Origin of the sequence: Haloferax sp. AB510 (genome assembly GCF_024136985.1) — an archaeon.
In the GTDB taxonomy this organism is placed as follows: Archaea; Halobacteriota; Halobacteria; order Halobacteriales; family Haloferacaceae; genus Haloferax.
In genome coordinates this window covers 1-50964 of sequence record NZ_JAMYJY010000014.1, presented here as the reverse complement: position 1 = coordinate 50964, position 50964 = coordinate 1, and the positions used below count along the sequence as shown (strand labels likewise).

The window sequence follows — 50964 nt, the reverse complement described above, 5'->3', positions numbered from 1 at the left end:
GTCGCCCGCCTCGGCGCGCTCCGCGGCCCGGCGCGCGGCCTCGGCGACCGATTCGAGCGCCTGCGCCAGCCCGCGAATCGCGTTCTCCTGTCCGTTGCTCATCGACGTTTGGGTCGAGTCGTCCGGGGTACCCGTGCCCGACGAGTCGTCCGAAGTACCCGAATCATCCGAGCCGTCGCTGTCACCGCTGTCTTCCTCGTCGACCGCCGCGACCGCCGCGGCCGTCTCCGCCGAAATATCCGCGAGAAACGTCGCGAGCGACGCCTTCCCGGTTCGGGGTTCGTCGATGCGGACGCTCGGAATCGAGTCGGGCGCGGCGTCGCCGTCCGAATCCGACTCTTCGTTCACGGGGTCGGGGTTCACGCGGAACGCGCCGAGTTCGTCGTCACTGTCGCGGACTTCGACGGTGTACGCGCCGCCGCGGTGGACGTAGACGGCGTCCGGCCCGGATAGCGGCGCGTCGTACAGTCGGCCGCCGAAGTCGTCTTCGAGCGCGAGCGCCGTCAGGTCGCGATCCGTGCCGTCAGCGTCGACCTCGACTTTCGTCGCCGACTCCCGCGCCACGAGCGGGATTTCGCCGTCCACCCCGGCCGTGGTGAGGGTGTCGCTGTCGCTGTCATCGTCGCCAGACGACGATTCGGTCTCCGACGTGGACCCCGAACCGGACCCCGCGTCACCCACCTGAACCGTCTCGCTGTGGGGTGCCGACCCCGCGCCGTTGACCGTGAGCCGGTGCTCGCCCGCGGGCACGTCCTGCAGGACGCCGAGTCCGCCGAACGTCGGCGCGGCCTCGGGGTCGCTCTCCAAGAGAAGCACGGACTCGACGCCCGACTCGCGGGTCGTCACGCCCTCACCGTCCGGCGCGTCCGCGTCGGTGACGGCCTCGGTCACCCGGACGAAAAGCGTGTTGAGCGCCGAGGGCTCGTCGACGACGTCGTACCGCTCGGCGAGGGCGCTCCGGTGGGTCGGGTCGGTGATGTCCGCCGCGGGGTCGGCGTAGCGCGGCTGACTCCACGGCGCGCTCGTCGTCGTGAGGTGGCTCGCAATCGCGTCTTCGGCGAACGTCGGGACCACGAACTCGAAGCTCAGTTGCGGTCCGGTGAACTCGGAGATGTGTTCGACCTCGCCCGCGGGGACGAGCGCGTACTCGATGTCTGCGTCCGCGTCCGCGTCTGTGTCGCGCTCGTCGGTCGCCTCAGGCCCGAACACCAGCCCAGTCGAGCGCGCAGGGAAGTCCGTCGGCGGCGACGACAGCGCGTCGAACGACCGCACCGTGAGCGCCTCGCTGACGAGGGATTCGCGGGTAACCGACGGGAGTCGTTCATCCTCGTACACCGGCACGCCGTCGAGTTCCGGGAGGACGTAGGGCAGGCGCGCACCCTCGTCCCGCGGGAGGCCGTAGGCGATGGGTATCTCCGCGGCGTCCTCGATGCGGTCGAACGCCCGGTTCGTGATGTCCGCGAACGTCCCGCCCGCCGGGAGCCGCTGGAACCGGTCGGCCCGGTCGTTGAGCGAGAGCGCGCTGGAGTGCGACCCGAGTTCCGACAGCACCCGTGGCGGGCGCTCGGGATCCGGGTCGAGGAACTCGTTGTTCGGCACCGACCGCGAGTGCGAACTCGCCACGTAGAGTTGGGGGACCGGCTCGTCGTCCGCCGTGTCGACGAAGACGTGCAACACCTCCCAGTCGTGCCAGTGGAAGTTCGTCGTGAACTGGTCGAACACCGAGTAGAACCAGTACTGCACGGCCGTCAGCGACGAGTCCTCGTATCGGACCACGTTGTAGAACACCGTCGGCTCCGGCGCTCGCTCGCCGGTCTCCCGCTGTGTCGCGTGATAGCCGTCGAGCGCGTCGAAGCCGTCGACAACCGTCTCGCCGTCCCGGTCGCTCGCGTACGACCGCGGATCCGTCGGGAACCACGTCTCGGCGGCGTCGAAGTAGAGCGTCGGCGCGAACCGCGCGGCGAGGTCGCGGGCGACGTCGGCGTCGACGCTGGCGGTCGGGGCGGCGGTGCTCGTGGTCTCGCTTGAGTCGCCGCCGAGGGCCGAACACCCGGCGAGCGACCCGAGACCAACGCCCCCGAGCGCGGCGAGGAACGCCCGTCGGTCGAACGCGGGTCGGTCCGTCATCTGTCTATGTGGTGGAGTCGAGGACGGAACAAATCTCTTGTGTCGTTCGGCGACGGAGAATGCGGGGCCGGTTGGCGGGGCCGTCGGTGCGGCGTGGGCGACCGCTCAGAACTCGCCGTTGATGATGTCGGCGACGTGCTGGCGGTCGAACAGCCGTTCTTCCTCCGGGATTTCGGGGTACGGACCGCCATCCGAGGTCGGCCACTCACCGAACTCCTCGGGATGGAACTGCTTGGCGCTCATCTCCAGTTGGAACAGGTTGAGAATCGGACCCTGATAGCGCGCGCCCTGCGGGTAGACGCGGCCGTTCTGGACCGCCGAAATCTCCGCGGCGACGGGGTCGTCTTCGAGCGTTGCCCGGAGGTCGTTCATGCTGACGTTCGGCTGCATCCCGCTCAGGAAGAGGATGACGTCGGGGTCGGCCTCCAACAGCGCCTCGAAGTCGACGTTCGAGCCGGACTCGATAGAGCCTTCGAACGCGTCGCGGGGTGCGAGCGGTCGGATGTGAGAGGTCATAAATCCGGGGGTGCCGACCGTGTACGCCCAGATCTGCTTTTCGATGTCGGCCGCCGTGAGAAGCACCACGCTCGGGCGCTCGTCTTCCGGCGGCAGACCCGCCTCGATGGTGGCGAGCAGGTCGTCGTGGACGGCCGCGAGGGCCTCGTAGCGCTCCGCTTCTTTGAGCACCTGCGCGACCTTCTCGAACTGCTCCCACAGCGTGTAATACTCGTAGTCGCCGGTCCACTCGTCGGTCGGCGACGCGTGACGACCGCTCAACGAGTTCCCGAACCACGGTGAGATGTTGTCGTCGACCTCCTCGATGTCGTCCATGTCCCACTGTTCGAGCTGGACGACCCACGCGGGATCGGCCAGATGCACGTCGCTGTCGAGCTCGTAGAGCTTCTCCTTGCTCGTCTCCCACGAGGGATACAGATCCGCCCAGTCGACCTCGACGCCCGGGAGTCGCGCCGTAAACTGCTTCCACGTCGTGTCGTAGTACGCCGGCCCGTTGACCGCATTCACGTCGTCACCGCGGCCGAGCGCGAACGCCATCCCCGCGTGGTGGGTCAGCCGCGTGAAGATGCTCTGCGGCGGCTCGTCGAACTCGACGGTGCCGACCGGCGACATCGACACCGAGTACGAACTGTCCTCGGCCGTCTCGGCCTCCGTGTCCGTGACTGTCTCGGTCGCGGTCTGCGTCGTCGATTCGGTCTCGGCGTCCGTAGACTCCGAATCGTTCCCCCCGGTACAGCCGGCGAGCAGGCCGCCGCCGACCGCCGCGCCGCCATACTTCACGTAGTCGCGCCGCGTCAGTCTCTTCCGTGGCGTCTCGTCGTGTTCCATAATTTTTAGGTCCACCTAAAATAGATAATTGCTTCGGTTCTCGGACGACAGCGGGGCCGTCACGAGCGCGAACAACATCTCGTCGGCTCGGCCGCGCGTGTCCCCGACAGCAGACTAGCAGACTGCCGAAGACTAGCGTCGGGTCGCCGACTCGTGCGGTCACGACTGCCTGCGGCCGTCCGGCCGATTCCGCGCTCACCTTGGGTTCGTCGGCGACGGGACGGCGGCCGAGCCGTCGATACCGCTCACCCTCGACAGATTTAGGTTGGCCTAAACTATTGAAGGTTTTCGGTTTGGTGGCGCGGGGAGTGACGCGTTCGACGTATTGATGGGTGAATTGCGAGCGTTGATGTGATTTTCCTAACAGAACCGCCTGTGTCACCGAATAAGAGAGGACGAATGGTGTGGTGGCTCAGATTCGAACTTCCCTCGCTGTCGCTCGGACGTTCGAATCTTCAGTCGCCCAAACAACCGTTTCGGGGAGACTCGCACACGCTACGCGGCGCTCGTCGGCGTTGAAAGGGGTAGAAATGGGCCGGCTCAGATTCGAACCACGGTCACTCATTTCGTTCGTTCCCTGATTCGAATCTTCGCCGGGTGAAATCTCCCACACTTTCAGACCACTCGCTGTCGCTCGTGGGTCGTGAAAGGTGGGGAGAATATGGGCCGGCTCAGATTCGAACTGAGGTTACGGCCACCCGAAGGCCGAAGGATACCAAGCTACCCCACCGGCCCGCATTTTGAGGCAAGCCACCGTCGCGTTTAACAGTTGTGATTGTGGGCCACCGTCAGACCGCGTGACACACCGCCGACCCCGACTCAGTACCGCGAATAGCCCGCGGTGTCGAGATAGTTGTGCGCGACCGTAATCGAGTGGTCGGCGTGGAGAATCTCGGGGCCGAGGCGGACCCGCTCGGCGGCGGCGGCCGCCAGCAACTCGGCTTCCTCGTCGGTGAAGTCGTGGTGGTCCGAGAGGACGAAAAGCGGGTTCTCGGGCGGTTCGACCCGAACCACGGGGTCGCCCTCCTCGTGGAGTTCGACCACGGTCGCGTCGCGGGCAGCCTCCTCCAGCGTCGTCTCGAAGCCCATCCGGCGGATGGAGACTCCCGGCGACGACTCGGCCGGCATGTGGCCGATTGCCTCCTCGCGCTTCTCCAGCGCCTTGCGAATCAGGGCGGCGGTAGAGCGCTCGTCGGGGTTGAGTCGGCGGAGTTCCGACCCCTCGAAGCGGACGGTGTACTCGTCGCCGAGGACGAGGTGGACCCGAACGTCCTCGCGGATGTCGTGCGAGAGGAAGAACGCGGAGTTCACACAGCGACAGAGCACGTCGAGGCGGCCGGCCCCACCCGCGATGTCGTCGAGCGAGAAGTCGGGCGTCGTCGGCGCGTCGTGGCCGATGACGATGAATTGGCGCATGAATCCGACTCGACGCGTCGGGGCCTTATTGCTGTTCACTCGCGCGGGCAAGCGGGCAGATTTGAGCGAAGCGGCGCACGCGGTGGACGGGAACCCCCCTGACCGCGCACGTCATATCCGCCGGACGCTTACCTCGGGTAAGTGAGCCTCAAAGCCGGGCGCGACCCGATGGTCCGCCTGTTCGCCGAATACGGTCGCGAGAACCTCGCGTGGTTCGTCGTCGGGCTACTGGCGAGCGTCCTCGGGCGGCTCGTCGCCATCGTGCCGGCGCTCGTCCTCGGGGCCGCCATCGACGCGGTGTTCTTCCGAAACACGGCGTACGCACTCCCGTTGGTCCCGTCGGCGTGGCTCCCGACGACCGTCTCCGGGCAGTTCTGGCTGAGTTTCTGGCTCGTCATCGGGGCGTTCGTCGGCGGCGTCGCGCTCTCGTGGGTGCAGGGTCTCGGCCTCGCCGTCTACTCGAATCGCGTCCAGCACGCCGTCCGCGTGGACACCTACGACGCGCTCCAGCGCCTCGATATGGCCTTCTTCGACGACAAACAGACCGGGCAGGTGCTGTCGATTCTCGACGGCGACGTGCGCAACCTCCGGACGTTCCTCGATAGCACGCTCTCGGGCGGCCTCCAGTTGGTCGTCGCCGTCGTCGGCATCGCCGGCGTGCTATTCTACCTGAATGCCCAACTCGCGGTCGTCACGCTTGTGGCCGTCCCGCTTCTCGCCGTCTTCACCGTCTGGTTCATGCGGACGATTCGGCCGCTGTACCGCGCGCTCCGTGAGAGCGTCGGCGCGCTCAACACCCGCATCGAGAACAACGTCTCGGGGATGGAGGTCATCAAGGCCTCCGCGACCGAGGACTACGAGACCGACCGCGTCGACGACGCCTCCATGGACTACTACCGGCGGGCGCTCGCGGTCGTCAGACTCGACTACCTCTACCAGCCGTCGATGGAACTCCTCGCGGGCGTCGCGTTCGCCGCCACGTTCGCCATCGGCGGCGTCTGGCTCATCTTCGGCCCGCCCGCGCCCTTCACGGGCGACCTGCTGGTTGGCGAGTTCGTCACGTTCCTGTTCATGACCCAGCGGTTCATCGACCCGCTGTCGGGTGCGGGGCGCATCGTCAACTCCTACGAGAACGCCCGCGCCTCGGGCGAGCGCATCTTCGGACTGGCCGACCGGGAAGCCGTCGTCCGCGACGCGCCCGACGCCGCAGCCCTTGACGCAGTCGCCGGCCGCGTGGAGTTCGACCGCGTGTCGTTCGCCTACGCGACCGGCCGCGAGGTGCTCCGCGACGTCTCGTTCACGGCCGAACCGGGAGAGACCGTCGCGCTCGTCGGCCCCACGGGCGCGGGGAAATCCACCGTCGCGAAGCTCCTCCTCAGGCTCTACGAACCCACGGACGGGGCGGTCCGCGTGGACAGCCACGACGTGCGCGACGTCGAAATCAGGAGTCTCCGCGAGGCAATCGGCTACGTGAGTCAGGACGTGTACCTCTTCGACGGGACGGTCAGGGAGAACCTCCTGTACGGGGCGTTCGATGCGAGCGAGCCGGAGATGGTCGCGGCCGCGAGCGCCGCCGAGGCCCACGAGTTCGTCTCGCGGCTCCCCGACGGCTACGACACCCGCATCGGCGAGCGCGGCGTGAAGCTCTCGGGCGGTCAACGCCAGCGGCTCTCCATCGCCCGCGCGATGCTCCAAAACCCGCGGATTCTCGTCCTCGACGAGGCGACGAGCGCCGTCGACACGGAGACGGAACTGCTCATCCAGCGCGCGCTCGACCGCCTCTCGGCGGGCCGGACGACGCTCGTCATCGCCCACCGGCTCTCGACAGTCCGCCGGGCCGACGCCATCGTCGTCCTCGACGAGGGGGAAGTCGTCGAGTCGGGAACCCACGACGAACTCGTCGAACTCGGCGGCCTCTACGCGACGCTCTGGGGCGTCCAAGCCGGCGACGTGTCGGGCGTCTCCGCGGACATCCTCGCGCGACTGGTCGAGCGGAGTCGCGCGGCCGACGAGGCCGACGCGGACCGCATCGCCGACGGAGTCACCGCCGACGGCGGCGAAGACGCCTGAGGAAGTCGTCAACCGACGGGAGGCGAAGTACGACGAAAGAAACGAGTCGGGACAGCGAAGCCGGGAGTCCGGCTTCGGTCACGTGAGTGATGGCTGGGTGTCGGCGTCGGGCGACCGGCCGCCCGCGATGGCTGAGACAGGTGGACCGGTCGCGTCGATACGAGTCGATGCGGTTCGGTTACGCCTGAGTCGGGGCGGTCCCCTGTCCGGGTGCCGAGCCGGGCGCGCCGCCGGCTTCGGGCGTGGCCGGAGCGGGCGCACCGGCTTCCTTGTCGCCGGAGACGAGGAAGTCAGCGAGGTTGCCGACGAGCACCTCGTTGTCGGCCTCGTAGGCCGATTCGGGCGCGAGGAAGTCGGCGTCACCGATGGCGACAACCGTCTCGCTCTGGGCGGCGACCGTGTACGGTCCGGTCTTGCGAATCGACTCGACGCGGGTCTCACCGCCGGAGACGAGCGCCGGTGAGACGCTGTCGGCCGAGACCGAAAGCGGCGCGGCGTCGCGGAACACGACCTCGTCGACGCCCTCGGTCAGAGCGGTTTCGCCCTCGGGCGTGGCGTAGACGTTCTCGTAGTTGAGGTAGTAGTCGTGCATGTTGTACAGCGACGTGGAGCCGAACGAGACCCCGTAGTCGGAGGTCAGTCCGGCGTCGCCGCCGGTGGTCCCGGACGACACCGAGACGGTGATGAGACCGAGGATGCTCGTCGTGCCCGCGGACTGCGGGTCGCCGACGAGGGCGACGCGGCCGCCAGCGTCCTCGAACGAACGCAGGCCGGCGAGCTGGTCGCCGGTGTACGGCTGTTCGGGGTTGACGACGACGAAGGCGTCGGCTTTCCGGAGCGAGGCGTTGAAGTTCCGCTGGGCGTCCTCGCGGGTGAGGTACTTCACCTGATGGCCGTTGGCGACGAGCGTGTCGACGAGCGGCTGTACGTCGGACTCGCTCACGTCGTTCTCGTGGGCCACGTCGATGAGGACGGTCTTCGGCTCCGCGTTCGAATCCATCGTCACGTCGCCCGATTCGGGGCCGGGCGTGGCGACGAGTTCGTCCGCGTCGAACGCCTGCTTCGCGGCGTTCTCCGTGTCTGCCGGGGCGCTACCGCCGAGTTGGAAGGCGTAGGGTGCCACCGCGGCTCCGACCAAGATGAGGCCGAGCGCGACCGCGAAGACGACCGTCCCGCCGAGTAAGTTACGCTGAGACATTACCGATCACCTCATCTTCGTACTGCACTTGCCCGTACACCATCAGGAACTGCGGCGCGCGAACGCCGTCGTAGCCGATGGGACTCTCTTCGATGACGACCGTCGAATTCCCGCTCTGCGAGCTGAGAAGGATGATTCCCGAACGAGTCGGGGGCTCCTTCTCGACGACCTCGTAGTCTTCGAGGCCGGCCTCGGAGGCGGCGCGGTCGATGGCCGTCTGCAGCGTACCGATGTCGTCGGCGTAGCCGTTCTGCGTGGCGCGAGCGCCGGTGTAGACCTTCGCGTAGGCGACCTCCTCGCGCGACAGCGAGAGTTCGTCGCCGCGGTGGTCCATGACGCTGCCGACGAAGGCGTGCTTCAGCGTCTCAATCTGCGCTTCGCGGTGGTCGAGGGTCATCGACGCCTTGTCGGGACCGGTGCGGATCTCGTTGGACGAGCCGCCGTAGGGTGCCGAACCGCGGACGCCGACGCTCCCGATGACCGACGAGGGCGTCACGTAGATGTTCTCCGAGGGAAGCATCGTGTAGTACGCGCCCGACGCGCCCGTTCCTTGGACGCTCGAAACGACGGGCATCTCTTGGGCGGTCCGGTTGACCGCCAAGTACATCCGCTCGGAGGCGGCGGCAGAGCCGCCGGGGCTGTCGACCTGCAGGACGACGGCCTTTATCGATTCGTTCTCTCGCGCTTCGTGGAGGTCCTCTTCCAGCTGGTCAGCTGTGTAGGAGGTGATGGTCCCGTCGACCGAGATAACCGCGACCCTGTCGGGGGTGGGCGCGGCCGCGTCGTAGACGACGGGGGCGAGGAATGCTCCAACCAGGACGGCCGCGACGAGGGCGAGGACCGAAACGGTCCGCGTCGACGCCGCGGAGGAGGGTTTTGATACCATACTGCGGACGTGACTTCTAGAGCGGTTGTGAAAATACTTGTCATCGTAAAAGACAGTTGTTCAGACAAGAACGCGAGGCAACGGGGAGAGATGAGCCGACTACGGCGGGTCGTCACCGGAGACGGTCGATGACGGTCGACCGGCCTTAGTCGGTCAGTCCGTAGCCTCGCCGGAAGAGAACGACGTTGAGACTGACGACGCCGAGCGTGAGCGCCGTCAGCACGCCGAGAGAGAGGTTCGGGTCCACCTCGGTGACGCCGAGGAAGCCGTAGCGGACGCCGTTGACCATGTATATCATCGGGTTGAGGAGCGACGCCTGCTGGAAGGTCGCCGGAATCTCGTTGAGCGAGTAGAAGACGCCGCCGAAGAACACCAGCGGGCGCAGGATGAACTGGTTCATCATCGTCAGGTCGTCGAAGTCGTCGGCCCAGAGGCCGCCGACCACGCCGAGGCCCGCGAACAACAGGGTGATGACGAGCATGAACGCGACGAGATAGAACGGTTGGGCGACGCCGACGGACGTGAAGAACGCGCCGATGAGGGCGACGAGCGCGCCGACGAGCACCCCGCGGGTCGCACTGGAGAGGACGTACGCGCCGACCATCGAGGTGTACGACAGCGGCGAGGTCAGCGCCTCCTCGATGTAGCGGTTCCAGCGGCCGTGGAAGATAGAGAAGGACGCGTTCTCGAAGGCGTTCGAGACGGCCCCGAGGACGATGAGGCCGGGGAGGATAAACAGGATGTACGGGACGCCCGCGATTTCGTTGATGCGCTCGCCGAGGATGACGCCGAACACGGAGAAGTACAGCACGTTCGTGATAAACGGCGGGACGAACGTGTTGCGCGGGCGGCGAACGAATCGGAGGACTTCGCGACGGAGCAGGGCGTAAAAGCCGGTCACGTCGAGGCTCGTGAGGCTCATTGCTCGACCTCCGCGGTGGCGCGGCCCTCGCCCTGTCTCGTCATCTCGACGAACACCTCTTCGAGCGACGTGCGGGAGATTTCGAGGTCGACGATTTCGTGGCCCTGCCGGTCGAGCGCCTGCACCACGTCGGGGGCGACGAGACCGCCCTGCTGTGCCGTCACGACGAGGCGGGTGCCGTCCAGTTCGACGGCCTCGACGCGGTCGTCGTCGGCCGCGAAGTCGGGCACCGCGGTCGGCGGGTCGCGGAGTTGGACGACGATGTCGTCGGTGCCGCGGTCCATCAGTTCCTCGGGGCTGGCGACCTCGATGACGGACCCGGAGTCGAGGATGGCGACCTCGTCGCAGAGGCGTTCGGCCTCTTCGATGTAGTGGGTCGTGAGCAGGATGGTCGTCCCGCTGTCGTTGAGGTCGACGATGGTCTCCCAGAGTTCGTGGCGCAGTTGCACGTCGACCCCGGCGGTCGGCTCGTCGAGGATGAGCAGGTCGGGGTCGGTGATGAGCGCCCGCGCGAGCATGAACCGCCGTTTCATCCCGCCGGAGAGCCAGTCGAAGCGGGTGTCGCGCTTGTCGTAGATGCCGACGCGCTTGAGCACGTCGTCGGCGCGCTCGCGGGCCTCGTCGTGCGGAATCCCGTGGTAGCCCGCCTTGTGTTCGAGCACTTCGCGGATGGGGAAGAATCGGTCCACGTTGAACTCCTGGGGCGCGAGGCCGATGCGGTCGCGGGCCTCGCGGTAGTCGTCTTCCACGTCGTAGCCGAAGACGCTCGCGTCGCCGCCGGTCTTGCGGACGAGGCCGACGAGGATGTTGATGAACGTCGTCTTCCCTGCCCCGTTCGGCCCCAACAGCCCGAAGAACGACCCCTCGGGAACGTCGAGGTCGACGCCGTCGAGGGCGCGGACGTCGCCGTAGGACTTCGTCAGGTCGCGTATCTCAATCGCGGATGCCATTCGTTGGTGCGTCGTCGGGCGTGGACGCGATTAAGCGTAGTGTCCGCGGAACGCCCCGTCACGGCGTGACACGGCCGGTCGCCGACTGGACCCGATAACGCTCTGACCCTGCGCGACGGGATAGGTGTGTTACCACGTGTCAAATTAGGGCCTAATATCCGTTCGTACAGAACTAAGTCATTAACTAATATTATCATTATCAATCATTAACTATTAGTACTACTCTGCAGTCGAACCGGGTGAGGAGACATCCGATGGTAGTATCCGCAGCACACCACGCATCCGACCGCTCGACGACCATGACTCGAACCGACCGCTACCGACCGCCGACCCCACCGACGTAACCGATGACAAACCGCGACAACACGACCCGAACCGACACGACGACCCGCACACCGACCACCACTCGCTCGACGACGACTCGTCCACCTGCCGCACGGCGCTACCCCAACAACGAGGAGAACATGGACGCGCCGCTCGTCCCCTTCATCCAACAGCCGGGTGGGGACGACGAGATGACGACGATTCGGCGCGAACTCGCCGCGCTCCGCGCCCAACTGAACCGTATCGAGCGAACGATGCAGCCCACCGACACCCAATGAACCCGACCGAACTCGACAGCGACGTCTTCGCACAGGATGTTGACAACCAGAAGGCCCGCGAACTGCGGGAGATGCTGAACACGCAGGACTTCGTGTTCGCCCCCGGCATGTACCACGCGCTGGACGCCCGCCTCGCCGAGATGACGGGCCACGACGCCGCCTACATGTCCGGCTACTCGACGGTCCTCGGGCAGTTCGGCTTCCCCGACTTGGAGATGGTCACGATGACCGAGATGGTCGAGAACGCAAAGCGCATGGTCGAGGCGACGAACCTGCCGGTCATCGCCGACTGCGACACGGGCTACGGCGGCATCCACAACGTCCGCCGCGCCGTCCGCGAGTACGAGAAGGCCGGCGTCGCCGCCGTCCACATCGAGGACCAGACGACGCCCAAGCGCTGCGGCCACATCGCGGGCAAGCAAATCGTCTCCCGCGAGAAGGCCAAGGCTCGCTTCGAGGCCGCCGTCGACGCCAAGCAGTCGGAGGACACGGTCGTCATCGCCCGCACCGACGCCTACGGCTCCTCGAACGGTGACTGGGACGAACACGTCGAACGCGGCCGCATCTACGCCGACGCCGGCGTCGACATCGTCTGGCCCGAGATGCCGAACCCCTCGCGCGAGGACGCCGTCGCCTACGCGGAGGAGATTCACGAGACCCACCCGGACCTGAAGCTCGCGTTCAACTACTCGTCGTCGTTCGCGTGGTCCGAAGAGGAGGACCCGCTGACGTTCCAGGAGCTGGGCGACCTCGGCTACAAGTACATCTTCATCACGCTGTTCGGCCTCCACTCGGGCGCGCACGCCGTCTACGAGGACTTCAAGAAGCTCGCCGAACAGGACGAAGAAGGGCAGTTCGACCTCGAACAGCGCTACCTCGGCCACCCGACCGAGAGCCACCACGAGCTGTCGTTCGTCTCGCGGTATCAGGACATCGAGACGCAGTTCGACCCCGAGGCGCGCCGCCGCATCGAGGAGTCGGAAGGGTTCAGCGAGGAGCAGGCCGACCCCATCACGAGCAACGACGATGACTGAGCGCAGACACGACCGACAGTTCGTGCGGACGTTCTTCACCTCGCCGACGGCCGTCGAGGGCGAAGCCGACTCCGCGAAAATGCTCCGACGGGCGGCCGGCCTCCGCGGGATGCAGGCCCCCGACGTGTGGGTCCCCGACAACGAGGACGCCACCGCGCCGTCGATGCGCGACGAGGGAGCCGAGAACATCATCGAAGTCATCTCCGAACACGGCTCGGAATTCCCCGGCGAGATCCACCCCCGGATGGTCTGGCACCGCGACAGCCCCGAAACCCGGTATCAGGGCTTCCAGCACATGCTCGAAATCACCGACCCGGAAAACGGCGCGGTCGAACACATCGACGGCTTCGTCATCCCCGAGGTCGGCGGCATCGACGACTGGAAGAAGGCCGACGAGTTCTTCACCATCGTCGAGAACGAGCACGGACTCGACGAGGGGAGCCTCGCCATGTCGGTCATCATCGAGAGCGGTGAAGCCGAACTCGCCATGGGCGACCTCCGCGACGAGATGGGCAAGCCGACGAACAACCTCGAACGGCTGTTCCTCCTCGTCGACGGCGAGGTCGACTACACGAAGGACATGCGCGCCATGACGCCGACCGGCGAACTCCCGGCGTGGCCTGAGCTTCGACACAACACCTCCCGCGGGGCCAGCGCCGCCGGCTGTATCGCCGTCGACGGCCCCTACGACGACATCCGCGACGTCGAAGGCTACCGCGAGCGCATGACCGAGAATCAGGCGAAGGGGATGCTCGGCATCTGGTCGCTCACCCCCGGACAGGTCGTCGAGGCAAACACCTCGCCGCTCCCGCCGAAGACCGGCAGTTGGCTCCTCGACGCGGGCGGCGAGGAGGTCGAACTCGCGTCCGAAGACGGCGTCGAGGTGTACGACGGCGACCGCCTCTCGCTCGAAGCCACCGACGGCGGCTACGAACTCCGGGTCGGCGGCGACGCGCGGGAACTCACCGCGGACGAACTCCGCGAGGAACTGCTCGGTCTGACCTCGTACGTCCCGAGCATGGACGACATCGTCGACTCCATGGAGGAGTTCGAGGCGGCCAAGGAGGCCGGCCGCGGCGCGATCGCCATGACCCAGTCGGCGACGCTCCGCATCGGCGGTACCGAAATCGACATCGCCAAGGACCGCATGTGGGACGAGGCGACGTACCAGGCCGCGATGACGCCCATCAGCCTGTTCCAAGACGTGTACGAACACCGTCCGGACCAACACGAGGAGTTGGAAGAGCGCTACGGCGCGGGCGTCGTCGAGCGCGCGATTGAGGTGGGCCTCTAAGCTCGGCCATCGACTCCAACTCAGGGAGTCCGCCGTCGGCTCCCGGTTCCGGCATGGTCACACGACGGCGTCCGGCTTCGTAGCTCTGAGACGCGCCCGCCCGAACCGTGGGGGCGGCGCGTCGCGTTCTTTTTTCCACTCGACGCTATCCTCAAGTTCCGCCCGCGCGACTCGACGCGTGTGAACGACTCCTCCACACCGACGACGCCCGCGGCGGCGAGCGGCGGTGACGGCGACGGCGACGAACCGCTTGAACCCGACGCAGTCGTCGATTTCGAGTCGGCGGGCCTCGCGGACGAGGAGACCCTCGCTCGGCTCCGCGCGGTGAGCTTCTACCTCGACGAGGCGTTCGAGGTGCCGGGGACGAACTACCGCGTCGGTCTCGACCCGATACTGGGACTCGTCCCAGGCATCGGCGACGCGACGGCCTCGGCGCTCTCGGCGTACATCCTCGTCGAGGCCGCGATGCTCGGCGTGCCGCGGGCGACGCTCGCGCGGATGCTCGGCAACGTCGTCCTCGACGCGACCGTCGGGTCGCTCCCGCTCGTCGGCGACGTGTTCGACGCGGCGTGGAAGGCCAACGCCCGGAACGTCCGACTGTTGGAGGCTCGGTACGACGACGCCTCCCCCGCTGGCGCGGCGGCCGACCGGCGCTTCCTCTTGGCCGCGGTGGCCGCCGTCACTCTCCTGCTCGTCGCGCTCGGCGCGGCGACTGCGGTCGTCGCCCTGTGGGCGCTCGGACAGGTTGGCTTATTGTAAATACCTGATAGACAAAATTGGAAAACCGGGTGTGTGAGTAGTTATCTACCCCCAAACTGTAAACTACAAGACATATATACGAGCTTGTAAATCACCGTGTATGGAACGACGCACCTTCCTGAAGAGCGCCGCCGCGACAGGAGCCCTCCTCACCACCGCCGGTTGTATGGGCGGTGACTCCGGGTCGCAGCCGACCGCGGGCAACGAGACGGGCAACGGCACGACGGGCGAGACGACGGCCGACGTCGAACCGGCCGAGGTTCCGTCCCCCGAACTCGCCTTCCGCACGAACGGCGGCGTCCTCCGCGTCGTCCACATGGGCGGCGAGAAGATCACCGACGAGGCGACGAGCGAGGTCTACGTCACCGTCGACGACGAGCGCACCACCACGTGGGTCGCCGACGGCGAGAAGGGTCAGGAGTACCCCGTCTCGGTCGGTAACTTCCTCGAGATCGAGTCCGCCGAGAGCGACTCGACGGTCGAGGTCGTCTGGGTCGGTCGCGCGGGTGCCGAGGAGGTCCTCGCGACTCACGAGGCCGCCGAGGAGACCACGACCACCACCACGGCCACCAACGAGACAACGACCACGACCGCGACGAACGAGACGGTCACCGAGACGACGACCGCCAACGAGACGGTCACGACGACGAACGAGACGACCACGTCGTCGGACAACGAGACCAGCAACTGAGGTCGACTGACGCCGGCGCGGACGCCGGCGTCGGACGTGACGAGCTTTTTTCTACTCGGAGGCGGTTCGAGGTTCGTGCCGTGACGCCGGACGCGACAAGTCTGCGAGAGTTCCGCGACAGCCTTGTGAGAGTAGCCCTGCAGCGTCGGCGACGGGACGCCGCTCAGTCGTCGGCCGGGTGGACATCCGGGTCGGCCGCGGGTTCGGGCGCGACGAGGCCGACGCGGACGCCGAGACGGCGACCCAGCGGGCCGAGCGCGTCGCGCTTCATGAACGCGAATCCGAGGAGGATGAGCGCGAAGCCGGAGACGGTGGCGGGGCCGATGCGCTCGCCGAGGAACGCCCAGCCGGTGACGGCGGCGACGACCGGCGTGACGTAGTTGACGAGGCTGATTTCGACCGCGCCGATGCGGTCCAGCAGGACGAAGTAGGCGATGAAGCCGACGGCGCTGCACAGCACGGCCAAGAACAGCAGTGCGGCGACGACGACCGGCGACCACGCCACGCTCGCGAGGCCGGGCTCGCCGAGGACGGGGCTCGTGACGTGGAGCATGCCCGCGCCGAGGAGCATCATCCACGCTTGCATCGGGACGACGGGCGGGTTGCCGGGGAGCCGCTTGACGAGCACCGAGCCGAACGCCCACGCCGCGGCCGCGAGAAGGAGCAGGACGACGCCGAGGAGTTGGCCGCCGACCGACCCGGACGCGAGGGCGATGACTACCGTCCCGGCCAGCCCCAGAAACACGCCGAAGAAGCCGAACGCGTCGAGGCGCTCTTCGGGCAGCATCGGCCACGCGAAAAGCGGTGTGAGGACGGGCGCGAGGCTGATGACGATGGCCGAGACGCCGCTCGTCACGTACCGCTGGCCGGAGAACAGAAGCGAGAAGTGCGCGCCGATGAGCAGCGTGCCGCCGACGAGGACGACGAGCCACTCGTCGCGGCCGCGGGGTCGCCAGTCCTCCGCCGCGAGCAGGCCGTAGACGAACAGTACGACGCCGGCCACGTCGTACCGGAGGGCGGCGAACAGCACGGGCGGGAGGACGTCGAGGCCCACCTCGATGGCCATGAAGGAGGTTCCCCAGAGGACCGCGATGGTCGCGAACAGTGCGAGCGTCCGATTCGTTTGCGTATTGATAGACACGAGATATCGACCGTAGACCCAGGTGTTGAAGCGGCTACCACGCCGCCGTACATCAAATTTCTCGGAGCCGAGATAGCACTCCACTCGGGTCGTGTTGACAAACGTCTCAGCTCTGGGGTATGTCGACGTGCCGTGCCGTGGGCGGCCCGCCGAACAAAGTAAGCTAGTTACGCGCGCCCCGATAGAGACCGAACATGAGCATCCTTGAGGACGCGCGAGCGCTCGCCGAGAGCGGGCCGGTCTGCGACGCCTGTCTGGGCCGGGCCTTCGCCGAGCGCAGTTTCGGGCTGACGAACGCCGAGCGGGGCAAGTCGCTCCGGGTCGCCGCCGCCCTCGACGACGACGAGCCCTACGAGGCCGTCGAGACCGAGGACTGCTGGGTCTGCGAGGGGGCCTGCGCCGAGTTCGACGAGTGGGCCGAGCGCTGCGCCGAGGCCATCGAGGACGTGGAAGTCGAGACGTACCAAGTCGGCACCCGTGCGCCGCCGCTCGTCGAGGAAAACGAGCTACTGCTCCGCGAGGGCGCGGGGCTCCCCGAGGACGCCGGCGAACTGTTCAAGTCCGAGTTCAACCGCGAGGTCGGAAAGCGCGTGGGCCGACTCACCGGCACCGAGGTGGACTTCACCCGTCCGGACGTGCAGTTCCTCCTCGACATCGAGGCCGACACCGTCGAGGCGCAGCTCAACTCCGCGTTCGTCTACGGGCGCTACCGGAAACTCGCGCGCGACATCCCGCAGACCGAGTGGCCCTGCCGCGAGTGCGACGGCTCCGGCTACAAGGGTAAGGAGCCCTGCGACTACTGTGGCGGCTCCGGCTACCTCTACGAAGACAGCGTCGAGGGCTTCGTCGCTCCCGTCGTGACCGACGTGATGGACGGCGTCGACGCGAAGTTTCACGGCGCGGGCCGCGAGGACGTGGACGCCCTCATGCTCGGCACGGGTCGACCGTTCGTGGTCGAAATCATGGAGCCGCGCCGCCGAACCATCGACGTCGAACAGCTCGAAGGCGACATCAACGCGATGGCCGAGGGCGAAATCGAGGTCGAGGGGCTCCGACTCGCCACCTACGACATGGTCGAACGCGTGAAGAAACTCGACGCGAGCAAGGAGTACCGCGCCGCCGTCGAGTTCGACGACGACGTGACCGACGAGGAACTGGGGGCCGCGCTGGACGAACTCACCGGCGCGACCATCGAGCAGTACACGCCCCACCGCGTCGACCACCGCCGCGCGAGCATCACCCGCACCCGCCACGTCTACGACGCCACCGGCGACCTCGAAGACGCGCGCCACGCGACCGTCGAAATCCACGGCGAGGGCGGTCTCTACATCAAGGAACTCATCTCGGGCGACGAGGGCCGAACGAACCCGAGCCTCGCCGGCATCCTCGACACGGGCGCGGTCGTCACCGCGCTCGACGTCATCGCGGTCGAAGGCGAGGACGAACCGTTCGAGGACGACGAGTTCTTCAAGGACTGAACGGAGCCCCGGGGGACCTCTGCGAGCGTCGTCGCGGACCGCAATCTCTAATTCTCGCCCGCGACACCCGACGAGGTATGCACATCGGCGTCGACGAAGCCGGAAAGGGGCCCGTGTTGGGTCCGATGGTCGCCGCGGCGGTTCGAGGAGACCCCGGCTCCCTCCCGGACGGAATCGCCGACTCGAAGCGACTCTCCGCCGAGCGGCGCGAGGAACTCGCCGCGAAACTCCGCGACCGAGACGACATCGAAGTCGGTGTCGCGTTCGTCGAACCCGAGACAATCGACGACCCCGAGACGGACATGAACCTGCTGACCGTCCGGGCGCAGGTCGAGGCGGCCGCCGACGTCGCCGCCGACGCCGACGAACTCGTCTGCGACGCGGGCGACGTGAACGAGTCCAGATTCGGCCGCCGCGTCCGCGAGGGGCTGGCCGAGGCGGGCGTCTCCGTCGAGGTCCGCGCCCAGCACCGCGCGGACGACGAACACGCCATCGTCGGCGCGGCGAGCATCGTGGCGAAGGTCGAACGCGACCGCCGGGTCGAGGCCATCGCTGACGAGTACGGCGAGGTGGGGAGCGGCTATCCGAGCGACGGGACGACCCGCGAGTTCCTTCGGGAGTACGTCCGCGAACACGGCATTCTGCCGGACTGCGCGCGGAAGTCGTGGTCGACGTGTGCCGACCTCATGGCCGCGCACGAACAGTCGTCGCTAGGGGATTTCTGAGGCGTCGCGAGACCGACGTTCGAAAAAGTGGAGGGTCGGGTGGTTCGAGGACGAGTCGCGGCGACGGGCTACCGCATCTCGGCGAGCGAGACGTACCCGCCTTCCTGCGCGGAGAGCCACGTCGTCAGCAACTCGTCTTCGGAGAGTCCTGCGGGGAAGATGGTGCACTCGTCAGGTGCGTCGTCGTACGGGGCGACGATTGCGACGAACTCCTCGTCGTCCGCGGAGGCGGACCGCCGCGTGGCGGCCGGTCGAGTCGTCGTCGCGTCCATGTCGTCGCGTCGAAGTGGCGTGTCTTCCATGAGTGGAGTGCGTGCACCGTGAGTACCGACGGGCGGCGGTTGGTCGGTTGCCGGTTCGGTCAGTGTTTTATAGACAGTCTATATGATTCTGTCGGCAAGTACATCCCGATGGGGACGACCGAAACCGTCGCAGTCACCCGATTCTGACGTGGAGAACGGACGAGCGGTCGGAGCGGTATCAGCTGCGAGAATCGCGACGGTGGCCTGCGGGCGGAGTCGTCGGCTCGCGGCGCTGGACGCGTGACGAACGAGTGAAAGAACGCGTCGGTCGAAAGCGGGTCGACCTCAGCGGTCCTCGGTCAGGAGGAGTCGGAGGATGTCACCGTACGCCGGGCGGGTGACGAGGACGCCGACGATGACGCCGAGGATGGTGAAGATGGCGAAGCCCTGTAGGTCGCCGAGCGAGAGCACGGCGAGCGGGCTCATGGCGATGATGGTCGTCGCGGCGGCCGCGCCGATGACCCAGAAGGCCCGGCGGAACCGCGACTGGAAGACTTTCCGCGACTTCACGGTGCCCTCAGCCATCACCTCGTCGGCGATGATGATGAGGTCGTCCACGCCCGTCCCGATGACGGCGATGAAGCCGGCGATGACCGAGAGGTCGAGCGGGTAGCCGATGGCCGCGGCGAATCCGAGGAGGACGTACACCTCGGAGAGGCCGGTGACGATCATCGGCAGGGCGACCTGCGGTTTGCCGTAGCGGACGAAGACGACACCGGCGACCGCGAGGACCGCGATGATACCCGTGATGAGCGAGTCGAACTTGAAGCTCTCACCCTGGCTCGGGGAGATGTACGACGAGGTGCCGCTGTCCTCGCCCGAGAGGTCGAGCTTGGCCGGGAGCGCACCGGCGCGGAGGTTGATGGCGATTTCCTGCGCCTCGGACGTGTTGCGGGTCTGGAGCTGGAAGCTCGGCGCGCCGGCCCACTCGCCGGACCGCATGGTGTCGGCGAGCCCGCCGCTCATCCCGAAGGCGTTGACGACCTCTCCGTTGACGACGAGGAGGAGACAGCCTTCGGTCGTGTTCTTGCCACCGTCCGCCATGTAGGTACACCGCGTCCCGCCGGGTTGGGCGAGACCGGTATCCTGAACCGCCGTCTGGAACTCCTGTGCGGGGTCGTCGCGGACGGAGACGGGGACGAACGCCCCGCTCCCGGTCTGGGACTCCTGTGCGGTCCCGATGGAGGTGAAGTCGGCCTGCGTCAGGACGGCCTCGCGCGTCTCGTACACGCGGGTGCCGTTCTGCGAGGTCGGGTAGTAGATGTCGATTTGGACCGTCCCGCGCTCGCCGACGAGGTCGACGACGTCAGACTGGTCGCGGTTGGGGACCTCGACGAGGATGAAGTGTTCGCCCGTCGCCGTGGTCACCTGTTGGACCGTCCCGCCGGAGAGACCAGCCTCGTTGATCTTCGACTGGAGGACGCGGACCGTCTCGGCGCGTGTCGTCTCGGTCACGCCGTCTCTGACTTCGCCGTGGGCGTAGCCCGCGGCGTCGAGCGCGGCGCTCAGGTCGTCGGCCGTGACGTTCTCGAGGGTCGCTTCGACCGTGCTTGACTCAGCGCCCGTTCGGGCGATGATGTCTGCGGCGTCAGCCCCCGCCAACTGGGCGGCGACCTGCCGTTCGACGACGCGCTCGGAGTCGCCTTCGAACTCGACGTCCTCGGCCGTGACGCCGACGAGCGGCGCGCGGATGCGCGTCCCGCCGTCGAGTTGGAGGCCGAACTTGAGGTTCGTCGCGCTGTTGTCCTCACCGATTGGGGACTGGCCCCCGATGGTCGGCGAGAAGAGGGCGAACGTCGAAAGCAGGATGGCGACGACGAGGAAGATGACCCGCCAGTTGTCGCGGAGCGCGCTCATCGGGCCACCCCCTCAAACTTGTACCAGCGGAGGAGGGTCACGTTCAGCATGTAGGTGTTCATCAGGTCTGCGGTGAGGCCGAACACGAGGACCGTACCGATGGCGGCGAGCAGTTGAATCCCGAACAGCGTCGCCGTGATGGTCATGACGATCATCGCCGCGATGGATGTGAGCGTCATGGTCACACCGGTGCGCATGGCGCGCGCGGTGGACTCGTAGAAGTCACCGGACCGTCGGAGGACGTGGTTGTTCAGGAGGATGTCCGAGTCCACCGAGTACCCGATGAGCATCAGGAGGGCGGCGACAGTCCCCAGCGATAGCTCGATGCCGAGGAGGTTCATCAGCGCCACCGGGATGACGATGTCGGAGAACGCCGAGACGACGACCGCGATGGAGGGAACGAACGAGCGGAACATGGCGAACACGAGGATACTCATGCCCGCGAAGGCGACCGCGAGGCCACCGAGGGCGAGCAGTTGCGTCTCGGAGCCGAAGTTAGCGGACACCGCGTCGATAGACCGGACTTCGAAGCCGGCGTCTTCGGCTTGTGTCTGGAGTTCACTCGACGTCGCGCTCCCGGACTGGAAGGTCACGACGTACGTTCCGTCGGCCGCGACGGAACGAATCGATTCGGGCTGACTGTCGAAGGCCGCGGCGACCTCGCTTTGCGGGGCATCCGTTGCGATACGGAGTTCGGTCCCGCCGGTGAAATCGACGCCCGGGTTCACCGGCGCGCCAGTCGCGACGTACCACCCTCCGATGACCAAGAGGGCCACCGCGAGGACCGCGAGGGGGACGGCCACGAGTTGGCGATTCGTGTACCGGGTGTAGTCTACCTCCGGTACCGTAAACTCAACCATGGGTTGCGGTCCTGAGCGGTGCCGAATAAGGTTTCTTATCCGCGGACGGTCTCGGCTGTGAAACGGTCTGACGGGCGCGCGGCGAACCCGCGACAGGCCCATAATCGTTGGCCGACAATCGTGAGGTATGGCGACCGACCAGACGGCGACCCGCGTGGTCGTCTCCTTCCCCGACGAACTCAGCGCGTGGGGCCGCGACCAGCTGACCACCGACCACTTCGTGACCTACCTGCAGCGGGTCCACGAGGACGCCGCGCCGGGCGACGAGTGGGAGGAGTTCCTCGACGTGGGCTGTTGCGGCGACGCGTTGACGCTGACGCTCCGCGTGGAAGGGCTCGACCCCGCGGACGCGATCCGAATCGGCGAGGAGACGACCGTCGAGTTCGTCGAGCGCGAGGGAAGCGTCCACGGCGGGTGGTGCGTCCAGAGCGCGGACGGTCCCGTCTCCTCGACCGGAACACAGCGGTAGCGGGAGCGCGAGAAGACGAGCGAACGGAGGGCAGAACAGACCCGACTCAGGGCATGTAGCGGACCGCGACGACGCCCGGCTGCGAGCGGACTTCGACGCGGTTCACGTCGAGTCTGGCGGCCCGCGAGAGCAGGCCCTCGCGGTCCGAGAGGATGTCGTCGACGGCCTGTTCGGTCATGTCGTCGGGGACCGACAGGACGTGAATCTCGCCGGTTCCGGCGCGTTCCTCCCGGACGAGTTCGCCGTCGGGGTTGTCGGCGGCGATGTCGCGGGAGTTCGTCGTCGGCGACTCGGTGGAGCGCTCGACGGAGACGGTCCAGCGCGACTCGACCTCCACGAGCTGCCACGAGACGTTCATCGGCGGGTCGGGCGCGACGGTCCCGCGGACGGCTTCGTCCTCGGAGACGCCGGGGTTCGACGAGAGCGCGTGAACCTGCCCGGAGTGAACGTCCTTCAGGACGGCCGACTCCTCGTCGGCGGCGGTGACGAGAAACGTTCCCGTTCGCTCGGATTCGGATTCGGACTCGGGCTCGGACTCGGTCATCACCCGGTGTAAGCAACCGGGCCTTTTCCCCGTTTCGGGCGCTTTCGACCGCGTGTGGCACCGGTACACACGGCGACGGTGGGCTTTTCTCGCGGCGCGCCGACGCGACTGACGATGCCCGCGCTCTGGCGGTTGACCCGGACCGAACCGGCCCGACGCGTCTACGACGCGCTCAAGGCCCGCGGACTCACGGCGACGCAGATGGACGAGTACGTCGCGGACGCCGAGGCGGCGGACGCCGACCGCGACCCTCCGGCGGGAGTCGAGATTCGTGCGCTCGACCCCGCGGAGGCGACGCAGTTCGAAACCCGCTACGACGCGTTTTCCGAACTCAGAGACGACGAGACGGCGGTGTGCGCGTTCGACGCCGGGAGAGGCGAGAGAGACGGCGAGGGCGGTGAGAACGGTGAAGTCGCGGACTCCGGCCCCGTCGGCTATCTCTTCCTCGGCGACCCCGGCCTGACGTATCACGTTCACCCGCTGGAGGCCGACGTAACCTTCCCCGGCGGCTATGTCCGCCGGGTATTCGTCGCGCCCGAGGCGCGGAACCGCGGTATCGCCACCGCGCTCGTCTCGCGGGCCGTCGCCGTCGCCGGCGAGCGCGGGGCCGAAACGGTGCACGCGCTCGTCGCCCGCGACAACCGACCCTCGCAGTGGACCTTCGAGAGCGTCGGCTTCCGAGTCGCCCGGGTCCGGGCGTACTACCGGGCCGGGCCGTGGCGTCGCCGGCGCGTCAAATCCCGTTCATAGCGGTACAGAGCGCTCAGTTCCGTCCCGAGCGCTCCGTTCGGGAACGTTAGTATATAGATATTTGATTTATATATACTATAGCGGTTAAATTTATACTCAATCGGCCGAGTGTGTCGGACAGACAGGCATGACGGACGAACTCAGGTCAGCACTTCGCGGGAGGCTGGACGCGGTCGACGCGCGGGCGAGCGAGGTCGTGCGCTCATCGACGGGGGAGAACATGATTTCGCGGCTCGGGACCGCGGACTGGTTGAGTCTGGGCGCGCTCTTCTGGGCGTGGGTCGGCGCGATACTGTTCGTGTCGGGCGAGCCGAACTGGGCCATCGTGGCCGTTCTCACCGGCTTCGCCTTCGACAAGGCCGACGGCTACTACGCCCGCAAGACCGGGACCGCCTCGGCGTTCGGCCGACAGATAGACTCCTTCATCGACATCTTCGCGTACCTCGTGTCGGCGGCGCTCCTGTACCACGTCGCGCTCGCGCCCAATCCGGTCGTGAGCGCCGTCGTCGGCTTCGTCGTCCTCACCTTCGGCGGCCTGCGACTCATCCGCCACAACAGCGAGGGCTTCGGCGACGAGGGCGGCACCTCGTACTACCACGGGACGACGGTCGTCCACACGCACCTCGTCGTGCTGGCGAACTACTTCCTCCTCCAGTTCGTCCCGCTGTGGAACGGCTGGGTCGCGGGCGCGACCATCGTGGCGGTCTGTCCGCTCATGACCTCCGACTACAAGGCGTACAAGACCGACGCGGGCCACGTCCTCGTCGGCGTCGCCGGCGTCCTGACGGTCGCCGGCTGTCTCGCGCTCGAATTCGGCGTGATATGAGCGGTCCGGCGCAGGGCTCGCGGGGACCGCGGACGCTCGCGGTGGACCTCCACGTCCACACCGACGCCTCCTACGACTGCGAGATGTCGGTCGAAGCGGTGCTGGCCCGCGCGGCGGCGGTCGGCCTCGACGCGGTCGCCATCACCGACCACGACTCGGTCGGATCGCTCCCGCGGGCGTTCGACATCGCCCACGAGTACGGCGTCCGGGTCGTCCCCGGCGTCGAGGTCTCGACGGCCGACGGCCACCTCCTCGCGCTCGGCGTCGACGATCCGCCGGCGACGGGGCGGCCGCTCTCCGAGACGGCGCGGGCGGTTCGCGAGTCGGTGGGCTCGCGGTCGTCCCGCACCCGTTTCAGACGTTTCGACACGGCGCGTCCCGCCGGGCGATTCGGGACGTTGACGCCGTCGAGGTGTACAACGCGCACACGCTCACCGGATTCAGAAACGGGCAGGCGCGGCGCTACGCCCGCCGGCACGGACTCCCGGGCACGGGCGGGAGCGACGCGCACCGGCCCGCGCTGGTCGGACAGGCGTACACGGCCGTCTCGGTCGAGGCGGGCGGCGGCGGCGTCACGACCGACGCCATCTTGGACGGAGTCCGCGCCGGGCGAACCGTCGCGCGTGGGACGCGAACGACCGCCCGCCAGTACCTGCGAAAGTACGCGCTGAACGCCCGGCTCAAGACCGCTTCGTTCCTGTGACCGGTCGCCTGTTCGACTCGTCTGCGGCGCGGAACGCGGCGCTCGTCAGAGTCGGGGCCATTGCGGTCGCCTTCGCGGCCGTCGCGGTCGGCGTCGCCGTGTTCGCCCCGCGCCTCGCAGACCCGGCATGGGTCCGCTCGGCCGTCGAATCGACCGGGCCGTTCGCTCCGTTGGTGTTCGTCGGTATCCAGACCCTGCAGGTGATTCTCGCGCCGATTCCCGGGCAGGCCCTCGCCGCCGTCGGCGGCTACCTGTTCGGAACGGCCGCCGGGACGGCCTACAGCATGGTCGGCGTCGTCGCCGGAAGCGCCGTCGTCTTCCTGCTCGCCCGGCGTTTCGGCCGACCCGCGGTCGAGCGCCTCGTCGCCGACGACGCACTCGCCCGGTTCGACGGCTTCGCCGACCGCCGGGGCGTCACCGGCCTGTTCGTCCTGTTTCTCCTGCCGGCGTTTCCGGACGACGCGCTCTGTGCGCTCGCCGGGGTCTCGCCGCTGCGGCTCCGAACGCTCGTCGTCCTCGTCGCCGTCGGTCGCCTACCGACGTTCGCCCTCGCGGCGGCTGCCGGACAGAACGTGGGCGCGGCGAACTACGAGGCGGTAGCGCTCCTCGTCGGCGTCGGCGTCGTCACTTCAGCGGTCGTCTACCGCTACCGCGACGAGTTAGCGGCGCGAGTCGGATGAGGCTGCGTCGGAGAACACGAGTCCACGGCAGTTACCGAAGCAGTCGGTGAGTCCCGACGAGGTTACCGAAGCAGTCGGTGAATCGCGTAGATGCTCACCGCGCACGCGACCGGCGGGACGAGCCCGTAGATTGCAGGGAGGTCGTAGAGGAGTTGGACGACGGGAACGAGCGCCGAGACGGTCACGGGACCCACCGCGAACGGCTCGACGGGCGTCTGAAGCTCCGCCGGCACCGACGCGACGAGCCCGACGTACACCGACAGCATGAACACGAAGCCCGCGAGCGCGAGGCTCAGGTCGTACCGCGGTTCCGAGCCGGTGCGGCGGTGTCGGCGGGCGACAAACAGTACGGGAGCGACCAGCGGCGCGACGACGAACAGCCCCACGAGGACGTAGAACGACCGCGAGAGGGTGAGCGAGCCGCCGGGGACGCCGGCGGTCGCGCCGATGAGAACTACGAGTCCGAAGGCGACGAACAGCGAGACGACACCCGTCGCGAGGGCACCGACGAGCACGTAGCACTTGAACAGCCACGACTCGCTGTGCCGGAAGGCGTACGGGAACGCGCCGATGACGCCGCCGTAGTCGTCTGCCATCGGTCGCCCTTGGGAGCGGCCGCGATTAAAGCGACCGGTGTCGTTTTGACGCCGGGCGACGCGGCATCCTGTATGCAGGTAGACCTCGGGAACGTCCTCGACACGGCGTCGACCCACGGCGTCTCGCGCGAGGCGCTCGAACGACTCGACGGCCGCGTCGCGGCCGCCCACGACCGCATCGAACGGGGCCGAGAGGCCGGCGAACACGGCTACGAATCGCTGAACCTCCCGAACAGTACCGACCCCGCGGCGATTCGGGACGCCGTGAGCCGGTTCGACGACCCCTCGGCGGTCGTCACCGTCGGCATCGGCGGGAGCGCCCTCGGCGCGGCCACCCTCACCGACGCCCTCGAAAGCGACGTGGACGCCTACTACCTCGACAACGTCGACCCGGAGGCCGTCGACCGCCTCCTCGACTCGCTTGACCTCTCATCGACCGTCGTCAACGTCGTCTCGCGGTCCGGCACGACCGCCGAGACGCTGGCGAACTTCCTCGTCGTGCAGGAGGCGATGGCCGACGCGGGCGTCGACTGGGCCGACCGGACGTTCGTCACGACCGGCGAGGAGGGCAACCTCCGCGACCTCGCCGACAAGCACGACCTCCCGTCGCTCCCCGTCCCGGACGGCGTCCCCGGCCGCTTTTCGGTGCTCTCGACGGTCGGCCTCGCCGCCGCCGCCCTCTGCGGCCACGACATCGAGGCGGTGCTGGAGGGCGCGACCGCACAGGAGGCGCGCCTGTCGGACTCGCTTTTCGACTCGCCCGCGTACGCCTACGGCGCGGTCTCCTACGCCCTCGCCGAGCGCGGCCTGCGGCAGAACGCGATGATGCCCTACGCGGAATCGCTCGAAACGTTCTCCGAGTGGTTCGCCCAGCTGTGGGCCGAGTCGCTCGGAAAGGACGGTCTCGGCCAGACGCCCCTGCGGGCGCTCGGCGCGACCGACCAGCACTCCCAGCTTCAACTGTACCGCGCCGGCCCGCGCGACAAACTCGTGACGCTCGTCCGCGCCACGGAGCGCGAGGACGTGGCCATCCCCGAGACCGACCTCGACGGCCTCGCGTACCTCGGCGGCTCGTCGCTCGGCGAACTGCTCGACGCCGAGTTCGAGGCGACCGAAGCGAGCCTCGCCGCGGCCGACTGTCCGAACGTCCGCATCGAACTCGACCGCGTGGACGAGTACGGACTCGGTGAACTGCTCTACGCGATGGAGGCCGCCTGCGTCCTCTACGGCGAACTCGCCAGCGTGGACACGTTCATCCAGCCGGCTGTCGAGTGGGGCAAGCGCGCCGCCCGCGGCCTGCTCGGTGGCGGCGACTTCGAGGAAGCGGACGCGGTCGAAGAGAAATCTCGGCTGATCGTCGAGTAAGGCAGTCGCCCCGCGACTAAGCGGGACGCGGGACGGGGGCGCCCACGCGCTCCGTCGTCGTCACCCTGTCGTCGCTGGGAAGTGACGCGTCGACGGCCTCGACGACGACGATGACGTCGAATCCCTGTTCGTCTCTGATGACCGTCCGAACGTCTTCGGCCAAGCCGTTCGGCGGGACGCCGCCGGGCGAATCGACCAGAATCGTTACCTCGGGGTCCTCGCTAAACAGGAGCCCCTGCACCGGCGACACGTCGATGTGAACCTCGATGAGTCGCACGTTCCGGTACTCGTTGCGCGAGAGCACGTCGGCTATCTCGGCGTTTAGCTCCGTTCTGAACTCCGCGTCGGCGACCGACAGGAGGCTCACGAACGCGAGGATACTGCCCAACGCGATGAGCGCGAAGGTGATGATGCCGAGCAGTTGGAGCGTCCGCTTCCGGGCGGAGTCCGTGCGGGCTTCCGAGACGGGTCGGTAGCCGCTCAGCCACAGCAGGCTGAGCGCGACGAGGTTCACCGCGAGGATGTTCACGAGCAGGAGCGTGCCGGCCTCCGCCACCGCGAGCGGGGCGTTCCACGCGATGCCGATACCGACGGTCGCGGCGGGCGGGACCAGCGCGACGGCAATCATGGCACCCACGAGGACTGACGAGACCCCGCGGGTGAGGCTGAGCACCGCGGCGACGCCGGCCCCGACCGCGAGCACGAGCGAGAGGACGTTCGGCGTCAGTCGCTCTTGGACCTGCGGGACCTCGATGGGGTTGAACCCCGGCGGGACTAACAGCGTCTCCTTGACGAGAAGCGAAAAGGCGAGTCCGCTCGCGATGGCGAGCGCCACGCCGAGGACCTGCAGTCCGACCCCGCGGCGGAACAGTCTGGGCTCGTAGAGGACACTCCCCACGGAGGCCGAAATCGCGGGCCCCATCACGGGCGCGATAATCATCGCGCCGATGATGACCGCCGCGGAGTTCGAAAGCAGACCTGTCGTCGCCACGACCGCGCTCACGATGGTCATCGCCACGAACGTCGAAAGCGGAGGGGCCATGTCCTCGGCGCGCGAGACGAGTTCCGCACGCGACAGCGAGAGGTCCGTGTAGTTCGCTTTGACCTGCTCGAACCGCTTGGAGACGACCGTCTCCGCCGAGACCACGATGGTGTAGCCGTCGTCCTCTAAGCCGACGGCTCGGAGGCGCGTCAGTATCGGGTCGACCGCGCTCGTCGGGACTGGAAACGAGACCTGCGCGTCGTACCCGCCCCTCCCGACCTCCGTGCTGACCGCGTAATCGATGCCCTCGCTGTCTAACTCGTCGAGAACTGCCTCTACGCTTCCGGTCGGGATGAGTACGTGAACGAGCCGCATCGTCGCGGTAGAATACGCCTCAACCACACATAAATACATAAGTTAAATGTTCGTAACTATTCAATAATCGCGGGGCGGTGACAGTAGGGAGGACAGGACAGTCCGCCGAAGTGGGAGACGCGTCGGTTCGTCGGGCGGTGGGATACTCCGACCCGAATCGGTTATCCGACCCCGTTCCGAAGGGGAGGGCAATGGCACACGACACCGCCCGCGCGTCTGCGAGCCCCGCAGACCACCTCCAAGCGTACGGTGGCATCATCATCGTTGTCGCCCTCTCGCTCATCGTCGGCGCGACGTTCGGCTCGCTCGCCGGCGGTCTCGCTCGCGGCGTGGTTCCGGGCGACACCGCACTCATCGGCGCGATACAGAGCGCCGGACAGTTCATCGGCTTCGGCGTCGTCGGCGCGGGCTACCTCGCCGCCCGCGACGACTGGAACCTGATTCGGTTCGAGCGACCGACCGCCCGCGACGCCCTGTGGATCGTCGGCGGGTTCGTCGCCGTGATGGGCGTCTACCTCGGCGCGTCGGCGCTGATGTCCGCGCTCGGCATCCAGAGCGGCGACAGCGTCATCGCCCAGCAGGGCCGCGAGAACCCGGTGTACTTCCTGTATCTCACCGTCGTCACCATCGTCCTCGTCGGCCCGGCGGAGGAGCTTATCTTCCGCGGCGTCGCCTTCGGCGAACTCCGTCGACTCTGGGGTCCCGCGCCGGCGGTCGTCCTGTCGAGTCTGGTGTTCGCGTCGATTCACGTCTGGTCGTTCTCCGGCGAGGGAGCCTTCGTCTCGCTGGGGATGGTGTTCCTCCTCGGAAGCGTCCTCGCGCTCGTCTACGAGAAGAGCGGAAACTTGCTCGTCGCCGCGCTGGTCCACGGGCTGTACAACGCGGTCCAGTTCCTCGTGAGCTACGCGCAGGCGACCGGCATGGTGTAAACTACCCTACCCTACTCCCTCGGCGCTGTGCGCCTCGGTCCTTGAGGGTAGGGCTTTGATGTGGACTCCCGGCAATCAGTCCCCAGTAATAGGCTGGTGACTCTCACCGTTCAACATCCCACCATTCACACGCACGTCTACTGGTGCGTCTCCGCTCCCCGACTTGGGCGAGGAACGGAGGCTATGTGTCTGTTTCCGGGCGTATCGCACCCCGATATTCTTCGCCGCATTGTAGTCCGCGTTGACCTCATACTCGCATTTCTGGCACTCGAAGTGTTCTCCCTTGCGGTTGCCGTCGTGCGTAAAGCCACAGTCCGTCCGAGAACACCGTTGGGACGTGTGGTTCGGCTCAACCTCCTCCACGGAGACACCCTGCTCTGGTGCCTTGTAGGAGACGTACTCGGCGAGGCGTCGGAACGCCCACACGTGGTGCCACTTCGCGTCCGGAAGCCGCTCGCGGATGTCCGTTAGGTCCTCGAACACGATCACGTCGCAGGCGTGTTCGAGGGCTTCCGAAACGATCTCGTTGGCAACCGTGTAGATGTACTGTTTCCGCCACGCTTCTTCACGCTTGCCGAGCCGAAGCAGCGCGTTGTGTGCGGCCTGCGTGCCGCGCTGTTGCATCTCACCACGCCGCCTCTCGAACTCGCGGCACCAATGGTCGTACTCGTCTCCCTGCCAGAACGTGCCGGTCGAAGCTACTGCGAGGCTGTTGACGCCGAGGTCGATACCGAGGACTGTTTGGTGCCCGGTATCTGCCGAAACCTCGGGCTCGTCGTCATCGTACTTCCGGGTCGTAATGTGGAAGTAGAACTCGTCGGTCGCCTTGTCGTATTGGAGTGTACTCGCCCGGAACTCGTACTCTTCGGAAAGAACGTACTGTTCGTAGGGTGTCGGGCTGTCCGCCGGGAGTTCAAAGTCGCACTCAACACGCCCGTTGACGGTTGAAAGCGAAACTTTGTTTCGGTAGAATGTGGCGCTTCGCTTATCGTACAGCATACTCCACGAGGTGAACTCCGGTCGGCTCACGCGCTTGCCCTGTTTCCACCGTTCGACACACCCTGTCGTTGCTTGGACGGCACGTCGGATGGCTTCTTGGACGAGGTTCGCGGTGAGTTCTGTTTCCTCTCGCAGTTCCTCATAGAGCGCATCCCGTGCGGTCGCGTTCGCCGTAACGCAATTCGTGTAGGAGCGATCGTCCCAACAGAACTCGGCGGCACGGTTTGCACAGTGAAGGAACTGGCGAGCTGACTCGTGGAGGTCGTCGCGTCGCTCATCGGGAACGATGAGTTTGACCGGCGCGGTTCGACGCACCTCCATACTTCAGACGAAGAACTATCGGTTCTTAATTATTTAGGAGTCAGGTGGCCAGAGTATGCCGGTTGTGCCGTACCATGTCGGTTTCCTCTCCGACCTACTCGCTTGCTTCGCTCACTCCTTGAGGTCGGAGGCTCCACCTTGTATAATGCTGAAAAAGAACGTCGGACAGCCGAGTCGAGTCGGCCAGTTCGACCGGCTTACGCCGGATTCTTCCGCGTCAACTCCATCCCGCAGATGGGGCAGCGCTCTTTGTTCTCGTCGAACTCGCGGCCGCAACCCTGACACTGGAACTTCCAGCTCCGCTGTTCTGCGATGCCGTCTTGGGCGATGACTTCGACGCCGACGTTGAGCCGCTCGGCGACGTTCTGCATCGCGTAGTCGTCGGTGACGAGCGTCGCGTCGAGTTCGAACGCGGCGGCGATGAGGCGCGTGTCAGTCTCCGAGAGCACGTCGCGGTCGCCGGTCTCACCCGCGGCGCGAAGCACCTTGTCTACGGTCCCCTGTCCGGGGATGTGGACGTACATGCCCGCGCCTTCGAGCGCGTCGAAGCGGAAGGCGTGCTCGCCGGTGAGTTCTTCCTTGACGAGGGGAATCGAGGCCGTCTCGTCGTCGGTGTGGTACTCGTGGATGAACGCAGAAGCGTCGAGAATCCGCATTGAGAATCTATCCTGAAACTACCGTTGGACGACGATGTAATCCTTAACCGCCTGCACGCGATTCACCGGGACTCGGAACCGACCGCGGTCGTCCTGGTCGAATGCCACGCGGCTCGGGGCGACCTGCTCGTTCGGCTGGACGAGGAGGTCGTGAAGCTCGCCCGATTTCAGATCCATCGTGATGTTGTACAGCATCCCGAGTTCCGTCCCGTCGGACCCCATGACGGCCTTTCCGGAGAGGTTCTCGGCGAGTATGTCGGCCATACACACCCCTTCCTCGCCGGTTCACATAAACGACACGGGCACGTCTGACGGACGGCCGACGAGCGAATCCGGACCCGAGCGTGGGCCGCGAGAACAGTCGACACGGCGAATCGCGGGGTCGTGCGCCCGTGACGATGGACTTAACTTGAGTCACCGACTCGATTCCGGTAAGAGCTTTCTCCGGGGCGATTCTCCATGTCCGACACTGATTCGACGTCACAATCCGATACGCTTCGCACACCCATCGTGGCCGTCCTCGGCCACGTGGACCACGGGAAGACGAGTCTTCTCGACAAGATTCGCGGCTCCGCCGTCAGCGAGGGTGAGGCCGGTGCCATCACCCAGCACATCGGCGCGACCGCGGTCCCCTTAGACACCGTCTCGCAGATGGCCGGCAGCCTGGTCAAACCCGAGGACTTCGACCTCCCGGGGCTGTTGTTCATCGACACGCCGGGCCACCACTCGTTCAGCACCCTCCGCTCTCGCGGCGGGGCGCTCGCCGACATCGCCATCCTCGTGGTCGACGTGAACGACAGCTTCCAGCCGCAGACCGAGGAGGCTATCGACATCCTCAAACGAACCGGGACGCCGTTCATCGTGGCCGCGAACAAGATAGACACGACGCCGGGCTGGAACCCCCAAGAGGGGGCCCCCATCCAGAAGACCTACGAGGAACAGTCCCAGCGCGCCCGCTCGAAACTCGACGAGAAGCTGTACGAGATTATCGGCGAACTCTCCGACCGTGGCTTTTCCTCGGACTTCTACTGGCGCGTCCAGAACTTCCAGTCCAACATCGGCGTCGTCCCCGTCTCGGCGCTCACCGGCGAGGGCATTCCGGACCTGCTGGGCGTCCTCATGGGCCTCTCCCAGCGATACATGAAAGACGAGATGGCCATCGACGTGGCCGGCCCCGGCTCCGGGACGGTCCTCGAAGTCAAGGAGGAACGCGGCTTCGGCGCGACCCTCGACGTAGTCCTCTACGACGGGACGATTCGCGCGGGCGACACCGTCGTCGTCGGCGGCGCGAACGACCCCATCGTCACCGAGGTCCGCGCGCTCCTCCAGCCCCGCCCGAACGCCGAGATTCGTACCGAAAAACGGTTCGACAAGGTCGACGAGGTCCGCGCCGCGGCCGGTGTGAAAATCGCCGCGCCCGACCTCGAAGACGCGATGGCCGGCGCGCCGGTCCGCGTCGTCGGCGACCGCGACCTCGACGAGGTCATCCGCGAGGTCGAAGCCGAACTCGCCGACATCGAAGTGACGACCGAAGAGGAGGGCGTCGTCGTCAAGGCCGACACACTCGGCAGCCTCGAAGCGATGGCGAACGCCTTACAGGAGGCCGAAGTCCCCATCCTCCGCGCCGAGGTCGGCGACATCGCCCCGCGCGACGTGGCCGTCGCCTCGACCGCCCGCGAACCCGAGCACAAGGTCATCCTCGGCTTCAACGTGGACGTGCTCTCGAACGCGGAGGCCGAACTCGAAAAGAACGACGTGAAGCTGTTCGAAGACGACGTCATCTATCAGCTCGTCGAGGAGTACGAAGAGCACGTCAACGAGATGAAGCGCGCCCAACAGGAGACGATTCTCGACAAAATCGTCCGCCCGTGTCGCTTCCGCATCCTCCAGGACCACGTCTTCCGGCAGAACAACCCCGCCGTCGTCGGCGTCGAAATCATGTCCGGGACCATCAAGAACAACATGAACGTCGTGAAGTGGGAAGACGGCGAGCCCAACCGCGTCGGTCAGCTCTCGGGTATCCAAGAGAACGGTGAGGACGTGTCGAGCGCCCGCGCGGGGTCGCGCGTCAGCGTCGCCATCGACGGCCCGACGGTCGGCCGGCAGATAGACGAGGGCGACGAACTCTGGATCGAACTCCCCGAGAAGCACGCGAAGATTCTCGAACAGGAGCTCCGCGACGACATCCCCACCGACGAACTGGAGGCGCTGTCGGGCTACCTCGAAAAGCACCGCCGCCGCGACCCCTTCTGGGGGAAGTAGGCAACTCATCTCGCCCTGGGCGTCCCGTTGACTTACTGCATCTGCGACCCGCAGGGCCCGTCCCGTCCGGCGAAATAACTAATATTCAGACGTTCCTACTCGTTTTCGAGTGGTATCATGCGCACACGAACACCCCATAGCGACAGCATCGTCTCGGAAGCGACGCGGTACGACGCCATCCTCGCGACACTTCCGCTCCCACTTGCCGCCGGAACCGTCGTCGGCACGCTCTCGCCGCTCCCCCTCTCGCTCGTCGTCGGCGCGAGCGGACTCGTCTCGGCGGCCGTCCTCGCCTACGGGTTGTTCGTTGCGACACCACGGTCGGTGACCGGTCCGGCCGGCGGGTCGGGCGCGTCCGCCGAGACCGACGCACCGCTCGACGGCGTTACGTCTCGCGTCCGCGACGACACCGGTCGAAACCGCCGTCGCGGGAGCGTCTGAGCGGAGTCACTCGCTCGCTCGTCTTGCGCTCAGGGGCGGTTCCACTCCCAGAACCAGTACGCCGCGCCGAACAGCATCAGCCCCGCGCCGAAGGCCGACGTCGCCGGTTCCGGGAAGACAAACAGCAGGAAGCCGACGATGATGAGCGTCGTCGGACCAATCTCGTCCGCGTAGTCGAAAATCGAAGCCATACCTCTCCTTCGACCGCCTCCGTGAAGTGTATTGTTCTCGTTCTGAAGTGACGAGAGAACTCGGAGATGAGACTGCACGTGAAGCGCAGCGAGAGAACGAGCGCGGCGAGTGCCAGCCGGCAGTGACGAAAGCTAAAATCGAGCGTTCAAGAAATACTTAATGTGTGGTGAATATGTCATATTGGCAATAGCCCCATGCAGAACTCAGGGACTTCATCTTCGACTCCTCAAAGAGACGAACGCATGACGTACTTCATCCTCACGATGATGTTCACGGTCGGGTTCTTTTTCTTTGGATACGGACTTGCAACAACGATAGGTCTTCTTCCAAGTGCGTGGGGAATCGTCGGTGTATTTGGGTTTGTACTGTTTCTTATTGGCACACTCTCGGTTAGCCTCGTGACTCTCGTAACAGTACAATTCTGGCGTCAAGACCAACCACACCAAATCACGAGGCGACGAGCAGTTCTTACAAGTCTTAGCGCCGCCACGATAACCTTCGGTGCCATACTTGCCTCATGGCAACTTCGGACTGGTGATTTCACCAAACTTCAGTTTCAAGAATGGATTCTCTTCGGGTCAGTGGTGTTGAGCCTCCAGTTCGTTCTGGGAACTGTAAAACCGAGACGGAAGCGGCGACTTCTCCTATTGGGTGAATTGGCTGTCGTCTTCGGCTTTGTCTTCCTGTTTGAGTTCTTTAGCACAGGTGAGACCAATCTCGTGTCGAATTCATTCGTGAGCGGGGGTGCCTCAATGGTGTTATTACTGTTCGGCGGGCCGCTGTACCTACTGGGTAGTCGTCTCAGTAGGGTCCCTCAGTGAACCGTTTCGGTGTCAAGTCCCGGGGCACTCGCCTTGCGTATCTGTCGATGAGTGTACTACCCTGAGTTTGCAGATCGCTGAACGGCTGTATTGGATTCGGCGCGAAACAAACGAGGTCGTCATGCTGAACTCACCCTCTGTCTGTGTCACGCCACACCGAACAAACGCTGAGGGTTTCAACAGAGCCAAAAAATTGGGCCGCGGTCGGGACGACGAGGGTCAGCGGAGCGCTCGCGTCAGTCGCCACTCGGACCCCGACGGCGACGTGGGGTATCCGGGGTTACCGAGCGGCGGGCGTGAGGTCGTCGCCGACGGCGCTCATCACCTGAAACGCCGCGCTGGCGGCGAGGCCGCGAGCGACCTCGTTGCGGTCCTCGTCGGTGAGGCCGGCGTCGAGGTCGTCGGCGTCCGGCGAGAAGCCGGCGCTGACGGGGTGGCCGACCGGCGGGTGGACAGCCACGGTCGCCAGCGGTCCGTTCGCCCCGGTCGAGAGCTCCGAGCCGACGGCGAACCCCTCGGGGAGGTACGACTCCGTCCGCGAGACGATGCCGGCGACGGCCCGCCGGAGTGCGTCCATCTGCTCGACGGTCAGTTCTCGGTTGGCCGACGGCTGGCCGGCCCCAGCCACGCCGGGAGCGCCCGCATATGGGTTGTTCCCGTTCATCAGTCGTCTGCGATACGGGTAGGACGTGTAAAAAGCCGTCGTCGGCGGTGATGTGGTGAGCGAATCGAAAACCGGCTGGCCGCGCGGCGACGCCGCCGTCAGGCCGGTCGCGGGAGTGACACGGTGACCACGGTCCCGTGGGCCTTCGGCTTCGAGATGTCGAGCGACCCGCCGGAGGCGTCGACGATGGCGCGGACGAGCCAGAGACCGACGCCGCTGGTGTGCGAAAGCGGCGTCTCAGCCCCGGAAAGGAGGGCGTCGCGCTCGGCATCGGGAATACCGGGGCCGTTGTCGGTGACGGTAACCCCGACGACTTCGCCGAGTTGCCAGACGCCGACGTGCACCTCCGGTTCGTCGCAGTCGGCGTGGACGACGGCGTTGTCGAGTAACTCCGCGAGACTCCGCGGGAGCGCCGGGTGCGCCCGCACGACGAGCGCCTCCGGCGAGGCGACCGAGACCTGCACCGCCGGGTACTCCATTTCGAGGTCCTCGACGGCGTCGGCGACCGCACAGGAGAGGTCGACGTCGACCTCGTTCCCCTCAGCGAGTTCGACGGTGCGGAGGAGCGCGACCTCGTCGCTCACTTCGACCAGCCGGTTCGCGCGCTCCTGAATCGCCTCGACCGGATCGATGTTCGAACTCGCGTCGCCTTTCGACTCGACGAGTTCGGCGTAGCCGAGGATGGCGGTGCAGGCGTTTCTGATGTCGTGTCTGAGGATTCGATGGAGGACGCTCGTGTGTGCGAGCGTCGATTCCAGTTGCTCGGAGGTCCGGTTCAGTTTGGACTGACTCCGGTTGACGAGGGCGTACACCAACAGCGCCGACAGGCCGACGAACAGCCATCCCTTCGCCGTCTGGATGAGTTCGTGGTTCGGGAGTCCCACTACGAGACTGTCGCTCGTCGCGACCCAAAGGAAGCCGAAGGCGGCGTAGATAAGCGCCACTCGCCCGGAAGACAGGTCGAACGGCGCGTCACCACTCATGCCGGAGAGATTCTCACAAAAGCTGATGAGTCCGTCGGTCAGCACATGGGCGGTTTAGAAGACGGATTCGCTCTGTCCGTAGGCCGCGACCGTGATGGCGGTAGTGTAGCCGTCGCCCTCGTGGGTCCCGGTCGTGAGCGCGACGTCCTCGTCGTCAAACGACCACTCGCGGAGGTTCCGGCCCGCTTCGAGTCCGTCGAGGACGGCCGCGCGAACGCTCGCTTCGTCGGTTCCGGACGCCTCGTAGAACAGACCGGGTCCGGAGCCGGTCGCCCAACCGAGGCCGGCGACGACCGTCTCGCCGGGCGTCGAGGTGGTCTCGCGGGCCTGCACCACGGTCAGTCGGTTGCCCGCCGGGCCGAGGTCGGGGGCCACGTCGACCGCCTCGACGGTCGCGTCGGCGGGGACGACCGAGGAGACAGTGACGAGGTTGTAGTTGTGGACGTTGGCGGCGGCGAGGGCGGCGTCGTACGACGCCATCTCGGTGGGGGCGGTGCCGACCCCGCGGACGACGCGAATCGTGTTCATGTCCGAACTCTCGCGGCGGCGGAAAAGGGGGTTACGAATAGTGGCGCTCGAAAGCCGAGGCGACCGACCGTCGTCGGTAACGGGTGTCGGTGACTCAGTACTGGTAGTCCGTGAAGCCCGAGATGGGGCCGGTGCCGGACTCCTCGACGTTCGAGAGCTTCTCGTGGGCGGCGTCGAAGTCCGCGCCCGTCACCTCGGTCCGGCCGTCGCGGATGGCGAACATCCCGGCCTCGGTCGTGAGCGACGCGATGTCCGCGCCGGAGTAGTCGTCGAGTTCCTCGGCGAGCGCGTCGAGGTCCACGTCGTCGGCGACGTTCATGTCGCGGGTGTGGATGTCGAGGATGCGGCGGCGGCCCTCGACGGCGGGCTTGGGCACCTCGATGAGGCGGTCGAACCGCCCCGGGCGGAGGATGGCCTCGTCGAGCATGTCGAAGCGGTTGGTCGCCGCGATGATGCGGATGTTGCCGCGCTCGTCGAAGCCGTCCATCTCGGCGAGCAGCTGCATCATCGTGCGCTGGACCTCGGCGTCGCCGGAGGTCTTCGAGTCCGTGCGCTTCGAGGCGACGGCGTCGATTTCGTCGATGAAGATGACAACGGGCTCGCGCTCGGCGGCGAGCTTGAACAGGTCGCGGACGAGCCGCGCGCCCTCGCCGATGAACTTCTGGACGAGTTCGGAGCCGGCCATCTTGATGAACGAGGCGTTGGTCTCGTTGGCGACGGCCTTCGCGAGCATCGTCTTACCGGTCCCTGGCGGGCCGTACAGGAGCACGCCCGCGGGCGGGTCGATGCCGACTTCCTCGAACATCTCGGGGTTCTCGAGGGGCTGTTCGACGGCCTCGCGGACCTCGCGGACCTGCTCGTCGATGCCGCCGATGTCGTCGTAGGTGACCGTCGGCGACTCGACGACCTCCATCGCCTGCGCCCGCGCGTCCGTCTCGTCGTCGAGAATAGTCTGGACGGCGAACGAGTCGTTGATGGCGACGCGGTCGCCGGGTTCGATGTCGTCGATGTTCAGGCTCGGTGCGAACTCAGTCAGGACCTCCTGGTTGTTGCCGTGCTGCTTGATGATGACGCCGTCGTCGGTCAACTCCTCGACCGTGGCGATGTAGTACGAGGCCGTCTTCAGGGCCTCGTTTCGCGCCTTCATCTGGTCGACCTCGTCGACCAGTTCGGCGTGACGGTCGTCGGCGTTCTGGAGCCGCTGGTCGAGTTCGCGGTTGACGTCGACCATGCGTTCGAAGTGCTGGCGGAGTGCAGAGAGGCGCTCTGCATCCGACATCTCGGGGTCCAGATCGAGATGAGGACGTTCCGGGAGAGATGGACTCCGTGACATCAGTGATTGGCCACACTTAGGCATGCGCGTAAATGTGCCTTTGGGTCAGAGAACACGAGTGCGCCGCTCGAAGCGGTTTTAGGTGACAGCGACTCCGTGGCGGTTCGTCTTCCGGGCGAATCGGCGGCCCGCGGGCGGTGTCTACGACTCGCGCGAAGCGGACGGGCCCAGCAAGAGCACTCGCGTATCAAGAAGATATGGAAGGAGGAAGTTGCGGAGGTTCGGTGTGTACAGGTCGCCCCTCGTTTCGGCCCGACATGCCCTCCGCGAGAACAAATACGACGCCCACCGACTTGAAAGGAATTCGTCATCGCCGAGAACGTCCCGTAACTCGGGATGTCGGTATCCATCCGGTACTATCCGCCGGGCGATGCCTGGAAGCCATCGACCGAAAGCCGTCACCGAGTCCGCTCGCCCTGATAGCTCCCGTCGTAGGTCTCGTCGTGGTTCGCGTCCGCGAGGACGATTTGGGCGACGCGCGCGCCGCGTTCGAGTTCGACCGGGTGGTGGACCTGCAGGAGTCCCTCGCCTTTCCCCTCGTAGCCGGCGTCCCAGACGGCCGTGTTCAGCATACAGGAGTTCCGCATGAGCGACGACCGCGGGTAGATGAAGCCGACGTGGTCCTCGGGGATGTGGACCGTCTCGGCGTACTGGAGGACGTACCCGCCGGGGTCGAGTCGGTACGTCTCGGTGTCCGGGTCGGCGAACTCGAGGGCGCGACGCTCGCCGACGGTCTTGCCCTCGCGGCCGAGGCGACCCGGTTCGACCTGTTCGAGGACCGCTTCGAGCGTCAGGTCGACGCCGTTGGGTTGGACCTGTTCGGCCGTGACCGGCGAGATGTGCTGTGCGACGAACGAGCCAGCGCGGTGCATATCCGAACCCTGTTTAGCGGGCGCAAAACTGTGCCGGACCGCGCCCGTCGTCTCCCCGATAGTCGCCCCGCGTTTGGGGTCGTGAGAGGAGTCCAAACTGCCCCCTGCTTGGGGCGGTGACGCCCCCCGCGGTGACAAGTCACATGGGAGAACCAACAAGGAGTTTAATGGCCCTTAGACGCTAGAAACCCCGAGACGGCGCTATCTTTCACGTTCGAAGATAGGGAAGTACGCGGGATTTATATCCGAGGACCATCGAGGTTCGGGTGTTATGGGACAGACGCTCACGGAAAAGATTCTCTCGGACCACCTCGTCGAGGGTGACCTCACCCCCGGAGAGGAGATCGGAATCGAAATCGACCAAGTCCTGATGCAGGACACGACTGGGACGATGGTTTGGCTCCAGTTCGAGGCGCTCGACCTCGACGAGGCGCAGACCGAACTCGCCGCCCAGTACTGCGACCACCAGACCTACCAGTTCGACTTCAAGAACACGGACGACCACCGCTTCCTCCGTTCCGCGGCCGGGACATATGGTGCCCACTTCTCCCGCCCCGGTAACGGTATCTGCCACAACGTCCACAAGGAGAACTTCGCCGCACCCGGCAAGACGCTCCTCGGCTCGGACTCCCACACGCCGACCCCCGGCGGCCTCGGCCAGCTCGCCATCGGTGCCGGTGGCCTCGACATCGCTGTCGCCATGGGCGGCGGCGCGTACTACGTCGAGATGCCGGAGGTCGTGAACGTTCGCCTCGAAGGCGAACTCCCCGAGTGGTCCTCCGCGAAGGACGTCATCCTCGAGATGCTCCGCCGCGAGACCGTCAAGGGCGGCGTCGGCAAGGTGTTCGAGTACACCGGACCCGGTGCCGAGTCGCTCAGCGTGCCCGAGCGAACCACCATCACCAACATGGGGACCGAACTCGGTGCCACCTCGTCGCTCTTCGAGACCGACGAGAAGACCAAGGACTACCTCGAGCGCCAGGGTCGCGGCGACGAGTACGTCGAGCTGACGGCCGACGAGGACGCCGAATACGCCGACGAAATCGTCATCGACCTCAGCGACCTCGAACCGCTCATCGCCTGCCCGTCGATGCCGGACAAGGTCGTTCCCGTCCGCGAAGTCGCCGGCGAGAAGGTCGAACAGGTCCTCGTCGGTTCCTGTACGAACGGCGGCTACGAGGACATCCTCCCGGCCGCGAAGATGTTCGAGGGTCGCGAAGTCGCAAAGCACCTCGAGATGATCGTCGCGCCCGGTTCGAAGCAGGCCGGCGAGATTCTCGCTCGGCAGGGCTGGACGGCAGAGATGATGGCCGCTGGTGTCAACGTCTCCGAGGCGACCTGTGGTCCGTGTATCGGTATCGGCCACGTGCCCGCCTCCGACTCCATCTCGCTGCGCACCTTCAACCGCAACTTCGAGGGTCGCTCCGGTATCGAGGACGACAACGTCTACCTCTGTTCGCCGCAGGTCGCCGCCGCCGCGGCGCTCAAGGGCGAAATTATCGACCCGCGTGACCTCGCCGACGAACTCGGTGACCTCGACGCCCCCGGCGTCGAACTCCCCGAGAAGTACGACGGCTCGAAGACGGACCTCATCTACGCCGAAGACGCCATCGACGACGAGCTCATCAAGGGCCCGAACATCGGCGAGGTCCCGCTGCAGGACCCCCTCGGCTCCAACATCTCGGGTGAGACCCTCCTGAAGATGGAGGACAACATCACGACCGACCACATCATCCCGGCGACGTCCGACATCCTCAAGTTCCGCTCGAACATCGAGCGCCTCTCGGACTTCACGCTCTCGCGCGTCGACGAGACGTTCGCCCAGCGCGCCAAGGACGCCGGCACCGGCGTCCTCGTCGCGGGCGAGAACTACGGACAGGGTTCCTCCCGCGAACACGCCGCGATGTGTCCGATGTACCTCGGCATCGAGGCGGTCCTCGCGCAGTCGTTCGCTCGCATCCACAAGGCGAACCTGTTCAACTTCGGTATCGTCCCCCTCGCCATCGACGAGGAAACGTACGAGAAGATCGAGCAGGGCGACGACGTCGAAATCGTCGACGACGTTGCCGAAGCCGTCGAATCCGGCCAGGAAGAGTTCACCATCCGCGTGAACGACGACTGGGAAGCGACGGCGAACCTGCACGCCTCCGAGCGCGAGCGTCGTATCCTCACCGCCGGCGGCAAGCTCCCCCTCACGAAGCAGCAGGCCGAGGGCGGCGCTGCCCCCGCGGACGACTGAACGCGACCAACACACCTTCTCACTTTTTCGCCCAGCGAGCGACGGCCATCGCGTGGCCTGAGGTAGTGCACCGCCCGCTCCCGTGCGCGTCTGTCCTAGCGTCGCTTCCGCGTCCGTCCGACGACCGTCCGCGCCCGTGCCGTCGGGCTTTTGCGTGCCAACCACGTAGCGCCGGGCGTGACGGCGTTCGACGACGCGCTCGCCGGCGACTTGGTCGTCAGGCGGGTCGACCGGGCGGACCTCCTCGACGTGCTCCGCATCGAGCGGACGTGTTTCTCCGAGCCGTGGCCGTACTCCGCGTTCGAGATGTTCGTTGACGAGCCGGCGTTTCTCGTCGCCGCCCGCGGGGACGAGGTGCTCGGCTACGTCGTCGCCGACGTGATGCCGAACCACGGCAACGACATCGGCCACGTGAAGGACCTCGCGGTCCGTCCGGAGGCCCGCGGGAACGGCCTCGGCCGGCGGCTGCTCGTCCAGTCGCTGACGGCGATGGCCATCGCGGGCGCCACGGTCGTGAAGCTCGAAGTCCGCGTCTCGAACGAGCCGGCTATCGGCCTCTACCGAAGCCTCGGCTTCGAACCCGCTCGCCGGGTGCCGGGCTACTACGGCGACGGCGAGGACGCGTACATCATGGTCCTCGACGTGGCGGAGTGGCAGCGCGCCTGACAGGACCGCTCGCGGCCGAAGGAGCGCTTATCACGACGAGCCACGTACACGAGTTGTGTTACCGTCCCCCACCGTGCTCTGTGTGAGTGACGACGGCGAGTTCGCGGCGTCTCTCGACTCGTCGCTGTCGTCGCTCAGGAGCGACGACCGTCCGGCACGTCCGCACCCCCGCCGCGGCGCGCGCGGAACTCGTTTCCGCCTCGGCGGCCATCTCTTGTATCGTCCTGGCCGCCCCCACGGCGGCCGGCGACGAGGGGGCGTTCGTCCGCGACATCTACGCCCAGGGTATCGACGTCCCGATCGTCGTCGCGGCCGCCGACCAGGAGACCGCGACCCGTGCGGTCGAAGCCGGTGCGACGGACTACGTCGTCCGCGACGACGACCCCGAGACGATGTGGTGGCTCGCCTTCCGCGTCGAGCGGGCGCTCGGCGAATGCACCCTCGCGCGGAGCCACCGGGACCGAATCGAACAGCAGCGCGTCGTCTCCGAAATCGGAACGCGGGCGCTGACCGCCGTCGACCTCGACTCGACGCTCGACCAGGCCGCGAGCGCGTCCGCGACGTGCTCGACGCCAGTTCGGTCACGGTTTTCGAGGGCCTCGACGACGGCGCGTTCCGCGTCGCCGCCGCCGCGGGCTGGTCGGCGAATCGTGGCCACGGACTCGCCGCGGCCGGGGGAACGCAGGCAGTCGAGACGTACCAATCCGGTCGTTCGACGCTCGTCGAGGACTTCGACGACGACGAGCGCTTCGAGCACGTGAGCGGCGCGGGGCCGTCGGAACCGAAAAGCGGAATGAGCGCGGCCATCGGCGGCGACGACACCCGGTGGGGAGTCATCGCCGTCCACGGCGTCGCCCGCGGGCAGTTCACCGACGACGACGTGCTCTTCTTGGAGAACATCGCTGCCGTCGTCGGCGCGGCGACCGAGCGGCACGAACTGAAAAGCGCCCTCTCGGAGGTCTTAGGGCGGATGGACGAGGCGGTGATGGGATTCGACGCGGACTGGCGCGTCACCTACGTCAACTCGACGGCCGAACACGGCCTCGGGATGTCGGCCGCGGCGGTGTTGGGGACGCGCATCTGGGACTCGGTGCCCGAGGCGACCGTCTTTCGCGAGGAGTTCGAGCGCGCGATGGAGCGACAGGAGCCGACGACTTTCGAACAGTACTACGACCGCCTCGAAACGTGGTACGCGGTTCGGGCGTACCCCTCCGAGACGGGGCTCTCGGTCTACTTCACCGACATCACGGAGCAGTTGGAACACGAGGTCGAAGCCGAGCAGTACGGGCGGATGCTGGCGACCGTCGCCGACGCGGTGTACGCGCTGGACGACGAGGGGCGGTTCGCGGCGGTCAACCCCGCGTTCGAGCGACTCACCGGACTCGACCGCGACCGCGTCATCGGGTCGTCCACGGCGTTGCTCACCGAGAACGCGAGTGCGACCGACGGCAGCGACGAGGCGTTCGCGTCGACCTCGCAGGGAATCGTGGAATTGGACCTGCGGACGCCCGACGAAGGGGTCGTCAGAGTCGAGGACCACCGGACGCCACTGGTCGTCGGCGGGGAGGAGGTCGGTTCGGTCGGCGTCCTCCGCGACGTGACGAAGCGACACCGCTACGAGCGCCTGCTCGCGACGCTCCACGACCGGACCCGAGAGATGATGGGCGCGACCGACCGACAGGCGGTCCTCCGGGCCGCCGTCGACGCCTGCGACGAGGTGCTCGGCGACGCCCGGACGGAGCTTTTCGTCTTCGACGAGGCGGACACGAGCCTCGTCCGCGTCGGCGCGGCCGGAACCGGCCTCGGCGACAAACCGGTCGGTGGCGGCCTGGACCGCGGCGGAGTCTGGGACGCGTTCGTCTCCGGCGAGGTCCGCGTGGTCGAACTCGCGCCCGACGGGGGCGTCGTCGACGGCGTCGAGCGCGTCATCGCCGCGCCGCTCGGTCGCCACGGCGTTCTCGTCACCGGCCACCCCGGCACCGTCGCGCCCAACGAGGTCGACGTGGAGCTCGTGAACCTGCTTTCTGCGACGGTCGAGGAGCTGCTCGACCGAATCGACGCCGAGGCGGAGCTACGCGAGCGCGACCGCCGGCTCGAGGCCCAGAACGAGGCGCTCACCCGACTCGACCGAATCAACGCGACCATCCGGAACATCAACCAGTCGCTCATCCGCGCGCCGACCCGTGGCGAGGCGCTCTCGGCCGTCGCCGAGCACCTCGTCGACGCCGACGACTACGCCATTGTCTGGCACGCAGAGGCCAGGGACGTGGACGAGACGTACCGGCCGACGAGCGACGCGGTTCACGGTGCTGACACCGCCTACGCCGACCGGCTCGGAGAGGTGGCGTCCGCGGAGCCGCTGTTTCCCCTGCTCAAAGCCGCCGTGGAGACCCAGGAGATACAGGTGATAGCGGACGTGCTCGATGACCCCGCGTGGGCCGACCACCGCGGCGACGCCCTCAGCTACGGGTTCCGCGCTATCGCGGCCATCCCCGCGGTCGCCGACGACCGAGTGGAGGCGCTGTTCGTCATCCACGCAACCGACCCGGACGCCTTCGCCGACGACGACGGCCTGCTCACCGACCTGGGCGAGACGGTCGGCTACGCCCTCGCGGCCACCGGGCGCGCCGACGCCATGCTGACCGAACGCCGGACGGACGTGCAGGTACAGCTCGGCGGCGACCGGCTGTCGCTGTCGCGGCTCGCCCGGCGCGTCGGCCGCGCGGTGAGCCTCGGCGGCGTCATCCCGAACTCCGACGGCTCCGTCATCGCGTTCGTTACCAGCGACGCGGAACCCGAGGAAGTCGTCGCCGCCGGACGGGACATCGCGACGCGCGTGCGCCACGTCTCGACCGACGACTCGGGATCACTGTTCGAACTCCGCCTCCCGCGGGAGTCGCTGTTCGAGACGCTGTACGCCTCGGAGGCGACCCTGCGCGCGCTCGACGCGACGCCGACCCAGACCACGCTCACCGCCGAGGTGCCGGAGCGAATCCGGGTCCGGTCGTTCGTCGACGCGCTCGACTCGAACTACCCGGGGACGAGTCTGCTGTCGCGGCGGACCGCGGACGACGGCACCGAGTCGCCGCAGACGTTCGCCGCCGAGATGCGCGAGGCGTGGACGAGTCGGCAGTACGAGTCGATTCGGGCGGCCCACCTCGCCGGATTCTACGAGTGGCCGCGCCGCAGCACCGCCGAGACGCTCGCCGAGACGTTCGACATCAGCGCGCCGACTTACCAGTACCACCTGCGCGCGGCCGAGCGAAAACTGGTCGGGCGCGTCTTCAAATGACAACGTACCACATGAGAACCAGCGATACCAGCTGATTTTCAGTTACGGTTCTAGGTACCTAGAGGTGGCGCGCGCGCCACCACTAGTTGGATAGCAGCGACCGATATATCCACGAGCGTCGTCGGCACGGGTGTCGGCGAGGCGCCGACGCGAACCGAACCATGGACGAAACTCGCGTGTTACCGGGCAACGATGTGGGATGGAACACGGGGTCGACCGACGAGGTCGTCGCCCGACACGATTGGAGCGGACGAGACACCCTCGCGGTGACCGTCGTCACCGCGACCGCTCAACTGACAGACGTGGACGCTGTCGACCTCCCGCCGCTGTCCGAGACTATCGACCCCGACGCGCTCTGCCAACTGTTCGCTCCGCTGGCGCGGGCACCGGCGACGGACGGCGGCACCCGCGGGTCGGTCGTCCCCTCGCGCGGTCGAATCGGGTTCCGGTACGCTGCCTGCGACGTGACCGTCTGGGCCGACGGAACGGTCATCGTCAAGTCCGCCTGACGCATCGACACACGAACGAATCGGTATCACCACCACCCACCACCACACGACGCGGCACCTCGTTCGGTGCCGCGAGAGCCGCCTGTCGCCCGCGACCCACCCACCACCGCGCGGGCGACGCGGCCACATTTCCTTTGACGACCGACGACGCCGACGCGGTGCGATACGACAGGACACAACGCGCCGCAACGCGACACAGGGCGACGCGAGAGTGCGACGGGTTTTGGTACACAGAGCCGCTACCGGAGGCCATGGGATACGCCTGTCCGGTCTGCGACGCGCCGCAGCGCGACGAGACGCACCTCGCAAACCACCTCGCGTTGCAGGCCATCGTCCACGGCGACGACCACGAGACGTGGCTGGACGAACACGCCCCTGAGTGGGCCGACCTGAACGCCGACTCGCTCGGCCCGCTCGTCTCCGACCTCGCCGAGGAACGGGAGTTCGACGAGGTGTTCGAGGATACGGTCGACCGCACGGGAGACCGGGGGCACGGCCACGGCCACGACCACGACCACGACCACGACATCCCCGACCGACAGCCGCAACAGTTCGGCGGTTCCGGCGGGTCACAGTCGCTGTCTGGCGACGCGGCGCGCATCTTCGAGGAGGCGCAGTCGCTCACCCGCGAGATGTACGAGGAGGGTGAAGACGGCGACGACGCGAGGGGCGACGACCCCGGCGACGCCGACGATGACAGTGCCAACGACGCCGACGGTTCCGACGACGCGGACAGGAAAGAGTCGTAAGTCCGGGCCCCGAACCGACTGGCGATGGAAACCCACGGGACGATTGCTCCGGCGTCGCTCGACGAGGCCGAGGCCGCCTTCGACCGCGTTGGACCGACCGCACAGGTGGTCGTCCGCGAGACGGCCAAGGCGATGGACTTCGACCGCGAGGAGTACCGAGCGCGCGTGACCGGCGACGTAATCGAGACCGTTCGCAACGCGCTGTTCGCCGAGTCGCTTTCGGTCACGGTCGGCACGCGCGGCGAGTTCGACGACTGGCGCGCGGCCCACGAGGGCTACGAGGTCGTCGAACTCGGCAACCCCGACGTGGACCGCGTCGCGTGGCACGCGGTTCCCTTCGCCGAGACGGTGCTGGCGACGACGTTCCAAAACGAGCGGGACGCCGCCGTCAGTACGCTCCGACGCAACGCCTTCGGCCGCGTCTACCGCGACGCGCTCCTCGGAGAGGAAGCCGAGAGCGACGGCGACGCCGCCGCGGGCGCGGCCGGCGATGACGCCGCCGGAACCGACGACGGCGCGACCGGAGCGGACCGATGACCGACGACGGCCGCCGTCACGAGCGCCTACCCGACCCCGAGTGGCGCGTGCTGGAATCCGAACTCGAGTACGACACCGGCTGGTTCACCGGCGGCTACGACCTCGTCGAACAGCCCAACGGGACCACGAAGCGCTACTACTGGGCCGAACTGGCGACCGCGGTCGTCGTCGTCGCCGTCGCGGACGACCACGTCGTCTTCGTCGAGCAGTACCGGCCCAACATCCGCCAGACCCAGCTCGAACTCCCCGCGGGCGTCGTCGAGAAGGGCGAGTCGTTCACCGACGCCGGACTGCGCGAACTCCGCGAGGAGACCGGCTTCGCCGCCGACTCCGCGTCGGTCATCGGCGACGTGTGGTGTTCGACGGGCGTCCTCCGGCACCGCCGCGGCTTCGTCTTCGCCGAGGGGCTCACGCCGGTCGAACGCGACCTCGACGACAACGAGTTCCTCTCGGTCCGCGCCGTGCCGGTCGAGGAGGCCATCGAGCGGGCGACCGAACCGCCGACGAACGACGCGACCGTCGAGGGCGTCCTCCTCGCCCGCGACGAGGGTCTGCTGTAGATGGTCGACGAGATCTCCCCCGCGGCGGTCGAAGAACTCCTCGCCGGCGAGGACCCGCCGCTCGTCGTGGACGTGAGCACCGAGGCCGAGTTCGCGCTCGGGCACGTGCCGGGGAGCATCAACGTCCCGCTTTCTGACCTCGTCTCGCACCTCGACCGCGTCGCGGGCGCAGAGCGCATCGTCACCGTCTGCCCACGGGGCGAGGCGAGCGTGCAGGCCGTCCGCCTGCTGTCAGCCTACGAGGGGACCGAAGACGCCCGTATCGAGAGCATGGCCGGCGGACTCGACGCGTGGGACGGCCCGCTCGAAGAGGGCATCGACGAGAGCGAACGCGACGACGGACGCCGCTGACGGCGGCGGCGCTGACGCCTGACGCGGCCGCGGACACGAGCGGTCGGGCGACTGGCGGACTAACAGCTCGTGTGCGCTGAGTTGCTTCGAAAAATCTCGACGGCGGGCTAACTCAGAGGTCGGTCACGCGACGTTGAACCCCTTTTCGCGGAGGAAGTCCTCCACGCGGCCGCGGTGGTTGCCTTGGAGTTCGATGGAATCGTCTTCCACGGTTCCACCGCAAGCGAATTTCGACTTCAGGTCCGACGACAGGCTGTCCATGTCGACGTCCTTCGGGTCGAATCCCTCGATGACTGTAACCTCTTTTCCGTAGCGGCGCTCGTCGATGCGGATGACTATCTCCTGAGACTCTTTCGCCACGTCCTCGCAGACGCAGAGCTCTTCAGGGAGCCCGCACGTCGAGCAGACTTCCGACATTACAGTGTGGACCTACAGGATGGGGATATTAAACAGTATCGGGAGGCGGGGTCGCCGTCCCCGGCTTCAAGCGCCCGAGTCGTCCGTGGACGACGTTTCCGATTCGTCGTCCGTCGTCGCGTCGTCGGTCGTGGTCGTGCCGTCGTCGTCGGACTGCACGTCGTCGGTGGTCACCGCGGGGGCGCTCCCGTCGGCGTCCTTCGCCCGCTTGTCGTTGCCGGGCGGCGTCTCCGGGGCGTTGCCGCGGTCACTGTCGCCGGACGAACCCTCGGAGGCGTCGTCAGTCGTGCCGGTCTCGTTGGTCGCGTTTCCGATGTCCTCCCGAACGTCATCGGCGCGGCCGCTCGCCTCAGAACGCGAGTTTCCCGGGGCATCGCTCCGTCCCGCTTCGTCCGGCCGCCCGTTGCGGTCGGTTTCCGACTCGTTTTCGGCGCGGTCGCGGCCGATTCCCTTGCCGGGATTCCCCGCGATTTCGCGGGCGATTTCGGCGACTTCGGGGCCGGTGAGTTCGCTCGCGTTCGTGCGGAGCCTGTCGAGTTCGGCCGTGTCGACGCCGCGCGCCGAGAGGTCCTGGGCAGGGACCGTCGAGGCGGCGTCAGCCGTCTGGTTCAGCATGCTCCGGGTGCGCTCGATGTCGGCGACTGTTTGCGTCAATCGCGCGCGGTACTGACCCTCCGAGAGGGTGCCGTTTGCGCGCTGGGCTTCGAGGCGGTCCCTGCGCTGTTCGAGTTCGGTGAGGCGCTCGCGTACCGTCTCGACCTGCGTGGAAACGACCGCGGCCTTCGAGGCGTTCGAGTTCGCGTTCGCGAAGCGCGCTTCGAAGGTACGGCGTTCGAGTTCCCCGTCGGTCTCGGAGCCCTGCACGCCGATGACGGCGGACAGGCGCTGACCGGGGAGCGTCTCCGACGACGCGGCGCTGTCGTTGGTCGCGCTGTCGTTCGCAGTCGTCTGTGCGACGGGAGCGGCGGCCGAGCCATCGGTGGCCGTGATTCCTATCGGTCCGGCCGGGGCGGCGAGAGCGAGCGGTGCGCCAACCGTCGCCAGCACCACGGCGGCGACGACGGCGAGCGCAGCGGTTCGTCGACTCATCACTCTCGTTTTGGAACCCCGTTCCGATATAAACGTGCGGTCGTGCCCGCGAATCAACCCCAGTCAACGGCAGTTTGAACGTCGCGGTCAGGTCGTCGCCGCCCCCCGATTAGGGACCGACCACCGACCGAAACGGTCGTAAGAAATTTATACCTCTTCTGAGTCGCCGTCGTCGCCATCCTCGTCGTCTTCTGGGAGCCGGAGGACGTTCTCGCGGCCGAGTCGGAAGCCCTCGATGGTCCCCTCGTCGCGCATCCCGCGGACGACCTTGCTCGTCTTGGCGTCGGTCCAGTCGAGCGCGCCGGCGACCTCCTGTTGCTTGATGCGGCCGCCCCGGGACTCGATGAGCCGGAGGACGCGCTCTTCGTTGCTGAGGAGTTCCGGCGGCGGACTCGGCTCGCCGTCGTCGTCGCCCGCGGCGGAGTCGTCGTCGGCTTCGTCTGCACCGGCTCCGGCGCTCGCCGCTGCGGTCGCTGCGTCGTCGGCCGCCTCCGAACCGCCTTCGTCCGCGCTCGCGGTGGTCGAGTCGGCGGACGCGCCGGCGTCCGTACTGCCAGCCGCGCCGGCCACGTTTGCGCCGCCGCTGTCGCCGTCGCCGCCGCCGAGCG

The 50964-nt window shown here is 67.0% G+C and carries 49 protein-coding genes, 1 tRNA gene and 3 pseudogenes; 26 read left to right on the top strand and 27 right to left on the bottom strand.

The annotated features are described in order from the left end of the window. The 4 genes from NKF06_RS04635 to trmY form a co-directional block, all read right to left on the bottom strand. Positions 1–2127: hypothetical protein (locus NKF06_RS04635; RefSeq protein WP_253244667.1), on the bottom strand; the 2127-nt coding region annotated here is incomplete at its 3' end. A 105-nt stretch (positions 2128–2232) separates the two neighbouring features. Then, entirely contained in the window at positions 2233–3471 is a 1239-nt protein-coding gene (locus tag NKF06_RS04630) for an ABC transporter substrate-binding protein (RefSeq protein ID WP_253244666.1), read from the bottom strand. A gap of 662 nt (positions 3472–4133) precedes the next feature. Continuing rightward, positions 4134–4206 (bottom strand) — tRNA-Pro (locus tag NKF06_RS04625). Between the two features lie 84 nt (positions 4207–4290). After that, on the bottom strand, positions 4291–4887 hold the full coding sequence (gene trmY / locus NKF06_RS04620; protein ID WP_253244665.1) for a tRNA (pseudouridine(54)-N(1))-methyltransferase TrmY: 597 nt from the start codon (positions 4885–4887) through the stop codon (positions 4291–4293). A gap of 168 nt (positions 4888–5055) precedes the next feature. Here trmY and NKF06_RS04615 point away from each other — a divergent pair, with 168 nt between their 5' ends. Next, the gene (locus NKF06_RS04615; protein WP_253244670.1) at positions 5056–6957 is read left to right on the top strand and encodes an ABC transporter ATP-binding protein; all 1902 of its coding nucleotides are present in this window, start codon (positions 5056–5058) and stop codon (positions 6955–6957) included. Between the two features lie 178 nt (positions 6958–7135). Here NKF06_RS04615 and NKF06_RS04610 read toward each other — a convergent pair whose 3' ends face one another. The 4 genes from NKF06_RS04610 to NKF06_RS04595 all read right to left on the bottom strand — a co-directional run bounded on the left by NKF06_RS04610 (position 7136) and on the right by NKF06_RS04595 (position 10913). Next, positions 7136–8155, bottom strand: coding sequence for a hypothetical protein (locus tag NKF06_RS04610; protein ID WP_253244664.1), 1020 nt, complete (start codon positions 8153–8155; stop codon positions 7136–7138). After that, the gene (locus NKF06_RS04605) at positions 8142–9041 is read right to left on the bottom strand and encodes a S49 family peptidase (protein ID WP_253244663.1); all 900 of its coding nucleotides are present in this window, start codon (positions 9039–9041) and stop codon (positions 8142–8144) included. Before NKF06_RS04605 ends, NKF06_RS04610 begins: the two co-directional genes overlap by 14 nt. Positions 9042–9186: 145 nt before the next feature. Continuing rightward, positions 9187–9963 carry an ABC transporter permease gene (locus tag NKF06_RS04600; RefSeq protein ID WP_253244662.1) on the bottom strand — a complete coding sequence of 259 codons (777 nt, stop codon included), beginning with the start codon at positions 9961–9963 and terminating at the stop codon, positions 9187–9189. Further along, a complete protein-coding gene (locus NKF06_RS04595) occupies positions 9960–10913 on the bottom strand; it encodes an ABC transporter ATP-binding protein (RefSeq protein WP_253244661.1) in 954 nt (317 codons plus the stop codon). Before NKF06_RS04595 ends, NKF06_RS04600 begins: the two co-directional genes overlap by 4 nt. Positions 10914–11260: 347 nt before the next feature. On the opposite strand from NKF06_RS04595, the gene NKF06_RS04590 reads away from it, so the two are divergent. From NKF06_RS04590 to NKF06_RS04570, 5 genes are all read left to right on the top strand, one after another. Next, entirely contained in the window at positions 11261–11515 is a 255-nt protein-coding gene (locus tag NKF06_RS04590; protein WP_058825836.1) for a hypothetical protein, read from the top strand. Beyond that, complete coding sequence (gene aceA, locus NKF06_RS04585; RefSeq protein WP_004062919.1) at positions 11512–12549, top strand: isocitrate lyase; 1038 nt, start codon at positions 11512–11514, stop codon at positions 12547–12549. The genes NKF06_RS04590 and aceA overlap by 4 nt, the downstream gene beginning before the upstream one ends. After that, entirely contained in the window at positions 12542–13843 is a 1302-nt protein-coding gene (aceB, locus tag NKF06_RS04580) for a malate synthase AceB (RefSeq protein ID WP_253244660.1), read from the top strand. Before aceA ends, aceB begins: the two co-directional genes overlap by 8 nt. Positions 13844–14023: 180 nt before the next feature. Next, positions 14024–14602: a DUF4112 domain-containing protein gene (locus NKF06_RS04575; protein WP_253244659.1), complete on the top strand. Its 579-nt coding sequence runs from the start codon at positions 14024–14026 to the stop codon at positions 14600–14602. Between the two features lie 100 nt (positions 14603–14702). Next, entirely contained in the window at positions 14703–15293 is a 591-nt protein-coding gene (locus NKF06_RS04570) for a twin-arginine translocation signal domain-containing protein (protein ID WP_253244658.1), read from the top strand. Positions 15294–15456: 163 nt separating this feature from the next. On the opposite strand, the gene NKF06_RS04565 is transcribed toward NKF06_RS04570, so the two are convergent. After that, positions 15457–16434: an EamA family transporter gene (locus NKF06_RS04565; RefSeq protein WP_253244657.1), complete on the bottom strand. Its 978-nt coding sequence runs from the start codon at positions 16432–16434 to the stop codon at positions 15457–15459. Positions 16435–16628: 194 nt separating this feature from the next. Between NKF06_RS04565 and NKF06_RS04560 the strand changes: the two genes are divergently transcribed. Continuing rightward, complete coding sequence (locus NKF06_RS04560) at positions 16629–17912, top strand: tRNA pseudouridine(54/55) synthase Pus10 (protein WP_058825841.1); 1284 nt, start codon at positions 16629–16631, stop codon at positions 17910–17912. Positions 17913–17989: 77 nt separating this feature from the next. Continuing rightward, positions 17990–18637, top strand: a complete 648-nt coding sequence (rnhB, locus tag NKF06_RS04555) for a ribonuclease HII (RefSeq protein ID WP_253244656.1) — start codon at positions 17990–17992, stop codon at positions 18635–18637. 68 nt (positions 18638–18705) lie between these two features. Here the strand turns inward: rnhB and NKF06_RS04550 are convergent, their stop codons facing one another. From NKF06_RS04550 to secF, 3 genes are all read right to left on the bottom strand, one after another. Continuing rightward, the gene (locus tag NKF06_RS04550; protein WP_253244655.1) at positions 18706–18939 is read right to left on the bottom strand and encodes a hypothetical protein; all 234 of its coding nucleotides are present in this window, start codon (positions 18937–18939) and stop codon (positions 18706–18708) included. Between the two features lie 285 nt (positions 18940–19224). Then, positions 19225–20796, bottom strand: a complete 1572-nt coding sequence (secD, locus tag NKF06_RS04545; protein WP_058825844.1) for a preprotein translocase subunit SecD — start codon at positions 20794–20796, stop codon at positions 19225–19227. Then, positions 20793–21656 carry a protein translocase subunit SecF gene (secF, locus tag NKF06_RS04540; RefSeq protein WP_042663512.1) on the bottom strand — a complete coding sequence of 288 codons (864 nt, stop codon included), beginning with the start codon at positions 21654–21656 and terminating at the stop codon, positions 20793–20795. Before secF ends, secD begins: the two co-directional genes overlap by 4 nt. 127 nt (positions 21657–21783) lie before the next feature. Between secF and NKF06_RS04535 the strand changes: the two genes are divergently transcribed. Continuing rightward, on the top strand, positions 21784–22125 hold the full coding sequence (locus NKF06_RS04535) for a hypothetical protein (protein WP_253244654.1): 342 nt from the start codon (positions 21784–21786) through the stop codon (positions 22123–22125). 46 nt (positions 22126–22171) lie between these two features. Here the strand turns inward: NKF06_RS04535 and NKF06_RS04530 are convergent, their stop codons facing one another. After that, positions 22172–22669 carry a DUF5812 family protein gene (locus tag NKF06_RS04530; protein WP_253244653.1) on the bottom strand — a complete coding sequence of 166 codons (498 nt, stop codon included), beginning with the start codon at positions 22667–22669 and terminating at the stop codon, positions 22172–22174. Between the two features lie 114 nt (positions 22670–22783). On the opposite strand from NKF06_RS04530, the gene NKF06_RS04525 reads away from it, so the two are divergent. From NKF06_RS04525 to NKF06_RS04505, 4 genes and pseudogenes are all read left to right on the top strand, one after another. Then, complete coding sequence (locus NKF06_RS04525) at positions 22784–23419, top strand: GNAT family N-acetyltransferase (protein WP_253244669.1); 636 nt, start codon at positions 22784–22786, stop codon at positions 23417–23419. 127 nt (positions 23420–23546) lie between these two features. Beyond that, positions 23547–24245: a CDP-alcohol phosphatidyltransferase family protein gene (locus tag NKF06_RS04520; RefSeq protein ID WP_253244652.1), complete on the top strand. Its 699-nt coding sequence runs from the start codon at positions 23547–23549 to the stop codon at positions 24243–24245. After that, positions 24242–24948: pseudogene (locus NKF06_RS21130) on the top strand (PHP domain-containing protein). The gene NKF06_RS04520 and the pseudogene NKF06_RS21130 overlap by 4 nt, the downstream one beginning before the upstream one ends. Continuing rightward, positions 24945–25628 carry a VTT domain-containing protein gene (locus tag NKF06_RS04505; RefSeq protein WP_253244650.1) on the top strand — a complete coding sequence of 228 codons (684 nt, stop codon included), beginning with the start codon at positions 24945–24947 and terminating at the stop codon, positions 25626–25628. The pseudogene NKF06_RS21130 and the gene NKF06_RS04505 overlap by 4 nt, the downstream one beginning before the upstream one ends. Positions 25629–25690: 62 nt before the next feature. Here the strand turns inward: NKF06_RS04505 and NKF06_RS04500 are convergent, their stop codons facing one another. Continuing rightward, positions 25691–26224, bottom strand: a complete 534-nt coding sequence (locus tag NKF06_RS04500) for a hypothetical protein (protein WP_253244649.1) — start codon at positions 26222–26224, stop codon at positions 25691–25693. Positions 26225–26296: 72 nt separating this feature from the next. On the opposite strand from NKF06_RS04500, the gene NKF06_RS04495 reads away from it, so the two are divergent. Further along, positions 26297–27589 (top strand): glucose-6-phosphate isomerase, encoded by a 1293-nt coding sequence (locus tag NKF06_RS04495; RefSeq protein ID WP_253244648.1) that lies wholly within the window; start codon positions 26297–26299, stop codon positions 27587–27589. A 16-nt stretch (positions 27590–27605) separates the two neighbouring features. On the opposite strand, the gene NKF06_RS04490 is transcribed toward NKF06_RS04495, so the two are convergent. Then, on the bottom strand, positions 27606–28946 hold the full coding sequence (locus tag NKF06_RS04490) for a TIGR00341 family protein (protein WP_253244647.1): 1341 nt from the start codon (positions 28944–28946) through the stop codon (positions 27606–27608). A gap of 191 nt (positions 28947–29137) precedes the next feature. Here NKF06_RS04490 and NKF06_RS04485 point away from each other — a divergent pair, with 191 nt between their 5' ends. Then, the gene (locus tag NKF06_RS04485; RefSeq protein ID WP_253244646.1) at positions 29138–29875 is read left to right on the top strand and encodes a CPBP family intramembrane glutamic endopeptidase; all 738 of its coding nucleotides are present in this window, start codon (positions 29138–29140) and stop codon (positions 29873–29875) included. 75 nt (positions 29876–29950) lie between these two features. Here NKF06_RS04485 and NKF06_RS04480 read toward each other — a convergent pair whose 3' ends face one another. The 3 genes from NKF06_RS04480 to NKF06_RS04470 all read right to left on the bottom strand — a co-directional run bounded on the left by NKF06_RS04480 (position 29951) and on the right by NKF06_RS04470 (position 32115). Then, positions 29951–31195 (bottom strand): transposase, encoded by a 1245-nt coding sequence (locus NKF06_RS04480; RefSeq protein ID WP_253244645.1) that lies wholly within the window; start codon positions 31193–31195, stop codon positions 29951–29953. Positions 31196–31392: 197 nt separating this feature from the next. Then, positions 31393–31851, bottom strand: a complete 459-nt coding sequence (locus NKF06_RS04475) for an NOB1 family endonuclease (protein ID WP_058825853.1) — start codon at positions 31849–31851, stop codon at positions 31393–31395. Between the two features lie 18 nt (positions 31852–31869). Further along, on the bottom strand, positions 31870–32115 hold the full coding sequence (locus NKF06_RS04470) for a PRC-barrel domain-containing protein (protein ID WP_004976296.1): 246 nt from the start codon (positions 32113–32115) through the stop codon (positions 31870–31872). 195 nt (positions 32116–32310) lie between these two features. On the opposite strand from NKF06_RS04470, the gene infB reads away from it, so the two are divergent. Then, on the top strand, positions 32311–34113 hold the full coding sequence (gene infB / locus NKF06_RS04465; RefSeq protein WP_253244644.1) for a translation initiation factor IF-2: 1803 nt from the start codon (positions 32311–32313) through the stop codon (positions 34111–34113). Positions 34114–34230: 117 nt separating this feature from the next. Continuing rightward, positions 34231–34554 (top strand): hypothetical protein, encoded by a 324-nt coding sequence (locus NKF06_RS04460; RefSeq protein WP_253244643.1) that lies wholly within the window; start codon positions 34231–34233, stop codon positions 34552–34554. A gap of 29 nt (positions 34555–34583) precedes the next feature. Here the strand turns inward: NKF06_RS04460 and NKF06_RS04455 are convergent, their stop codons facing one another. Continuing rightward, the gene (locus NKF06_RS04455; RefSeq protein WP_172795730.1) at positions 34584–34745 is read right to left on the bottom strand and encodes a hypothetical protein; all 162 of its coding nucleotides are present in this window, start codon (positions 34743–34745) and stop codon (positions 34584–34586) included. Between the two features lie 243 nt (positions 34746–34988). Between NKF06_RS04455 and NKF06_RS04450 the strand changes: the two genes are divergently transcribed. Beyond that, positions 34989–35567 carry a hypothetical protein gene (locus NKF06_RS04450; RefSeq protein WP_253244642.1) on the top strand — a complete coding sequence of 193 codons (579 nt, stop codon included), beginning with the start codon at positions 34989–34991 and terminating at the stop codon, positions 35565–35567. Between the two features lie 280 nt (positions 35568–35847). On the opposite strand, the gene NKF06_RS04445 is transcribed toward NKF06_RS04450, so the two are convergent. The 5 genes from NKF06_RS04445 to NKF06_RS04425 all read right to left on the bottom strand — a co-directional run bounded on the left by NKF06_RS04445 (position 35848) and on the right by NKF06_RS04425 (position 39947). Further along, positions 35848–36231 (bottom strand): DUF5811 family protein, encoded by a 384-nt coding sequence (locus NKF06_RS04445; protein WP_042661733.1) that lies wholly within the window; start codon positions 36229–36231, stop codon positions 35848–35850. Positions 36232–36329: 98 nt separating this feature from the next. Beyond that, positions 36330–37175, bottom strand: coding sequence for a HAMP domain-containing sensor histidine kinase (locus NKF06_RS04440; RefSeq protein ID WP_253244668.1), 846 nt, complete (start codon positions 37173–37175; stop codon positions 36330–36332). 93 nt (positions 37176–37268) lie between these two features. Continuing rightward, a complete protein-coding gene (locus NKF06_RS04435) occupies positions 37269–37742 on the bottom strand; it encodes a pyruvoyl-dependent arginine decarboxylase (RefSeq protein ID WP_058825856.1) in 474 nt (157 codons plus the stop codon). A 94-nt stretch (positions 37743–37836) separates the two neighbouring features. Further along, positions 37837–39075 (bottom strand): proteasome-activating nucleotidase Pan2, encoded by a 1239-nt coding sequence (pan2, locus tag NKF06_RS04430; RefSeq protein WP_253244641.1) that lies wholly within the window; start codon positions 39073–39075, stop codon positions 37837–37839. Positions 39076–39473: 398 nt separating this feature from the next. Beyond that, complete coding sequence (locus NKF06_RS04425) at positions 39474–39947, bottom strand: deoxyuridine 5'-triphosphate nucleotidohydrolase (protein ID WP_058825857.1); 474 nt, start codon at positions 39945–39947, stop codon at positions 39474–39476. Positions 39948–40218: 271 nt separating this feature from the next. Between NKF06_RS04425 and NKF06_RS04420 the strand changes: the two genes are divergently transcribed. From NKF06_RS04420 to NKF06_RS04385, 8 genes and pseudogenes are all read left to right on the top strand, one after another. After that, positions 40219–42186 (top strand): aconitate hydratase, encoded by a 1968-nt coding sequence (locus tag NKF06_RS04420; protein ID WP_253244640.1) that lies wholly within the window; start codon positions 40219–40221, stop codon positions 42184–42186. Between the two features lie 177 nt (positions 42187–42363). Beyond that, on the top strand, positions 42364–42852 hold the full coding sequence (gene rimI / locus NKF06_RS04415; protein ID WP_004976308.1) for a ribosomal protein S18-alanine N-acetyltransferase: 489 nt from the start codon (positions 42364–42366) through the stop codon (positions 42850–42852). A gap of 82 nt (positions 42853–42934) precedes the next feature. Beyond that, a pseudogene (locus tag NKF06_RS04410) lies at positions 42935–46144 on the top strand (bacterio-opsin activator domain-containing protein). Between the two features lie 161 nt (positions 46145–46305). Beyond that, on the top strand, positions 46306–46653 hold the full coding sequence (locus NKF06_RS04405; RefSeq protein ID WP_058825860.1) for a HalOD1 output domain-containing protein: 348 nt from the start codon (positions 46306–46308) through the stop codon (positions 46651–46653). 251 nt (positions 46654–46904) lie between these two features. Further along, positions 46905–47402 carry a DUF5810 domain-containing protein gene (locus NKF06_RS04400; RefSeq protein WP_253244639.1) on the top strand — a complete coding sequence of 166 codons (498 nt, stop codon included), beginning with the start codon at positions 46905–46907 and terminating at the stop codon, positions 47400–47402. 24 nt (positions 47403–47426) lie between these two features. Continuing rightward, positions 47427–47939, top strand: coding sequence for a DUF5809 family protein (locus NKF06_RS04395; RefSeq protein ID WP_058825862.1), 513 nt, complete (start codon positions 47427–47429; stop codon positions 47937–47939). Continuing rightward, complete coding sequence (locus NKF06_RS04390) at positions 47936–48499, top strand: NUDIX hydrolase (protein WP_058825863.1); 564 nt, start codon at positions 47936–47938, stop codon at positions 48497–48499. The genes NKF06_RS04395 and NKF06_RS04390 overlap by 4 nt, the downstream gene beginning before the upstream one ends. Then, complete coding sequence (locus NKF06_RS04385; RefSeq protein ID WP_253244638.1) at positions 48500–48850, top strand: rhodanese-like domain-containing protein; 351 nt, start codon at positions 48500–48502, stop codon at positions 48848–48850. It begins immediately after the preceding gene. A 123-nt stretch (positions 48851–48973) separates the two neighbouring features. Here the strand turns inward: NKF06_RS04385 and yciH are convergent, their stop codons facing one another. The 3 genes and pseudogenes from yciH to NKF06_RS04370 all read right to left on the bottom strand — a co-directional run. Further along, a complete protein-coding gene (gene yciH, locus NKF06_RS04380; RefSeq protein WP_004976316.1) occupies positions 48974–49267 on the bottom strand; it encodes a stress response translation initiation inhibitor YciH in 294 nt (97 codons plus the stop codon). 66 nt (positions 49268–49333) lie between these two features. Further along, complete coding sequence (locus NKF06_RS04375; protein ID WP_058825865.1) at positions 49334–50356, bottom strand: hypothetical protein; 1023 nt, start codon at positions 50354–50356, stop codon at positions 49334–49336. Between the two features lie 147 nt (positions 50357–50503). After that, positions 50504–50964: pseudogene (locus tag NKF06_RS04370) on the bottom strand (hypothetical protein); the annotation flags it as partial.

Excerpts from the sequence above, each read along its gene's own strand:
- NKF06_RS04385 (WP_253244638.1), top strand. The coding sequence starts at position 48,500 with ATGGTCGACGAGATCTCCCCCGCGGCGGTCGAAGAACTCCTCGCCGGC.
- pan2 (WP_253244641.1), bottom strand. The coding sequence starts at position 39,075 with ATGTCACGGAGTCCATCTCTCCCGGAACGTCCTCATCTCGATCTGGAC.
- NKF06_RS04615 (WP_253244670.1), top strand. The coding sequence starts at position 5,056 with ATGGTCCGCCTGTTCGCCGAATACGGTCGCGAGAACCTCGCGTGGTTC.
- NKF06_RS04400 (WP_253244639.1), top strand. The coding sequence starts at position 46,905 with ATGGGATACGCCTGTCCGGTCTGCGACGCGCCGCAGCGCGACGAGACG.
- NKF06_RS04405 (WP_058825860.1), top strand. The coding sequence starts at position 46,306 with ATGGACGAAACTCGCGTGTTACCGGGCAACGATGTGGGATGGAACACG.
- NKF06_RS04475 (WP_058825853.1), bottom strand. The coding sequence starts at position 31,851 with ATGCGGATTCTCGACGCTTCTGCGTTCATCCACGAGTACCACACCGAC.
- NKF06_RS04485 (WP_253244646.1), top strand. The coding sequence starts at position 29,138 with ATGGCACACGACACCGCCCGCGCGTCTGCGAGCCCCGCAGACCACCTC.
- NKF06_RS04375 (WP_058825865.1), bottom strand. The coding sequence starts at position 50,356 with ATGAGTCGACGAACCGCTGCGCTCGCCGTCGTCGCCGCCGTGGTGCTG.
- NKF06_RS04595 (WP_253244661.1), bottom strand. The coding sequence starts at position 10,913 with ATGGCATCCGCGATTGAGATACGCGACCTGACGAAGTCCTACGGCGAC.
- NKF06_RS04630 (WP_253244666.1), bottom strand. The coding sequence starts at position 3,471 with ATGGAACACGACGAGACGCCACGGAAGAGACTGACGCGGCGCGACTAC.
- NKF06_RS04450 (WP_253244642.1), top strand. The coding sequence starts at position 34,989 with ATGACGTACTTCATCCTCACGATGATGTTCACGGTCGGGTTCTTTTTC.
- NKF06_RS04535 (WP_253244654.1), top strand. The coding sequence starts at position 21,784 with ATGGCGACCGACCAGACGGCGACCCGCGTGGTCGTCTCCTTCCCCGAC.
- secF (WP_042663512.1), bottom strand. The coding sequence starts at position 21,656 with ATGGTTGAGTTTACGGTACCGGAGGTAGACTACACCCGGTACACGAAT.
- aceB (WP_253244660.1), top strand. The coding sequence starts at position 12,542 with ATGACTGAGCGCAGACACGACCGACAGTTCGTGCGGACGTTCTTCACC.
- yciH (WP_004976316.1), bottom strand. The coding sequence starts at position 49,267 with ATGTCGGAAGTCTGCTCGACGTGCGGGCTCCCTGAAGAGCTCTGCGTC.
- NKF06_RS04520 (WP_253244652.1), top strand. The coding sequence starts at position 23,547 with ATGACGGACGAACTCAGGTCAGCACTTCGCGGGAGGCTGGACGCGGTC.
- NKF06_RS04530 (WP_253244653.1), bottom strand. The coding sequence starts at position 22,669 with ATGACCGAGTCCGAGCCCGAGTCCGAATCCGAATCCGAGCGAACGGGA.
- NKF06_RS04605 (WP_253244663.1), bottom strand. The coding sequence starts at position 9,041 with ATGGTATCAAAACCCTCCTCCGCGGCGTCGACGCGGACCGTTTCGGTC.
- NKF06_RS04480 (WP_253244645.1), bottom strand. The coding sequence starts at position 31,195 with ATGGAGGTGCGTCGAACCGCGCCGGTCAAACTCATCGTTCCCGATGAG.
- rnhB (WP_253244656.1), top strand. The coding sequence starts at position 17,990 with ATGCACATCGGCGTCGACGAAGCCGGAAAGGGGCCCGTGTTGGGTCCG.
- NKF06_RS04435 (WP_058825856.1), bottom strand. The coding sequence starts at position 37,742 with ATGAACACGATTCGCGTCGTCCGCGGGGTCGGCACCGCCCCCACCGAG.
- NKF06_RS04570 (WP_253244658.1), top strand. The coding sequence starts at position 14,703 with ATGGAACGACGCACCTTCCTGAAGAGCGCCGCCGCGACAGGAGCCCTC.
- trmY (WP_253244665.1), bottom strand. The coding sequence starts at position 4,887 with ATGCGCCAATTCATCGTCATCGGCCACGACGCGCCGACGACGCCCGAC.
- NKF06_RS04560 (WP_058825841.1), top strand. The coding sequence starts at position 16,629 with ATGAGCATCCTTGAGGACGCGCGAGCGCTCGCCGAGAGCGGGCCGGTC.
- NKF06_RS04525 (WP_253244669.1), top strand. The coding sequence starts at position 22,784 with ATGCCCGCGCTCTGGCGGTTGACCCGGACCGAACCGGCCCGACGCGTC.
- NKF06_RS04490 (WP_253244647.1), bottom strand. The coding sequence starts at position 28,946 with ATGCGGCTCGTTCACGTACTCATCCCGACCGGAAGCGTAGAGGCAGTT.
- NKF06_RS04550 (WP_253244655.1), bottom strand. The coding sequence starts at position 18,939 with ATGGAAGACACGCCACTTCGACGCGACGACATGGACGCGACGACGACT.
- NKF06_RS04495 (WP_253244648.1), top strand. The coding sequence starts at position 26,297 with ATGCAGGTAGACCTCGGGAACGTCCTCGACACGGCGTCGACCCACGGC.
- NKF06_RS04390 (WP_058825863.1), top strand. The coding sequence starts at position 47,936 with ATGACCGACGACGGCCGCCGTCACGAGCGCCTACCCGACCCCGAGTGG.
- secD (WP_058825844.1), bottom strand. The coding sequence starts at position 20,796 with ATGAGCGCGCTCCGCGACAACTGGCGGGTCATCTTCCTCGTCGTCGCC.
- NKF06_RS04610 (WP_253244664.1), bottom strand. The coding sequence starts at position 8,155 with ATGTCTCAGCGTAACTTACTCGGCGGGACGGTCGTCTTCGCGGTCGCG.
- NKF06_RS04425 (WP_058825857.1), bottom strand. The coding sequence starts at position 39,947 with ATGCACCGCGCTGGCTCGTTCGTCGCACAGCACATCTCGCCGGTCACG.
- NKF06_RS04590 (WP_058825836.1), top strand. The coding sequence starts at position 11,261 with ATGACAAACCGCGACAACACGACCCGAACCGACACGACGACCCGCACA.
- NKF06_RS04445 (WP_042661733.1), bottom strand. The coding sequence starts at position 36,231 with ATGAACGGGAACAACCCATATGCGGGCGCTCCCGGCGTGGCTGGGGCC.
- NKF06_RS04395 (WP_058825862.1), top strand. The coding sequence starts at position 47,427 with ATGGAAACCCACGGGACGATTGCTCCGGCGTCGCTCGACGAGGCCGAG.
- NKF06_RS04500 (WP_253244649.1), bottom strand. The coding sequence starts at position 26,224 with ATGGCAGACGACTACGGCGGCGTCATCGGCGCGTTCCCGTACGCCTTC.
- NKF06_RS04420 (WP_253244640.1), top strand. The coding sequence starts at position 40,219 with ATGGGACAGACGCTCACGGAAAAGATTCTCTCGGACCACCTCGTCGAG.
- NKF06_RS04460 (WP_253244643.1), top strand. The coding sequence starts at position 34,231 with ATGCGCACACGAACACCCCATAGCGACAGCATCGTCTCGGAAGCGACG.
- infB (WP_253244644.1), top strand. The coding sequence starts at position 32,311 with ATGTCCGACACTGATTCGACGTCACAATCCGATACGCTTCGCACACCC.
- NKF06_RS04600 (WP_253244662.1), bottom strand. The coding sequence starts at position 9,963 with ATGAGCCTCACGAGCCTCGACGTGACCGGCTTTTACGCCCTGCTCCGT.
- aceA (WP_004062919.1), top strand. The coding sequence starts at position 11,512 with ATGAACCCGACCGAACTCGACAGCGACGTCTTCGCACAGGATGTTGAC.
- NKF06_RS04470 (WP_004976296.1), bottom strand. The coding sequence starts at position 32,115 with ATGGCCGACATACTCGCCGAGAACCTCTCCGGAAAGGCCGTCATGGGG.
- NKF06_RS04455 (WP_172795730.1), bottom strand. The coding sequence starts at position 34,745 with ATGGCTTCGATTTTCGACTACGCGGACGAGATTGGTCCGACGACGCTC.